56 protein-coding genes, 13 tRNA genes, 1 rRNA gene, 2 pseudogenes, 2 riboswitches and 1 other annotated feature (2 of these 75 running past the window's edge) are annotated in these 54,614 nt (G+C 47.4%); of the genes and pseudogenes, 25 read left to right on the top strand and 47 right to left on the bottom strand.

The features are described 5' to 3' along the window. Window positions 1–619 carry the 5' portion of a homoserine kinase gene (locus ACUUHJ_RS06345; protein ID WP_289676492.1) on the bottom strand. The gene continues 365 nt to the left of window position 1, outside the view, so 619 of the gene's 984 nt are visible here — the first part of the coding sequence; it begins with the start codon at window positions 617–619; its stop codon lies off the left edge, out of view. A 195-nt stretch (window positions 620–814) separates the two neighbouring features. After that, complete coding sequence (locus ACUUHJ_RS06340) at window positions 815–1,009, bottom strand: BhlA/UviB family holin-like peptide (protein WP_012684855.1); 195 nt, start codon at window positions 1,007–1,009, stop codon at window positions 815–817. Between the two features lie 180 nt (window positions 1,010–1,189). On the opposite strand from ACUUHJ_RS06340, the gene ACUUHJ_RS06335 reads away from it, so the two are divergent. From ACUUHJ_RS06335 to ACUUHJ_RS06325, 3 genes are all read left to right on the top strand, one after another. Further along, on the top strand, window positions 1,190–1,636 hold the full coding sequence (locus tag ACUUHJ_RS06335; RefSeq protein WP_047070409.1) for a helix-turn-helix domain-containing protein: 447 nt from the start codon (window positions 1,190–1,192) through the stop codon (window positions 1,634–1,636). 72 nt (window positions 1,637–1,708) lie between these two features. Further along, the gene (locus tag ACUUHJ_RS06330; RefSeq protein WP_289676489.1) at window positions 1,709–2,233 is read left to right on the top strand and encodes an ImmA/IrrE family metallo-endopeptidase; all 525 of its coding nucleotides are present in this window, start codon (window positions 1,709–1,711) and stop codon (window positions 2,231–2,233) included. 36 nt (window positions 2,234–2,269) lie between these two features. Then, the gene (locus ACUUHJ_RS06325; protein WP_289676488.1) at window positions 2,270–2,668 is read left to right on the top strand and encodes a hypothetical protein; all 399 of its coding nucleotides are present in this window, start codon (window positions 2,270–2,272) and stop codon (window positions 2,666–2,668) included. Here the strand turns inward: ACUUHJ_RS06325 and ACUUHJ_RS06320 are convergent. Next, complete coding sequence (locus ACUUHJ_RS06320; RefSeq protein WP_472298473.1) at window positions 2,646–3,398, bottom strand: alpha/beta fold hydrolase; 753 nt, start codon at window positions 3,396–3,398, stop codon at window positions 2,646–2,648. The two genes, ACUUHJ_RS06325 and ACUUHJ_RS06320, sit on opposite strands and share 23 nt — an antisense overlap. A 179-nt stretch (window positions 3,399–3,577) precedes the next feature. Here ACUUHJ_RS06320 and ACUUHJ_RS06315 point away from each other — a divergent pair, with 179 nt between their 5' ends. After that, window positions 3,578–4,378, top strand: a complete 801-nt coding sequence (locus ACUUHJ_RS06315; RefSeq protein ID WP_472298472.1) for an inositol monophosphatase family protein — start codon at window positions 3,578–3,580, stop codon at window positions 4,376–4,378. Between the two features lie 31 nt (window positions 4,379–4,409). On the opposite strand, the gene ACUUHJ_RS06310 is transcribed toward ACUUHJ_RS06315, so the two are convergent. Further along, window positions 4,410–4,967, bottom strand: a complete 558-nt coding sequence (locus tag ACUUHJ_RS06310; RefSeq protein ID WP_472298471.1) for a CGNR zinc finger domain-containing protein — start codon at window positions 4,965–4,967, stop codon at window positions 4,410–4,412. A 168-nt stretch (window positions 4,968–5,135) separates the two neighbouring features. On the opposite strand from ACUUHJ_RS06310, the gene ACUUHJ_RS06305 reads away from it, so the two are divergent. The 6 genes from ACUUHJ_RS06305 to ACUUHJ_RS06280 all read left to right on the top strand — a co-directional run bounded on the left by ACUUHJ_RS06305 (window position 5,136) and on the right by ACUUHJ_RS06280 (window position 10,295). Continuing rightward, entirely contained in the window at window positions 5,136–5,630 is a 495-nt protein-coding gene (locus ACUUHJ_RS06305; RefSeq protein WP_289676484.1) for a DinB family protein, read from the top strand. Window positions 5,631–5,714: 84 nt separating this feature from the next. Beyond that, window positions 5,715–5,900: riboswitch (Lysine riboswitch) on the top strand. A gap of 113 nt (window positions 5,901–6,013) precedes the next feature. Then, window positions 6,014–7,462, top strand: coding sequence for an amino acid permease (locus tag ACUUHJ_RS06300; protein ID WP_289676483.1), 1,449 nt, complete (start codon window positions 6,014–6,016; stop codon window positions 7,460–7,462). 217 nt (window positions 7,463–7,679) lie between these two features. Further along, window positions 7,680–8,543, top strand: a complete 864-nt coding sequence (locus ACUUHJ_RS06295) for a hypothetical protein (RefSeq protein ID WP_472298470.1) — start codon at window positions 7,680–7,682, stop codon at window positions 8,541–8,543. Between the two features lie 148 nt (window positions 8,544–8,691). Beyond that, window positions 8,692–8,880: a hypothetical protein gene (locus ACUUHJ_RS06290; RefSeq protein WP_472298469.1), complete on the top strand. Its 189-nt coding sequence runs from the start codon at window positions 8,692–8,694 to the stop codon at window positions 8,878–8,880. Then, window positions 8,877–9,023: a hypothetical protein gene (locus tag ACUUHJ_RS06285; protein ID WP_289676480.1), complete on the top strand. Its 147-nt coding sequence runs from the start codon at window positions 8,877–8,879 to the stop codon at window positions 9,021–9,023. The genes ACUUHJ_RS06290 and ACUUHJ_RS06285 overlap by 4 nt, the downstream gene beginning before the upstream one ends. Window positions 9,024–9,239: 216 nt before the next feature. Next, the gene (locus ACUUHJ_RS06280) at window positions 9,240–10,295 is read left to right on the top strand and encodes a TolC family protein (RefSeq protein ID WP_289676479.1); all 1,056 of its coding nucleotides are present in this window, start codon (window positions 9,240–9,242) and stop codon (window positions 10,293–10,295) included. A 71-nt stretch (window positions 10,296–10,366) separates the two neighbouring features. Here the strand turns inward: ACUUHJ_RS06280 and ACUUHJ_RS06275 are convergent, their stop codons facing one another. The 6 genes from ACUUHJ_RS06275 to ACUUHJ_RS06250 form a co-directional block, all read right to left on the bottom strand. Next, complete coding sequence (locus tag ACUUHJ_RS06275) at window positions 10,367–10,897, bottom strand: aminoglycoside phosphotransferase family protein (protein ID WP_472298468.1); 531 nt, start codon at window positions 10,895–10,897, stop codon at window positions 10,367–10,369. After that, window positions 10,888–11,277, bottom strand: coding sequence for an aminoglycoside phosphotransferase family protein (locus ACUUHJ_RS06270; RefSeq protein ID WP_472298467.1), 390 nt, complete (start codon window positions 11,275–11,277; stop codon window positions 10,888–10,890). The genes ACUUHJ_RS06275 and ACUUHJ_RS06270 overlap by 10 nt, the downstream gene beginning before the upstream one ends. Window positions 11,278–11,626: 349 nt before the next feature. Next, window positions 11,627–12,805: an aminotransferase gene (locus tag ACUUHJ_RS06265; protein ID WP_289676477.1), complete on the bottom strand. Its 1,179-nt coding sequence runs from the start codon at window positions 12,803–12,805 to the stop codon at window positions 11,627–11,629. Further along, window positions 12,802–13,302, bottom strand: a complete 501-nt coding sequence (locus ACUUHJ_RS06260) for an Lrp/AsnC family transcriptional regulator (RefSeq protein WP_007722565.1) — start codon at window positions 13,300–13,302, stop codon at window positions 12,802–12,804. The genes ACUUHJ_RS06265 and ACUUHJ_RS06260 overlap by 4 nt, the downstream gene beginning before the upstream one ends. 124 nt (window positions 13,303–13,426) lie before the next feature. Beyond that, window positions 13,427–13,668: a binding site (T-box leader), on the bottom strand. 49 nt (window positions 13,669–13,717) lie between these two features. Beyond that, window positions 13,718–15,214, bottom strand: coding sequence for a sensor histidine kinase (locus ACUUHJ_RS06255; protein WP_472298466.1), 1,497 nt, complete (start codon window positions 15,212–15,214; stop codon window positions 13,718–13,720). Then, complete coding sequence (locus tag ACUUHJ_RS06250; RefSeq protein ID WP_173606452.1) at window positions 15,211–15,894, bottom strand: response regulator transcription factor; 684 nt, start codon at window positions 15,892–15,894, stop codon at window positions 15,211–15,213. The genes ACUUHJ_RS06255 and ACUUHJ_RS06250 overlap by 4 nt, the downstream gene beginning before the upstream one ends. A 279-nt stretch (window positions 15,895–16,173) precedes the next feature. Between ACUUHJ_RS06250 and ACUUHJ_RS06245 the strand changes: the two genes are divergently transcribed. The 4 genes from ACUUHJ_RS06245 to nadD all read left to right on the top strand — a co-directional run bounded on the left by ACUUHJ_RS06245 (window position 16,174) and on the right by nadD (window position 19,044). Then, window positions 16,174–16,860, top strand: coding sequence for a YceI family protein (locus ACUUHJ_RS06245; RefSeq protein ID WP_289676473.1), 687 nt, complete (start codon window positions 16,174–16,176; stop codon window positions 16,858–16,860). Window positions 16,861–17,013: 153 nt separating this feature from the next. Then, window positions 17,014–17,802, top strand: coding sequence for an NUDIX hydrolase (locus ACUUHJ_RS06240; RefSeq protein WP_289676471.1), 789 nt, complete (start codon window positions 17,014–17,016; stop codon window positions 17,800–17,802). 28 nt (window positions 17,803–17,830) lie between these two features. Then, complete coding sequence (locus ACUUHJ_RS06235; RefSeq protein WP_289676469.1) at window positions 17,831–18,376, top strand: cysteine hydrolase family protein; 546 nt, start codon at window positions 17,831–17,833, stop codon at window positions 18,374–18,376. A gap of 29 nt (window positions 18,377–18,405) precedes the next feature. Beyond that, window positions 18,406–19,044, top strand: a complete 639-nt coding sequence (gene nadD, locus ACUUHJ_RS06230) for a nicotinate-nucleotide adenylyltransferase (protein WP_472298465.1) — start codon at window positions 18,406–18,408, stop codon at window positions 19,042–19,044. Window positions 19,045–19,103: 59 nt separating this feature from the next. Here nadD and ACUUHJ_RS06225 read toward each other — a convergent pair whose 3' ends face one another. From ACUUHJ_RS06225 to ACUUHJ_RS06205, 5 genes and pseudogenes are all read right to left on the bottom strand, one after another. After that, window positions 19,104–20,009 carry a DMT family transporter gene (locus ACUUHJ_RS06225; RefSeq protein ID WP_289676467.1) on the bottom strand — a complete coding sequence of 302 codons (906 nt, stop codon included), beginning with the start codon at window positions 20,007–20,009 and terminating at the stop codon, window positions 19,104–19,106. Window positions 20,010–20,121: 112 nt separating this feature from the next. Then, window positions 20,122–22,248: a bifunctional diguanylate cyclase/phosphodiesterase gene (locus tag ACUUHJ_RS06220; protein ID WP_289676466.1), complete on the bottom strand. Its 2,127-nt coding sequence runs from the start codon at window positions 22,246–22,248 to the stop codon at window positions 20,122–20,124. 218 nt (window positions 22,249–22,466) lie between these two features. Continuing rightward, the gene (locus ACUUHJ_RS06215; RefSeq protein ID WP_289676465.1) at window positions 22,467–23,612 is read right to left on the bottom strand and encodes an alpha-hydroxy-acid oxidizing protein; all 1,146 of its coding nucleotides are present in this window, start codon (window positions 23,610–23,612) and stop codon (window positions 22,467–22,469) included. A gap of 124 nt (window positions 23,613–23,736) precedes the next feature. Then, window positions 23,737–23,997: a spore germination protein gene (locus ACUUHJ_RS06210; protein ID WP_289676463.1), complete on the bottom strand. Its 261-nt coding sequence runs from the start codon at window positions 23,995–23,997 to the stop codon at window positions 23,737–23,739. Window positions 23,998–24,151: 154 nt separating this feature from the next. Beyond that, window positions 24,152–24,711 (bottom strand): annotated as a pseudogene (locus tag ACUUHJ_RS06205) (SDR family NAD(P)-dependent oxidoreductase). A 136-nt stretch (window positions 24,712–24,847) separates the two neighbouring features. Here ACUUHJ_RS06205 and ACUUHJ_RS06200 point away from each other — a divergent pair. Further along, window positions 24,848–25,774 (top strand): LysR family transcriptional regulator, encoded by a 927-nt coding sequence (locus tag ACUUHJ_RS06200; protein ID WP_289676462.1) that lies wholly within the window; start codon window positions 24,848–24,850, stop codon window positions 25,772–25,774. 51 nt (window positions 25,775–25,825) lie between these two features. Here the strand turns inward: ACUUHJ_RS06200 and ACUUHJ_RS06195 are convergent. The 3 genes and pseudogenes from ACUUHJ_RS06195 to ACUUHJ_RS06185 form a co-directional block, all read right to left on the bottom strand. Continuing rightward, a pseudogene (locus tag ACUUHJ_RS06195) lies at window positions 25,826–28,120 on the bottom strand (glycoside hydrolase). 139 nt (window positions 28,121–28,259) lie between these two features. Then, on the bottom strand, window positions 28,260–29,012 hold the full coding sequence (locus tag ACUUHJ_RS06190) for a VanZ family protein (RefSeq protein WP_289676459.1): 753 nt from the start codon (window positions 29,010–29,012) through the stop codon (window positions 28,260–28,262). Between the two features lie 4 nt (window positions 29,013–29,016). Further along, entirely contained in the window at window positions 29,017–29,343 is a 327-nt protein-coding gene (locus tag ACUUHJ_RS06185) for a PadR family transcriptional regulator (protein WP_088906130.1), read from the bottom strand. A 466-nt stretch (window positions 29,344–29,809) separates the two neighbouring features. On the opposite strand from ACUUHJ_RS06185, the gene ACUUHJ_RS06180 reads away from it, so the two are divergent. Next, the gene (locus ACUUHJ_RS06180) at window positions 29,810–30,073 is read left to right on the top strand and encodes a KTSC domain-containing protein (protein WP_472298464.1); all 264 of its coding nucleotides are present in this window, start codon (window positions 29,810–29,812) and stop codon (window positions 30,071–30,073) included. 65 nt (window positions 30,074–30,138) lie between these two features. On the opposite strand, the gene ACUUHJ_RS06175 is transcribed toward ACUUHJ_RS06180, so the two are convergent. From ACUUHJ_RS06175 to ACUUHJ_RS06160, 4 genes are all read right to left on the bottom strand, one after another. Continuing rightward, a complete protein-coding gene (locus tag ACUUHJ_RS06175) occupies window positions 30,139–30,885 on the bottom strand; it encodes an amino acid ABC transporter ATP-binding protein (RefSeq protein WP_472298463.1) in 747 nt (248 codons plus the stop codon). 14 nt (window positions 30,886–30,899) lie between these two features. Then, entirely contained in the window at window positions 30,900–31,559 is a 660-nt protein-coding gene (locus ACUUHJ_RS06170; protein WP_064201660.1) for an amino acid ABC transporter permease, read from the bottom strand. Window positions 31,560–31,631: 72 nt separating this feature from the next. Further along, on the bottom strand, window positions 31,632–32,408 hold the full coding sequence (locus ACUUHJ_RS06165) for an amino acid ABC transporter substrate-binding protein (protein ID WP_289676456.1): 777 nt from the start codon (window positions 32,406–32,408) through the stop codon (window positions 31,632–31,634). Between the two features lie 247 nt (window positions 32,409–32,655). Further along, window positions 32,656–32,841: a hypothetical protein gene (locus tag ACUUHJ_RS06160; RefSeq protein ID WP_289676455.1), complete on the bottom strand. Its 186-nt coding sequence runs from the start codon at window positions 32,839–32,841 to the stop codon at window positions 32,656–32,658. A 134-nt stretch (window positions 32,842–32,975) separates the two neighbouring features. Between ACUUHJ_RS06160 and ACUUHJ_RS06155 the strand changes: the two genes are divergently transcribed. The 6 genes from ACUUHJ_RS06155 (at window position 32,976) to ACUUHJ_RS06130 (ending at window position 38,884) form a co-directional block, all read left to right on the top strand. Next, window positions 32,976–33,815: a DNA alkylation repair protein gene (locus tag ACUUHJ_RS06155; RefSeq protein WP_289676454.1), complete on the top strand. Its 840-nt coding sequence runs from the start codon at window positions 32,976–32,978 to the stop codon at window positions 33,813–33,815. After that, entirely contained in the window at window positions 33,815–34,492 is a 678-nt protein-coding gene (locus ACUUHJ_RS06150) for a Crp/Fnr family transcriptional regulator (RefSeq protein ID WP_289678043.1), read from the top strand. The genes ACUUHJ_RS06155 and ACUUHJ_RS06150 overlap by 1 nt, the downstream gene beginning before the upstream one ends. Window positions 34,493–34,576: 84 nt before the next feature. Further along, a complete protein-coding gene (locus tag ACUUHJ_RS06145; RefSeq protein ID WP_472298462.1) occupies window positions 34,577–35,239 on the top strand; it encodes a peroxiredoxin-like family protein in 663 nt (220 codons plus the stop codon). 172 nt (window positions 35,240–35,411) lie between these two features. Next, window positions 35,412–35,495: riboswitch (cyclic di-GMP riboswitch) on the top strand. Between the two features lie 191 nt (window positions 35,496–35,686). Continuing rightward, window positions 35,687–36,241 (top strand): GNAT family N-acetyltransferase, encoded by a 555-nt coding sequence (locus ACUUHJ_RS06140; RefSeq protein WP_289676452.1) that lies wholly within the window; start codon window positions 35,687–35,689, stop codon window positions 36,239–36,241. A gap of 1 nt (window position 36,242) precedes the next feature. After that, the gene (locus ACUUHJ_RS06135) at window positions 36,243–37,715 is read left to right on the top strand and encodes a methyl-accepting chemotaxis protein (protein ID WP_289676451.1); all 1,473 of its coding nucleotides are present in this window, start codon (window positions 36,243–36,245) and stop codon (window positions 37,713–37,715) included. Window positions 37,716–37,834: 119 nt separating this feature from the next. After that, window positions 37,835–38,884, top strand: a complete 1,050-nt coding sequence (locus ACUUHJ_RS06130; protein ID WP_289676450.1) for an alpha/beta fold hydrolase — start codon at window positions 37,835–37,837, stop codon at window positions 38,882–38,884. A gap of 19 nt (window positions 38,885–38,903) precedes the next feature. Here ACUUHJ_RS06130 and ACUUHJ_RS06125 read toward each other — a convergent pair whose 3' ends face one another. The 3 genes from ACUUHJ_RS06125 to ACUUHJ_RS06115 form a co-directional block, all read right to left on the bottom strand. Then, entirely contained in the window at window positions 38,904–39,191 is a 288-nt protein-coding gene (locus tag ACUUHJ_RS06125; RefSeq protein WP_012684813.1) for a YiaA/YiaB family inner membrane protein, read from the bottom strand. An 87-nt stretch (window positions 39,192–39,278) separates the two neighbouring features. Next, window positions 39,279–40,436: a sporulation protein YhbH gene (gene yhbH, locus ACUUHJ_RS06120; protein ID WP_472298461.1), complete on the bottom strand. Its 1,158-nt coding sequence runs from the start codon at window positions 40,434–40,436 to the stop codon at window positions 39,279–39,281. A 76-nt stretch (window positions 40,437–40,512) separates the two neighbouring features. Continuing rightward, window positions 40,513–42,411, bottom strand: coding sequence for a PrkA family serine protein kinase (locus tag ACUUHJ_RS06115; protein ID WP_289676443.1), 1,899 nt, complete (start codon window positions 42,409–42,411; stop codon window positions 40,513–40,515). Window positions 42,412–42,768: 357 nt separating this feature from the next. Here ACUUHJ_RS06115 and ACUUHJ_RS06110 point away from each other — a divergent pair, with 357 nt between their 5' ends. After that, window positions 42,769–42,969: a hypothetical protein gene (locus ACUUHJ_RS06110; RefSeq protein ID WP_012684810.1), complete on the top strand. Its 201-nt coding sequence runs from the start codon at window positions 42,769–42,771 to the stop codon at window positions 42,967–42,969. A 238-nt stretch (window positions 42,970–43,207) separates the two neighbouring features. Here ACUUHJ_RS06110 and ACUUHJ_RS06105 read toward each other — a convergent pair whose 3' ends face one another. The 3 genes from ACUUHJ_RS06105 to trmL all read right to left on the bottom strand — a co-directional run bounded on the left by ACUUHJ_RS06105 (window position 43,208) and on the right by trmL (window position 45,137). Beyond that, window positions 43,208–43,768 (bottom strand): hypothetical protein, encoded by a 561-nt coding sequence (locus ACUUHJ_RS06105; RefSeq protein ID WP_472298460.1) that lies wholly within the window; start codon window positions 43,766–43,768, stop codon window positions 43,208–43,210. A 147-nt stretch (window positions 43,769–43,915) separates the two neighbouring features. Then, window positions 43,916–44,641: an HAD family hydrolase gene (locus tag ACUUHJ_RS06100; RefSeq protein ID WP_289676439.1), complete on the bottom strand. Its 726-nt coding sequence runs from the start codon at window positions 44,639–44,641 to the stop codon at window positions 43,916–43,918. Window positions 44,642–44,666: 25 nt separating this feature from the next. After that, entirely contained in the window at window positions 44,667–45,137 is a 471-nt protein-coding gene (trmL, locus tag ACUUHJ_RS06095) for a tRNA (uridine(34)/cytosine(34)/5-carboxymethylaminomethyluridine(34)-2'-O)-methyltransferase TrmL (protein ID WP_472298459.1), read from the bottom strand. A 139-nt stretch (window positions 45,138–45,276) separates the two neighbouring features. Between trmL and ACUUHJ_RS06090 the strand changes: the two genes are divergently transcribed. Further along, window positions 45,277–45,984: a ferric reductase-like transmembrane domain-containing protein gene (locus ACUUHJ_RS06090; protein ID WP_472298458.1), complete on the top strand. Its 708-nt coding sequence runs from the start codon at window positions 45,277–45,279 to the stop codon at window positions 45,982–45,984. Here the strand turns inward: ACUUHJ_RS06090 and ACUUHJ_RS06085 are convergent, their stop codons facing one another. The 4 genes from ACUUHJ_RS06085 to rnhA form a co-directional block, all read right to left on the bottom strand. Beyond that, the gene (locus tag ACUUHJ_RS06085) at window positions 45,985–46,956 is read right to left on the bottom strand and encodes an amidase domain-containing protein (protein WP_472298457.1); all 972 of its coding nucleotides are present in this window, start codon (window positions 46,954–46,956) and stop codon (window positions 45,985–45,987) included. Window positions 46,957–47,083: 127 nt separating this feature from the next. Beyond that, window positions 47,084–47,617 (bottom strand): methylated-DNA--[protein]-cysteine S-methyltransferase, encoded by a 534-nt coding sequence (locus tag ACUUHJ_RS06080; protein ID WP_472298456.1) that lies wholly within the window; start codon window positions 47,615–47,617, stop codon window positions 47,084–47,086. Window positions 47,618–47,643: 26 nt separating this feature from the next. Next, window positions 47,644–48,795 carry a tRNA epoxyqueuosine(34) reductase QueG gene (gene queG, locus ACUUHJ_RS06075; RefSeq protein WP_289676435.1) on the bottom strand — a complete coding sequence of 384 codons (1,152 nt, stop codon included), beginning with the start codon at window positions 48,793–48,795 and terminating at the stop codon, window positions 47,644–47,646. Further along, on the bottom strand, window positions 48,792–49,226 hold the full coding sequence (gene rnhA, locus ACUUHJ_RS06070; RefSeq protein WP_026134128.1) for a ribonuclease HI: 435 nt from the start codon (window positions 49,224–49,226) through the stop codon (window positions 48,792–48,794). Before rnhA ends, queG begins: the two co-directional genes overlap by 4 nt. A gap of 114 nt (window positions 49,227–49,340) precedes the next feature. On the opposite strand from rnhA, the gene ACUUHJ_RS06065 reads away from it, so the two are divergent. Further along, a complete protein-coding gene (locus ACUUHJ_RS06065; RefSeq protein ID WP_289676433.1) occupies window positions 49,341–50,012 on the top strand; it encodes a B3/B4 domain-containing protein in 672 nt (223 codons plus the stop codon). Window positions 50,013–50,027: 15 nt separating this feature from the next. Here ACUUHJ_RS06065 and ACUUHJ_RS06060 read toward each other — a convergent pair whose 3' ends face one another. From ACUUHJ_RS06060 to ACUUHJ_RS05990, 15 genes are all read right to left on the bottom strand, one after another. Then, window positions 50,028–51,359 (bottom strand): purine/pyrimidine permease, encoded by a 1,332-nt coding sequence (locus ACUUHJ_RS06060; RefSeq protein ID WP_472298455.1) that lies wholly within the window; start codon window positions 51,357–51,359, stop codon window positions 50,028–50,030. 127 nt (window positions 51,360–51,486) lie between these two features. Continuing rightward, a tRNA-Leu gene (locus tag ACUUHJ_RS06055) sits at window positions 51,487–51,568 on the bottom strand. A gap of 8 nt (window positions 51,569–51,576) precedes the next feature. After that, a tRNA-Cys gene (locus ACUUHJ_RS06050) sits at window positions 51,577–51,650 on the bottom strand. Window positions 51,651–51,678: 28 nt separating this feature from the next. Then, window positions 51,679–51,754, bottom strand: a tRNA-Gly gene (locus tag ACUUHJ_RS06045). Window positions 51,755–51,761: 7 nt separating this feature from the next. Beyond that, window positions 51,762–51,836, bottom strand: a tRNA-Gln gene (locus tag ACUUHJ_RS06040). Between the two features lie 26 nt (window positions 51,837–51,862). Then, window positions 51,863–51,938: transfer RNA gene (locus ACUUHJ_RS06035), tRNA-His, on the bottom strand. A gap of 27 nt (window positions 51,939–51,965) precedes the next feature. Continuing rightward, window positions 51,966–52,039: transfer RNA gene (locus ACUUHJ_RS06030), tRNA-Trp, on the bottom strand. Between the two features lie 7 nt (window positions 52,040–52,046). After that, window positions 52,047–52,119, bottom strand: a tRNA-Phe gene (locus tag ACUUHJ_RS06025). Between the two features lie 41 nt (window positions 52,120–52,160). Continuing rightward, window positions 52,161–52,237: transfer RNA gene (locus tag ACUUHJ_RS06020), tRNA-Asp, on the bottom strand. 63 nt (window positions 52,238–52,300) lie between these two features. Beyond that, window positions 52,301–52,377 (bottom strand) — tRNA-Met (locus tag ACUUHJ_RS06015). Window positions 52,378–52,455: 78 nt separating this feature from the next. Beyond that, a tRNA-Val gene (locus ACUUHJ_RS06010) sits at window positions 52,456–52,531 on the bottom strand. Window positions 52,532–52,564: 33 nt separating this feature from the next. Further along, window positions 52,565–52,638, bottom strand: a tRNA-Glu gene (locus ACUUHJ_RS06005). A 4-nt stretch (window positions 52,639–52,642) separates the two neighbouring features. Next, window positions 52,643–52,735, bottom strand: a tRNA-Ser gene (locus ACUUHJ_RS06000). A gap of 3 nt (window positions 52,736–52,738) precedes the next feature. Next, a tRNA-Asn gene (locus tag ACUUHJ_RS05995) sits at window positions 52,739–52,814 on the bottom strand. A 52-nt stretch (window positions 52,815–52,866) separates the two neighbouring features. Next, window positions 52,867–54,614 (bottom strand): 23S ribosomal RNA (locus ACUUHJ_RS05990) (it continues 1,181 nt past the right edge of the window).

Genomic DNA, 54,614 nt, shown 5'->3' with positions numbered 1-54,614 from the left:
GGCAAATCCCCCAGTCAAGTCCGGCACGGATATGCTCATTTAGCTTGGCTTCTAGCTCCATTGCCAGCCTTTGGAGAAATTGAAGATCCTCCTTCCGATGCTGCAGACGTGGCTCGATGATGGCTAACGGTCGATGAATCAGCGTCTTGGCGTCCCACACCTCGCGGGCTTGCTGTGTGGAAAAGCCTTCTGCTTTGACATGCAGCTCCGCAACGGCTCTGCCGAATCGTTCGCTTAGTTCCTCGGTATCCATTTCTTGCTCCTTGCCCTCAGCAAAAGTGAACAACGCACCAAAGCGATTGCCCTCTGCTGCTTGCAGTCTCAAGACATGCTTTCCTGAGCCGTCTGCAATTGGCACAGATACAGGTACTCCTTGTCTATTCAAATGGAGCAACAGCTCCATCTCGAACGCGACTGCTGCTTCCTCTGTTCGCCAATCACTGCGATACAGTCTGAATATTCGTTTTTGATCGATCATCTTCACGAGATACGTATCGTTCATGCCTCGAAGCATGTAGTGAACGGATTGTATTTGTTCGGTTGGATATGCTTCCTGAAGTACTTTCTGTAATGCTTTTTCACAGATGGTTGAGTAGACGACGGGTACATGCACAGTCATGATGCTCCTTTTTTGCCAAGTATTGGTGAGTTATTAGAAAGACGTGTGAATCGGGAAAAGGACACAACAAAAAAAGGACCTTGAAGGGCTAATGGCCGATCAAGGTCTGGTACAGGCTGCAACGATTTGTCCCCCTTGCTGAATAAGCTCTTCCAGGAATCGGGCAACATAAGTAAGGTTTGATGTCAAAAAGAGTTATTTCCTCACTTTTCCCTTGATCTCTCGCAATTCTTCGAGGATCAGATCGTATTTGTCGCTGTATTTGTCCAGCAAATCCTGTAGTCGCCCCTCACGCTCGCGATTTGCCTTCATAATATAAAACAACAACCAGACAAACAAAGCAGCAAATGGCCCTTGCTGAAGTAATACGGTTGTTACTTGATCTTCCATGTTTGATCTCCCCTTTTGTCACAGTACAGAACGAGTGTCCCCGCATCGTTCTTATCTGTATTTTGTACAAAGGACTTGTACATAATTCGTTAGGGGCAAAATTTTTATCCATACTTTTCTTTTTCCTTCTCATTTAGTACAATAGGCTTGTACATCCTCACAGGAAGGACTGGCACGCTCATGCTATCTCAGCGCTTACGCACAGCTCGTAAGACAAAAGGTCTGACCCAGGAAGAGTTGGCAGAGCATGTCTGCACGACCAAGGGGACGATCAGTAACTACGAGAATAACCACAGCACACCACCGAATGACATGCTGCGGCAATTGGCTGATGTGCTGGACGTCACGACCGATTGGTTGTTGGGCCGCACAGATGAAGTCACGGCCTATATTCTCCCAGCAACAGGAGAGACAAATCAACGTTCGTTGGACGAGCTCTTGCAGGAAAAGATCGATGACCCCGACGACTACTATTTCCTAGACGGGTATCTGGACGCCTCAGAAGAGGAGAAAAAAGAAATTCGCCGCTACTGGTACGACTTGAAGAAACAGTGGAAAGTCCGTAAAGTACGCGAGGAACGACCTCCTTCTTTGTTTGACATCACAGAAGACATCAAAAAAAAATAACCCCAGTGCGGGGTTTTCTTTTCAACCCAAAACAGAACGTACGTTCTTTACCATTCATCTAGGAGGTCCTTGATGCTTCACTCCCTTTTGCAAGAAATTTGCGAACCGCAAACATGGCTCGAGAGTCGCGTGTACTTGTTGCTTCAACATCACGGCATCGATTCGCCCGAACAAATCGATCTGCATCTGCTATGCGAGACGTACGGCATCGATATCCATCGCATTTGCGGCAGGAGTCGTACACACGCGCACCCCTTTTCGCCGGGACGTTATGTCATTGCGGTGGACGAGCGACTCGATCTGGCAACCCAGCGGGTAAAAATCGCGCATGAACTGGGACATTTGCTTCTTCATGAAGGCATTCAGCCTCAGAGCAGCGAATGGATGATTGACTGGCAAGAATCGCAGGCAAATCATTTTGCCGAGCATTTGCTGCTTCCCATTTACATGATGAGCCCCCTTTTGGCCGATTGCTCGCGATACAACGCACCGGCTGTGTTGGCTCAGCGCTTTCAGGTGCCGATGCCTCTTGCCCGTGCCCGTTTTGAGCGCATACTGAGCCGTATGTATGCCAAAGGTTTTCCTGTCTATGGGTAAATGACGACATTATTTTTATGCAGGAGGCGATACCTGATGAAACGAGTCTTTATTGCTGGTGATGCATACACGACTCATTTTTTTGATCTCGCCTTGGAACAAGACGAGGAACTGTCGCTGTTACCCTCTTTGCAGGTAGCCAGCTATCACGTGGCCCGCTTTGCTCTCATCATGCGGGATGACGGCCTTAGTGGTCTCGGTATTTTTCCTGGAGACGCCCTCTTGATCTCAGACTTTTCGATGGAGCCTGTAAAAGACAGACCTGTGTTGATCCGACAGGAGGGGCAGTTCCTTGTGCGCATCGCAGCAGACGTCAATCCATTGGAATGTCTGTTTACAACCACACGTGAGCTAGACACCCCCATGCTGCTCCCCTCGGAAAACATCCGCATTACAGGTGTTGTATCCGGGATTATTCCACGTTCATCATCGTGACATCATTAAGCAGCCAATCCTTGATTGCTGCCACCGTTTGCTGCCACTGCTCCTGCGGAGTAATGGCAGCGGGCTTGTCACCCTCCTGCGATCCATAGCTTCCGAACTGCGAGTGGTTTCCCCCTTCTATAGTCATGTACACCGTACGCTCCGGCAAATATTGCTTGCTCTCCTCAAACCTTTCCATATTAATCACACCGTCGCGAGACCCGAGCAAAGACAGCACAGGCAAATTCACCTTCTTTAGGTTCCCCTGAGTGTTCGGATACGCTCCCAGTAAAAACACGCCGTTGATTCGGTCCGGGTGGTTTGCTGCGAATTGAGCTGCCATAGTACCACCGAGTGAATGTCCTCCGATGACAAACGTTTTATTCGGGTACGCCTTTAATACTTGTGTCGCTCTCGTCATATCACTTACAGCCAAATTCAATGGCATTCGTGCGAGAAAAACATGGTAGCCGGAGCCTGCCAAGGCACGGGCAATCGGTGCATAGCTCTCCGGTTTGACGAGTGCTCCCGGATATAAGATGAGTCCCGGTTCGCGTGACTCCCCGCCTTGGAAGATAATCCAGTCATTCGTATCCATGACCGTTATCCCTTCACCGCCTTGCATAGCCGTTAGTGCTGCCTGATCGGGCTGATATGGCTGCAGATACCATATAGCCAGACAAATCGCTGCAAGTGTCACCAATACAAGTGCCTGGAACCATTTTTTACGCGCTTGACTCATCCTACCCACCTCGTTTCCGCCCCTATGTATGATGCTACTTATTATGTCTCAAACACGCTGCACATGTGCATAAATTGTGAATCTCGACATTTCCGTGGTGTTGACGAACTGTTTTTTACATAGTAGTATTCAAAGATACTACTATTTTTTCACCAAAAAGAGAAGGGATGGGAATTGTTATGAATCTACAAGATGTGCAATTTTGCGAGGAGCTGGTAAGAAGTGCTGGAATGGAGCTGCTAGTGGAATTTGAAAAAGGCGCGTCCTGCCACAGCAAGGAAGCAATGGCTAAACGCTTTGAAGAGGTGAATCCCGTGGTTGAAGCTCGATTAAAGCGCTCATTATCCGAGCGGTTCCCCACCTATCAATTTTCTGACGCCGAATTCGATCTGGCTGCACAGGAAAATCCTGAATTCACAAGTCCTTATTGGGTGATAGATGCAATCGATGGAGCCGTTCACTTTCTACAAAAAATGCCGATGTGGGCTACTTCCCTCTGCCTGATTGACGGTGGACGCACGGTTGTTTCTTTTGTCTATGATCCATGCCGTGATGAACTGTTTACAGCAATTGACGGGCGTGGAGCTTTTTTAAACGGACAAAAAATCATTACTTCATCCAAATCGCTGCTGAGTGAGTGCATTCTAGGGACGCTCTTTGCTTCCTCCGAGCCGATGAACCTCTTGGTCGGAGAGTATACAGCAAATTCCTTGACGCGAGTGATGCCAGAAGCTTTTGCCACCCGCATGCAAGGCGCGGTATCACTCCATCTGGCCTATGTGGCGTGCGGACGACTCGACGGTTACTGGGAATACGGTGAAGGAGTGTATGATTGGCTTGCTGGTGCCCTTCTGGTCCAGGAAGCCGGAGGCAAAATTACGGATACACAGGGGACTGATTTTTGCTGGAAAAGCACAGGCATCGTAGCAGCAGGCTCGACCATCTACCCTCAGCTGATCCAATTGACCCCAGCTTCATAACGAACAAATAAAAAGGGTGAGCCTATGCGCATCACCCTTTCTCCTTTTTCCGCTCACGAAAACGGCGCACCTTCATCAGGTTTCCGCACATTTTGTCATCGCACCAGCGGCGCACCCGGTTGCGGCTTTCATCATAAAACACCCAGCGGCAATCCTCGTTGTCACATATTTTGATTCGCTCCAGATGCTGCGGGGCAAGCAGTTCCGCGAAAGAAGCAGCAATTTGTGCCATGACGAGGGGCCAGCTCTCTGCTTGGCTGGATTGCTTTTGCCTGTAGCCGCCCTCCTCATCTACATACAACACCTGCGTATGAAAAGGGGCGAGAGCCAACACTTTGTTCAATTCCGCAAGGTCCTCCTCTTGGAATCGGTCTCCACGGACAACGTCTTCCAGCATTCGTCTCAAACGCTCCCGCAATTGCAAAAGAGATGCAGCATACGCCTCATTCATCGGCAGCGGAGCGGTTAGCTTGTATGTTTGCAAAAAGGATGACAGCCATTCCTGATTCTCCAGGCGATTTTCCCAACGACCAGAACCGCGCCAATCCCGCCAATCACTATTTAAAAAATCGATACAAAGCCAGTCCATGTCATCCACTCTCCTGACGAAACCCTTCATTTTTCTCTCTTGTATGACCATACAGGATATGGTAATCTTTATTTGTAACCACCGTAACTCGATTAACTGGTTACACCCTCTTTTCTTATTGCTATTATAGCGTTTCATCAATCTGTTTCACAGACGAGGAGGAAGCGTATGAATCGGAAGGAATTGCTTTTGCACGGATGGGAATGTGCGTATGACAAGGAAGACTGGTATCCACCCCTAAAAGAAGTGCTTTCCGGAGTATCAGCAGCGGAGGCTAGCTGGCGCCCTGTGGGAGAAGCAGCCAACACCATCTGGGAAAACATCAGCCACCTTCTTTATTACAAAGAACGCCTCTTGCATCGTCTTTTGGGCACCGAATTCCCTAGCTCCGCGGAGACGAACGATGATACCTTCACCCCATCCGGTGGTCCCGCTGACGAAGACGCTTGGCAAGCTACCCTCTTGCGAATGGAAAGCGTCCACCGCCACATTCATGAACAGCTTTCCTTGCTGACGGATGAAGAGTTAAACCAGATGGCTACCTATACGCCCATTTACCAAAACGTCATGAGTCTTGTCTTGCATGATGCGTTTCATACGGGACAAATTGTCCAAATTCGCAAGCTGCAAGGCTCCTGGCCTGCTAGACGCTCATTTGACTAACAAAATTTCACATTGATTAATCCCGAACAATCCTTTATAGTTGAACAATCACATAATTTCATACATGTTATCCTCATCTTTCACGGTGGGGATAGAGGTCGCGGCTTTTATATCATCCTGTACGAGATTCAGAGAAAATCAATGACTCCAGGTAAGGAAAATCCGCCGAAGCTCATATCGCGTCTCTGTGCGATTGGGTTGGGGCTGTACTCGAAAGGGGCAGAACTGTCACGTTTGCATGCCAAGCAAACGTGGTGAGCTATCTTCAGTGAAGGCTTGGTGGGGATTGGATGATACCGCCCTATGCCATTTTTTTGGCTATGGCGGTTTTTTAATTTCCGACCTTCCTTCTCAAAAATCAAGAAAGGTCGTGCAAGCAGCTTATGTCACAAAATCAATTGCAACGTGGTTTGAAAGCCCGCCACCTGACGATGATCGCCATCGGCGGCTCGATTGGGACGGGATTGTTTCTGGCGAGTGGAGGCTCGATTCATTCCGCGGGACCAGGTGGAGCTTTAGTCGCCTATCTCGCTATTAGTATCATGGTTTACTTTTTAATGACCAGCTTGGGGGAAATGGCAGCCTTCATGCCTGTTTCCGGTTCGTTTTCGACGTATGCCACGCGGTTCGTCGATCCATCTCTCGGCTTTGCTCTCGGTTGGAACTACTGGTACAACTGGGCGATTACCATTGCCGTCGAGCTGTCAGCTTCTGCACTCATTATGAAATATTGGTTCCCGGATACCCCAGCGATAGTGTGGAGCGCTTTGTTCCTCGGATTGCTGTTTGCCTTGAATCTCCTGTCTGTGAAAGCCTATGGAGAATCTGAATATTGGTTCGCCTTGATTAAAGTAGTAACGGTTATCATCTTTATTATTGTCGGTGTGTTGATGATTTTTGGCATTATGGGTGGTCAAGCTGTTGGCTTCCAAAACTTCACCAAAGGCGACGCGCCATTCAATGGCGGCTTCATGGCCCTGCTCGGTGTCTTTATGATTGCCGGATTCTCTTTCCAAGGAACAGAATTGGTTGGTGTAGCAGCTGGGGAGAGCGAAGACCCTGCCCGCAATATTCCGAAGGCCATCCGTCAAATTTTTTGGCGCATCCTGCTCTTCTACATCCTCGCTATTTTGATCATCGGGTTGCTGGTTCCATACGATAATCCAAATCTGATCAGTGGCGACATTACGGATATTGCGATCAGTCCGTTTACGATTGTATTTGAAAATGCCGGTTTTGCTTTTGCAGCATCCGTCATGAACGCGGTTATTCTCACGTCTGTATTGTCTGCTGGTAACTCTGGCATGTACGCCTCTACACGCATGCTGTGGAACTTGGCGAAAGAAGGAAAAGCACCAAAATGGTTCGTAAAAGTAACAAGTAACGGCGTACCGATCAATGCCTTGATCTTGACTGCGCTCATCGGCGCCCTTGCGTTTCTGTCCTCACTGTTTGGGGAAGGCGAAGTCTACGTATGGCTTTTGAATGCGTCCGGTATGTCAGGCTTCATCGCTTGGCTGGGCATTGCCATTAGTCACTACCGTTTCCGCAAAGCGTTTATCGCTCAGGGCCGAGACTTAAGCGAATTGCCTTATCGGGCAAAGTGGTTCCCGTTTGGACCGATTTTTGCCTTCATCATTTGCTGTATCGTTATTTTTGGGCAAAACTACTCCGCATTCATCGGGGGAACGGTCGACTGGTATGGCGTCCTGGTCTCTTACATTGGCCTGCCACTCTTCTTACTCATTTGGCTCGCTTATAAAATCACGCAAAAGACCAAGCTCGTCCCTCTTGAACAAGTTGACTTCAGCATGGATGAACACACGAAATAATCGAAGAAAAATACGGACTTCCGTTAACTGAACGGGAGTCCTTTTTCATGTTTGCCAACCTATTAAAAACTGACCCAAAATAGCCGATAGTATAGAAAAGAAGCAATTGAGATCCGTTTCCTTCCGTTCTCACAACTCATACTAGTCATCTGATAAAAGGTAAACATGATCTCCTGCCTTCACGACTGAACATGAATCCATGTGAGGAGAGTAGAACATGCAAATCCAATCGTATTCCCGCTACCTACCCCCCCAGCTCCCAACTAGCCAAACTGCACCTAAAATGGTGACAGGAACTAGTCTGGAATTGCCCAAACCCGATACGGTAGACCTTCGTTCACACAAGGCACGCGAGCTACCTGCTGATGCCATCGAACATCACAGCGCCCAATTTTTCTTTAGCACTGAGATTAATGAGCGGTTGGATAAAATTTTCGCAGATAAGCCACCCGAGGCTCGCAAAGCCTTTGACCACATCCTGGAGCGAAACTTTTTCAACTCCCAATCCACCTACACTGATGAAGAAAGAGCTGCTTTGGTAGAAGTCGGTTTAACCCAAGGCAAATATTTGGCAGACCAATACATGGCTGATGAGAAAAATGCTGCTGAATTTTTGGATACCCTCCATCTGCTCGCAGGCGTTGCCAAAACACGAAAGGTTGACCCTGCAACTGGCAGTGTCAGCTACGTAGAGCTTCCGCAAAAACCACAAGGGGCGCCGAACGACTATGTTAATCCATCCAAGCTGATGGAGCGGTATGATCCGGAAGCCTACAAAAAAATGCAAGCCGCCACAACCAATCCAACAGAGAAAGTAAGCATGCTGATTCAATTCGTCAAAAAGCTGCAACATCGTCCAGACTGGATCACACAATACCGGAACGAACAAGCTACGCTTCTCTCCGATTTAAAAAACACAAAAATCACTAACCGCTTCGAGAATATAAATACAAAGGACACCACTGAATTTGTTCGTCAAATGAATACACTCACTGAAGATGCTTCCTTTTCCGCGATCACACCATTGCTACAAGCGAATCTTGCTTCTTTTATGAAGAGCCTGGTCAAGAAAACGAGTTAACTGCACAAAGATGATCGGCACAGCCCCTCCCGAACTTTCTGGGACTGGGGCTGTTTTTTCTGGTGTAGTCCGAGTCCCGTTGCTTTTCCATTTAAGGAAATGTACAGGCAGGTGGTGGATATACTAACCCGTAAAGGAGGAGACGAACATGGATGACAATCGCGAAAACGACCTGCCTGATTTCAAGCAACTGGATGACAGACTGATCGCTCAACCTCCCACTAGTCCAATACTCGCAATCCGTACCAATCTGGACAAGGAACCAAATGACGTCGACAATCCGTATGTGCAGCAAGACTCTACATCCACTGGACAAAATAAGGGGGAAGCAAAATGACTGATCATACCTCACAGGAAAAGCCCGACATGGGTTATAACGGAAGCAATATGCATGGTTACTCCCTTACGCCAAAGGAAGGGACATTGAACCAAACTGCCAAGTCGGCTACGGAAAACAAAGAAAACAGGGACAAAGAATAGTACTTTTCCATTATGAAAAACAAATCCCCTTTGGGGAAACAGGCAGATGCTCACTTTGCCTTTTTCCGGAAGGGGATTTGTTTTGGGGTTCTGGCCAAGAACGTGGTAAAAAACATTTTTTTATTGACGAAATTGTATTGGAAATATATACTTTTCATGGATTTGATAATGAGAATCGTTATCAAATTCTTTTATATATAATCAGGAGGTTGCCCCATGAAATCCAGGCTCTTCAAACACATTTATAGTACAACTTTAGTCACTTCTCTCCTTACAGGTGGTGCACATTTTGCTCTGGCTGCTCCACTCGTGGCCACTGCGGAACAGACGGATGTTGCCCCTTTGTCGCTTAATTTCGCAGTCGAACAGGCAATAAAGAACAGTGTTGATCTGGAGCTGCTTCGACTTGAATTAGATATTACGAATTACGAAACATCTATCACACTAAGAGAAAAGGAAGAAATCAAAAAATCCGACGTCATAACTCTGGCTGATGCAAAAAAGAAATTCGAAGACGCCGCCAAAGCGATCAAAGAAGTGGTTGCCGATGAAGTCGCCCTGAATACGCAAAAAAACACCGTTCAATTGCAAGTACATAAAGCTTTCTTCGAAGTCCAATCATTAGACGCCAAAATCAAAGCGCAAAAGAAGAGCTTGCAAAGACAGTACTGGTTGAACTCCCAAGAAACAGAAGCTCACAAAAATCTTGCTGCCCTTGAAGCCAGCTACAAGCAAGCATTGGCCAAGCTCAACGATTTATTGAATGAAAAAGCCGACAGACAATGGAGAATGATCGCAACTGATCTGACCCAGCACGAGCTGCTTTCCTTGGAGCAATTGCAAGCAAAAGCTTTTGAAAAGCGACCTGAGATGATCAAAGCTCAAGCAGAAATAGATTTTACCCAAGTAAGAATTGATTACACAGCAGAGTATTCCGCACTAAGCACACATAAAGGAATAATTGCAAAAAATGAGCACAAAAAAGCGGAACTGCAAAAACAAAAAACGCAAAAGAAAATCGGTCAAGAAGTAAGTGACAACTATACGAAGGTACTGGCAGCGAAAAAGGCATTAGAAGAAAGTACAACAAAGAAAGAAACCGCATTGGGGCGCTATCAGGCAACAATCGATCAATATAGATTGGGGAAGGCATCGATGAAAGAACTGATGGAAGACGAAGCGAGCCTGTTTGACTCTGAAACAAAAGCAATTGAATCGGTCTATCAATACAATCTCGCTGCTACCACCTTGAACCAGTCAACTGGCTATTAATATTCCGCATTACGAAGGATCTCATTTATTTATTTTAAATAAAGAAGGCTTCATCCCACAGGGTGAAGCCCTTACTCATTTAACAGTCTCTCAAAAACTCCCGGCATCACCAGACGACCACCGTCTACCCCAAAATCCTCTATAAACCACCAAGCCGATAGGACACTATGACAATACGCCCACGCCAACACTCTCTCTTTTTGCAAAGACAGCGCCTTCGTCAGCCCATCGACCCGCTGCTTCATTACTTCTTCTACCCCATCCTCTGGCAAATGGTTCAGCAAAAACGGAATCACCTCGTATTCCGTCTCCCTTATCAGTCCTTTTGGATCAATTGCCAACCACGGCTCTCTTTCTGCGCGCAAAATATTTTCATGATGAAGATCACCATGCAGCAGGCACAGTTCTTTTTGTGTGGAGAGAAGCTTTTTATACCATTGCATAGCCCGCTCCACCATTTGCTCAGGAATCGGTCCTGTCCCCCCTTGGAAATGAGGGCGAATCTTTTCCAGTCCCACAGCCCAGTCTGCTATCGTCGGGAACCTCGACGCAAGCTTGCCAACCCTCGAAATGGGTGTATGCATTCTTTTGATTACGTCCACCAAGCATTGAATTCCTCGTCTTCGCTACTCAGCTTGTCCAGTGTCTCTCCTGGCATGATGCGCTCCAAAAGCATGATCCCTTTTTCCTCGTCAGCATCGAGAAGCTGCACCATTCCCCGCCCTGCAAAACCCCGAATCGCTGCCAGCTCTCTCTGCCAATCCAGTCCAGGCACTCCCAGCTTCAGCACTGCGCTCCTCCCATCCTGCAACGCAACTGGTGCTACAAAGTTATAGGAGGGTGGAAACGGCTCAAGAACTTTTAATAACCACCGTGCTTCGCATTCGGCAATCAGCTCATGAAAGGAATCGAGCCAGAGACGACCTGCTTCTTTATGTACGCCCATAATTGTTTGGGTAAAATGGGTTGGTAGTGAAATCATTAGGAATCTCCTCCTCGAACTACTTGCAAAACATCCTCTTGCATTAGCTTTCAAGCTGTTCCCTTCCCACAGCCGCGTAAGAAGAAGCGCATTTCCAGTCAAGCGCCTCTGGAGCCCATCCCAGCTCAGGAAAAAATGGCGGGGGTTTTCAGCTTCACCTATGAAACACTCCATCGAAACTTCTACGTTTGAAGCGCTCCCGCCATTTTTTCCGAAGCGGCCAGTGAATCCCCCCTTGCGGGGCGTAGGCCGAAGCGCAGACTGGAAATGCGCTTCTTCCCCACCATAGCCACTTCACCAAAAAGGGGACAGCTTCGAAAGCCGCCCCCCCTTTATTTCCCGGAAAATGTTAGGACAGTCGTCCCATCAAGCGCTCCATACGTTCCAGTGCCTTCTTCAACTGCTCCATCGATGTTGCATAAGAACAACGGATATGTCCCTTTCCGCTTTCGCCGAACACGTCTCCAGGTACGACTGCTACCTTTTCCTCCATCAGCAGCTTCTCCGCAAACTCAGAAGAGCTGAGACCTGTAGAGGCTACAGACGGGAATGCGTAGAAGGCTCCGTCCGGCTCATGGCAAGTCAATCCGATATGACGGAATCCATCTACCACATAATTGCGGCGCTGACGGTAGCTCTCGATCATTCGTTCCATATCTGAACGTCCATGGCGCAGTGCTTCCAATGCAGCCATCTGAGCCATTGTCGGTGCACACAGCATGGTGTACTGATGGATTTTCAGCATGCCTGCGAGCAAATCAGGTGACGCGCAGACATATCCCAGACGCCATCCGGTCATCGCAAACGCTTTGGAAAAACCGGAAATCAGGATCGTCCGATCTTTCATCCCTGGCAGCGCCGCGATACTATCGTGCATGCGACCGTAGGTAAGCTCCGCATAAATCTCATCAGAGATCACCATAAGGTCGTGCTTTTCAATGATCGGCAAAAGTGTTTTCCACTCTTCAGCCGTCATCGTCCCCCCAGTCGGGTTGTTTGGATAGCAGAAAATGATTGCTTTTGTACGCTCGGTGATATGCGTCTCCAGCTCTTGCGGTGTCAGCTTGAACTGGTTTTCCATCGTTGTTTTCAGGAAAACTGGCACCCCGCCAGCCAAGCGAATGACTGGTTCATAGGAGACATAGCAAGGCTCTACGACCAATACTTCATCACCTGGATCGAGAATGGCACGCAGTGCGATATCAATCGCTTCGCTGGCGCCAACCGTCACGAGAATTTCTGTCTCTGGATGATAGCTGACCGAAAAACGTTCTTCCAAGTATTTCTGAATTTCCACACGCAATGGTAGCATACCTGCATTGGATGTATAAGCTGTATGTCCACGCTCCAGCGAAGAAATCGACGCTTCTCTCATGCGCCAAGGAGTGACGAAATCAGGCTCCCCTACACCTAAGGAAATGACTCCCTCCATGGACGCTGCCAAATCGAAAAAGCGGCGAATTCCTGATGGCTTCAACGATTCAACTGTACTGGATAAACGGTTTTTGACTTTGACTTGTGTACTCACGGCGTAACCACCATTCTGTGATCTTCGTCACGATCTTCCAGCTCAATGCCATCGTGCTTGTAGCGTTTCAAAATAAAATGTGTAGCTGTTGAGACAACTGAATCGAGAGTGGACAGCTTTTGCGAAACAAAAGTGGCTACCTCTTTCATCGTTTTGCCTTCCAAAATAATCGACAAGTCATAGCTTGCACCAGACATCAAGTAAACAGCCTTCACTTCTGGGAAACGGCAAATTCGCTCAGCCACTTCATCAAAGCCGACATCGCGCTTCGGGGTCACTTTCACATCAATCATCGCGTTCACGTACGGATGATCGTCCACACGCTCCCAGTTAACCAGCGCTGGATATTTGACAATGACCTTCTCGGCTTCCAATGCTGCAATCGTCTGCTCAACGACCTCAGTTGGCTCTCCGATCATTTTTCCGATTTGCTCAGCGCTCATGCGACTGTCTTCTTCCAACAGGTGCAACAGCTCTCTTTGCTTCAAGCGATCCATACCCCACCACTCCAGTTTTCTCTTTATTTTTCACATAAGTACGTGTTCAAGTAGTCGACTTTTTGAACGACGTCAGAAAGCAAAAAGCCCCAGCAACCAGACTCATGATTTCCATGAATCCGGTTGCTGAGGCGAAGGTATCGCGGTACCACTCAGCTTTTTTGCCTCTCTCACAAAAGGCAAACTCGTGCTGTCTACGTAGACATGCGCCCCATAACGTGGGCCATCCGCTGCTTTCTACTTGGCATTTTCAAAAGCAGAGCTCCAAGGTGGCTTTCAAAAAGAGTTCGCGGCTGCCCTCTCAGCTAACAGGCAACTCTCTGGACGTCAAAATCCCTTTTTTACTTTCCTTTTCACGGCTGTGTTGGTTGTTTTATTGAATGTCTCAGATTATAAATGACGGTTTCTCTCATTGTCAACCAGCAACTTCTGTCTGCTGAACCTCTTTCAAACCGTTAGGCAACCAGACGCGAAACACCGTCCCAGTTCCCAAGCTGCTTTGTACGTCAATTTTTCCACGATGATTTTCTACAATGGATTGGGTGATCGACAGCCCCAGTCCAGCCCCTCCGCTTTTGCGTGCCCGTGAGGATTCAATCCGGTAGAAACGGTCGAATACATGCGGGACATGCTCTGGTGCAATTCCGGCCCCATTATCTTTAATCGTCAGTTCAATCCCATTGGCAATCTTGCTCAATGTAAGCTCGATCTCACCATTCACAGGGTCAGTATGCTGCACCGCATTTTGAAACAGATTGAGGATAACTTGCTTCATTCCGTCACAGTCGAAAGCAACCGTAACATTCGGTTCTACGCGGAAATGAACGTTTCGGTCACCGGCCAGCACCAAGAGCTGCGACTCCATACTGTACACGACTGCGTCCAACTGCCCTTCTTGCAAAAGGAAAGCCGGTTCCCGATCCATCCGAGCCAGGTACAGCAAATCGTTGACGAGTTTGTTCAGCCGCTCTGTCTCGCCGTGCATGCTTTTCAATGCTTTCTGTAAATGTTCGGGATTTGCCGCCGCACCGCGCAACAGCACCTCCAAAAAACCATGGATGGATGTCAGCGGTGTTCGCAACTCGTGCGAAGCGTCCGCTACAAACCGCCTCATCCGCTCCCCAGCTTCCTGCTCAGTTTTAAAGGAGGTTTCCAAGCGTTCCAGCATTCCGTTAAAGACCGCCGATAATTGATCAATCTCCATTTGGCCTTGATCCATCGGCAGTCGCTCATCCAAATTACCTGCATTAATCCGCTCAACGGTAATCTCGATACGCGAAAGTGGGTTCAGCGTACGGCGTAGAACAGGCACATAAGTTAACAAACCGATAAGCAAGGCGAGTGCAGATGCAGAAAAGAAAATGATCAACTGTGGAAACAGCACCTCTCGCATGGAGCCGACAGGGGTGCTCAGCTGTACAATTCCTTGCAGCTGATCAGGTGAACGGATGGGTGCCAGTACGACCAAATAATCCGTACCAGTACTCCCCTCCAAAATTTTGTATTTAAAAGTACATACGCCACTAGCCAAGATCTCGCGGTATAGACTCTCCGGAAAGCGCGGGGAATACCCTTCGCTCGGATTCGCAAACAGCTCCGTAACATTTGCGTCGTTGTCAATAAAGGCATACTTGATATCGGGTGTATGCAAGGAAAGCAACGCACTGACATACTGATCGTTCTTTGGGAGCGTTTCCGTGTCCTCCAAGACCTGATACGGAAGAGTAACTGCCAGATTTAACAAGCTTTCCGCTTTGCTTCGATACAAGAATTGCTCCATCAATAAGTATTGAATCATACCGATTAGAAGCAGCAACCCGGATAAGATAAATAACGAACGAGACAGCAGTTGATAACGCAAAGAGTTCGGTTCTAGGAAGGAGGACCATTGATTGTTTCGATTCTTCTTCATACAAAATCAACCCGATAGCCCGCACCGCGCAATGTGCGAATAATCCGATGCTGACGATCATTCAATTTGTCACGCAGGGAACGAATATACACCTCGACAATATTCTCCTCCCCACCGAAATCATAGCCCCACACGTTATCCAGAATCATTGGCTTACTCAGCACCAAGCCGTGATTTGTCACCAAATATTTCAGCAAAGAGTATTCCGTTGGCGATAGCTCCAGAAGCGTGTCCTCGTAGGTAATTTCTTTTCGCCTGTCATCGATCTGAAATGGGCCGAGGTGTACCTTGGAGAGCAGATGTGGGTAATGATTACGAATGCGCGCATGGATACGGGCAAGCAGCTCTTCAAAGCTAAACGGCTTGATCATATAATCATCGGCACCGAGCGTCAGCCCTTTTACCCGATCCTCCACGTCTTCTCTGGCTGTCAGCATAATCGTCGCTACATTCTGTATCTTTTTCAGCATACGGCATACCTCGAAGCCATCCATGCCAGGCATCATCACATCGAGAATGACGACATGCGGCTGATGCTCCTTCACCATGGTCACGGCCGTCATCCCATCTTGTGCCGTCAATACTTGGAAGCCTTCATTCTCGAGACCCATCTCCAAAAATTGCAGGATGGTCGGCTCATCATCGACAAGCAATATTTTAATGCCTTTGTTTAGGCTCATTTCTTTCACCTCACCTCTATTTTACCTGAACAGGATAAGCGTAGCTGAATGTTTGCTGAATATCCCCTGAGTACGAGCTGAAAGCTTTTTGTAAAATAATAAACCAAAAAATGTAAATCCAATAGAAAAACGTTGATCATTCTCTTGCCCTTGCACATTCAACAAACTTTCAGCCAGCTTTCAAGACCCACTCAGCTTCCTCTCTCATAATGATCCCTGCGAAGCCAAATACATACGCCCCAAGTCTGAACACTTCAAAAACATGGAGGTTATTCAATAATGAAAAAGAATTCGGTTATCCTGACTGCCTCAGTTGCCACACTCGTGGTTGGTATCGGGGGTTACATGCTCTATGACTATTTTGTGGGAAACCATGTGGAGATCCGGCCTGCAGCTGCGGTAGCCGTAGCCTCATCTACCGCTTCCTCTACGCCTCTGACAGCAGATCAACTGAATAAAAAATGGACAATCAATGACCAGTCCAAAGTCTATTTCTCCGTAACGACGTCGAAAGAAACCGTAAACTTTGAAATGGACGGCATTACTGGCAGTTGGGATGTGAACCTCTCTGCACCCGACCAAATGAAAGCAACAGCTTCCGCTGACTTGAATAAGCTGAACTCCGGTAATGAAAAACGCGACACCCATATCAAATCTCCTGATTACTTTGATACAGCCGTCCATCCAGCTGCTACTTTTGAAGCGAAATCCTTTGAAAACTGGCCATCCATATGGACAGAAGGACAAAAGGCTTCGTTCACCATCAATGGCGTCCTGACCGTAAGAGGAATTGCCAAAGATGTGAAAATTGATGCTGACGCGATTTATTCCCAAGGCAAGCTGCAATTGGAGGGAACTTCCGTCGTAACGTTTGGTGACTTCGGATTGACTAGCCCTCATACGATCGTGGCCAAAACGGAGGAAAACATTACGATTACACTGCGACTCGCGTTGGATGCTGTTTAATCAGTCCTTTTCGCGCGAACTTCTTACAGGGACGTCTGACCTTCACAGACGTCCTTTTTCACAGTTTTTTACATTGTAATATTGACATTGTTAAAACGATATCATAACATGAAAGTATAAGAACAGATTCGAGCAAACGGAAAGGATGATCTTGTGAGTACATCTCCCCTTCGAGCCAAACGCATCCACTTTCGGACCAAAAAGTACCGCTCGCCGGATGGACTTCCTACAGATATTTGTCTCTTTACGATCCTTTCCATCCCGCGCCAAACGAAAACCAAATCGTTGCCACTCAAGCAATTGGCCGTTCTTCTCATCAAGCGAAAAAGCAGTACTTTTGGAGAGCAATGGGCTTTGCCTGGTGGTTTTTCCCATGAATCGGAGACACTGGACGAATGCGCCTATCGTGAGTTGAAAGAAGAGACGAACATTGACCGCGATGTACACATCGAACAGCTGAAGACATACTACAAGCCAGGAAGAGACCCTCGTGGTTGGATCCCAAGTGTTGCCTATGTCTCCCTCGTTCATGAAGACTTATTGAAGCACGCACAGGCAAACGACGATGCATCAGACGCGCAGCTGTTTCCGATTGAGGAAGCCTTTGCCCTCAACCTCGCTTTTGATCATCGTGAAATTTTGACTGACGCCTTACAGCGCGTTCGTGAGCAGATGCTGCAAACGACTATTGCCAAAGCATTTTTGCCAGATGAGTTTACCTTGAGTGAATTACTGCAAGTGATCGAGACCGTCGTTCCATCTTTTTCGGCAAAAGATCGCGGCAATTTTGAGCGGCGCTTGCTTGCGACAACCAGACGGCAAGGACTTCTCGAGCCAGTTTTCTCGGCTGACGGACAGCCTGTCTACTCGACCGAGTTTTCGAATTCGCCAGCCAAGCTCTATCGCTTTACTGGCTTTACGCCAACTGCCATGATTTACTAAAAAGGTCCACATTCAGGAGGTTTTTTCTATGAAAGCTTTGATTGTGATCGACTACACGAATGATTTTGTTGCGACAGATGGTGCATTAACTTGTGGAGAGCCTGGTCAGGCTATTGAAGGACGCATTGGAGAGCTGATCCGCGACTTCCTCGCAGAAGGCGACTTTGTCGTCATGGCAGTCGACGCTCATCGCGAGCAGGACCCGTACCACCCTGAGACTGGACTCTACCCTCCGCACAACATTATCGGTACGGCTGGCCGGAATTTGTATGGCAGCATTCAGGAGATTTACGAGGAATTCGAAGAAACGATTCACTGGATGGATAAGACGCGCTACAGTGCTTTTCAAGGCACCGACCTTGCGCTATTGTTGCGCACAAGAGGTATCACTGAGATTCATCTAGTAGGTGTCTGCACAGACATTTGCGTGCTGCATACAGCGATTGAAGGCTTCTATAACGGCTTTTCTGTCGTCATCCACGAGGATGCAGTAGCGAGCTTCCTTCCCGAAGGTCACAAATGGGCTCTCGGTCATTTTCAAAACCAGCTTGGCATGACTGTTCGAAAAAAGTAACTGGCTCATGACGATAGGAGGCAATTTTTATGCGAATCGGTATTTATGGCAGCAGCTTTGACCCCATCACGTACAGCCATTTGTTCACGGCTGCGACCGTCGCTCACCGGAGACGACTGGACAAAGTCATTTTCGTACCCTGCTCTTCAAAGCGTCATGATAAAAAATTGCAGACAGAGGACGCCCATCGCTTGCACATGCTCAAACTGGCTTTGGCTGGCAGTACACACAAAACAAACAAAGATGGCGAACCTCTTTTCGAGATTTCAACAGTCGAAATGGATGCCTTGCCAGGTGAAACCTATACGTACGATACGATGATGCACATGAAAAAGAAGTACCCAAACGACGAGCTCTTTTTCATCATGGGATCGGATTTGTTAGAGGGACTATCGAACTGGGGCAACGCTGAAAAGCTGGTGGCAGGCTTCAACTTCATCGTGATGTCGCGCGAAGGCTATCCGACCGCTGACCTGATTGCGGATGACGCGCTGCTGCGCAATCATGACGAGCATTTCCTCATTATGAGCAAGGGCATCAACATGGGAATCAGCTCTACCTATATCCGGGACGAAATCCGCAAGGGCGGCGATCCCAGCTTCCTGTTGCCCGATGCTTGCCTTCAGTACATTTATGAAAATGGAATCTACAAAGAACCCTCCGTATAATCTCCATAAGAAAATCAGCCGAACCTGTGAAGTGTCGGCTGTTTTCTTTGTCGTCTCCATCAACGATTGAGATGATTGGCAATTGCAGGCTGTCGCATTTTTTTCTGATAGTTCACTAAGCATATACTGCACACGATCAATACCAGACCGGCGATGAGGGAATACGTTACCGGCTCGTCCATGAAAATGGTACCAGTGAAGACTGCGATGAGCGGCACGAGAAACGTAAAGGCGGCCACCTTGCTTGCTTCGCCTGCATTCACGAGTCCAAAGTAAATGACAATGGCAATCGGCACACCAACTGTAGCGCCATAACTGAGACCGATCAGATATGGAGCATTCCAGACGATTTCGGACCAGCTTTCTACGCCTGTCCCCAAAAGAGTTAAGGCCGCGCCACCGATGATGCATTGCATGGCAACCATCCACAGCGAATCTACCTTGGCACTGACTTTTTTCACATAGATCACGCCCATCGCCCATGTCAGAGCCGTCAACAAGCCTAAAATGACGCCCACGATGGAAACCTGTCCAGTCAGTCCATCTGCACTGACCGCAAGTATCCCGAGGAATCCCATGATCAGCCCAATGATTTTGAGCACTGTCATGCTTTCACCCAGCCACAACCAGGCAAAGAGTCCAATCAAGATTGGCTGGAAGTACACCAACACAGAGAATAATCCACCTGGCAAATACACGAGTCCAACCGTCTGAATGCCGTAAAAGCACAATGTATTCAGAAAGGCAGATATACAATAGCGCAACCAGTTTTCACGCCAGTTGATCTTTTTCCATTTTGGTAAAATGAATAAAGCAAGCAGAAGTCCGCCAATCAGCGAACGCATTCCTGCGAATAAAATCGGTGGCGTATAGGCGAGTGACATTTTGTAGATCGACCAGCTTAATCCCCACATCAACACCAAACTTGCAATAGCGACAACAGTCTTACCCGAAAACTTTCCCACGAGGGGCCTCCCTTTCTAGCTGCACACTTGCACTTATGTTTTTGTCCGCCTCCTATAGTACCACACAAAAGAAACAGCCGGATGTTCCCACCCGGCTTTACTTCCTGCCATATTATTGCAGCTCTTGACGCAATAACTGATCGAAATCATCTGTCGGAAGCGGTTTGCTGAACAAATAGCCTTGACCGTGGTCACAGCCATTTTCCTTCAAAGCCGCTACTTGATCATGAAGCTCAATTCCCTCAGCGATGACATTCATATTGAGACTTTGTGCGATGGTAACAATCGCTTTTACAATCGCCTGACTCTCTTGGTTGTGGTGAATGTCGCGAATAAACGAGGCGTCAATTTTGATCGTATCGACTGGCAAGCTTTTAATATAACTAAACGAGCTATAGCCTGTCCCAAAGTCATCAATCGAAATTTGGATTCCGATGTCCCGAATCTGTTGCAGAACTTCCGTCGCCTCTTCCATTTTGACAAAAATGCCCTCCGTAATCTCGAGCTCCAGCCAATGAGGAGACAGCTTTGTTTCCTGAAGAATATCCTTGATCATCTCGACCAGATCTTTTTGATAGATCTGTCTCGCTGACAAATTCACAGAGACCTTCAGCGTATATCCTTGATCGTGCCAGTTTTTATTTTGTTTGCACGCCTGTTTCAAAATCCATTCCCCAAGCGCCAGGATCATCCCCGTCTCTTCAGCAATTGGAATAAAGCGATTCGGCGGAATGATGCCCAGCTCTGGATGCACCCATCTGACGAGCGCCTCCATGCCTGTCATCGCACTTGTCGCGATATCGATTTTGGGCTGGTAGTAAATTTGGAACTGCTCTTGTTCAATGGCTTTCCGCATCTCATTTTCCATCAAGATACGCTCCAGCGACTTCGTCTCCATCGTCGGATCGAAAAAGTCATAGCCATTCTTCCCGCGTGATTTCACTGTATACAATGCCATGTCGGCTCTTTTCAACAAATCTTCGGGATTGTCCCCATCCTGCGGGTATAAGGCGATGCCGATGCTGCACGAAATGTTGGATATATGACCTTCCAATTCAAACGGCCGCTGCAACTGATACATGATCTGCTCTGCCAACGCAGTCGCTTCGCTGCGATCTTGCAGCTGGTTCTGCATAATCGTAAATTCGTCTCCACCCAACCTGGCCACGACATCTCCTGGCTTGAGACATGCCTGTAGACGCTTTGCTGCTTCAATCAGCAACATATCGCCTACATCATGACCGAACGAATCGTTCACATCCTTGAAGCGATCCAAATCCAAAAACAGCACAGCCAGATTCGATTGGAAACGCTTGGCCTGCATCATTTCCTTGGTGAGCTGTTGGACATACATCCGTCGATTCGGCAGATCTGTCAACGCATCGTGATAAGCCAAATGGTGAATCGTCTCTTCGTACTGTTTCCGGTCTGTGACGTCACGGGTAACGAGGAGCAGCTTGGTCACATTTCCTTCTTCATCCATAATCGGATTGATTTTGCTTTCCGTCCAGATAACATCGTTTCTTTGGGTATTAATCCGGCATTCTACCATGTACTCTTTACGCGTAGAGAAGGCATGCTGAATCGCATAAGCAAAAATATCCCGGTCATCCTCCACAATCCACTCGAACAGATTATGGATTTCCTCATCAGGAACGGTATGTTCCCATACACGCTTGTAAGACGGGGACAAATAGAAAAAATCCCCATCCAGGTTGATGATGCTGATGATATCCGACGTGTTTTCCGCGATGATGCGATACTTTTCTTCACTCCGCTTGAGCTCGTCTTCCATCTGCTTGCGAGCTGTGATATCACTGCGAATGGACACGTATTGATAGATTTCGCCCGCTTGATTCTTAAAGGGCACGATGGTGGTATCAACCCAATAATAGCTGCCATCTTTTGCGCGATTGCGAATTTCTCCCCGCCAGACCTGGCCAGAACGAATACAGGACCACAATTCTTTAAAAAAGCTTTTCGGATGGTAACCCGAATTAAGAATACGATGGTCTTTTCCAATCAATTCGCTTCGTTCGTATTTCGATATGCGGCAAAATTGCTCATTTGCCCGCAAAATAATCCCCTTATGGTCCGTAATTGCCAAGATCGTGGATTGGTCCAAAGCGTATTTGACATCTGCCAGCTCATTCACAACCATGTTCAGCTCACCATCTTTTTCACGTAGTAGCCCCGCCCAATCTTGGGGTGTCAGTGAAGATATCGTTTGGTTTTTCATTTCAATCTCCTGTTTATACTTTCGGATATAGTCAAAAAAAATAATCCTTACAGAAGGATCGTAACGTTCTGAATACAAGTTCGTTCCATTTTACCATGTTTTTCCGAAAGTTCAACGAGAACAACTGTGGTAGAAATAACTTTTTTGCGAAAAAAAGAACCAGTGCATGTATACTGGCTCATTTCTTTCAACAATGGGTATGATCGGGCTGCTTCCCCTTACAATCGTGCAAGAATGCTGCGATTAAGGTCAGCGATAGAATTGCTGCCAGACAGCGCCATCGCAACGTCAAATTCATGGATAAGTGTATCTAACACACTCGCTACGCCTTGCTCGCCGGCAACAGCCAGTCCATACAAGAATGGGCGACCAATCAGGATGGCATTCGCTCCTAAAGCAATCGCTTTAACGACATCTGCTCCTGTACGCACACCACTGTCGAGCAAGACAGGGATTTTGCCAGCTATCACCTCGGCAATCGCTGGCAACGCATCCAGCGTAGAAATAGCGCCATCCATCTGCCGCCCACCGTGATTAGAGACGATGATTCCATCTACACCATGTTCTAAAGCAAGGCGCGCATCATCCGGATGCAAAATACCTTTTACCAAAATCGGCAGACGAGTATGCTCACGCAAAAAGGCGATATCGTTCCAATTCAGCGCTGGATGATAAATGTTTTTCAACACTTCCTCCACTGCATTCTCCGGCGTTACCTCAGGAAGTCTCGAGCAAAATACAGGGTCTGTCAAGTAATTCGCCAGTCCTCTTCCTTCGCGCAGTGGCGAATACCCGTTGCGGAAGTCTCTCCGCTTCCACCCTAGCATGACGGTATCTACCGTGAGGACAATAGCAGAATAGCCCGACTTTTCCGCTCGCCTGACCATGCTCGCAGAAACCTCTCGATCGTTCGACCAATAGAGCTGAAACCAGCGATAGGCATCGCCCATCACTTCAGCAATCTGCTCGAGTGAGTGAGCGGAAACTGTACTGGCTACGAACGGCACTCCAGCTGCTGCTGCCGCCCTGGCAGACGCCAGCTCTCCATCGGGATGTGAAATCGTCTGCATGCCTACAGGTGCCAAAAAGATCGGTGTGCGCAACGCTTGATTGTACATCGAAATACCAAGCGTACGATTCGTCACATCCCGCATCATCCGTGGAATGATTGCCCAACGGGAAAAAGCTGTCCGGTTTTCTACCAGCGTTTCCTCTGCCCCAGATCCCCCGGCAACATAATCAAATGGCCCATCTGGCAAAACCTCTCGTGCCTGTTTCTCCCAATCCTCAATAGAAATCGGCAGTGCCTGCGTGTCCTTGTTCACACGGGTAAATAAGAGTGATTCCTCATTTGTTTTCGTCATCTGGTTTGCTCCCTTTCTACGACGTCTTTCATCTTTTTTATCTCAATTCACATAAATTCGCAATAGTCTTAATCTAAACGCTATTACCGAGCTTGTCCACTTTCACACGGGGCCTTTTTCAAGGCTACTTTTTCTTTTTGCCTTTTCGGGCTGCGCGACGGATCCGCTTCTTTTCCTTCACTGTCTTCATTCCAGCGGCTCCTGAACCCACCCATGTATTGGTTTGGCTATTTTCATTGATGACCTTTACTACGTTGCCGCTATTGTTTCCACCCGAACCGGAAAACGATTTGGTTACGCTTTTCGGTGAGTTGTTTGCCGTATCGCCAAAGTTGATATTTCCAACATTATTGGTAATGGTCACCTTGCCCACAAAAGTCGGCAAAACTCCTCCCTCCCCGTTGCGTACTCACTCATTCCCATCCTATTCGAACGGTTTTACGCCCGCTTGGACGATAGTGTAGGGCATTTGTCCGATGGAGTCTTACCAAAAAAAATCTCCCCAAGTAGACAAAATCTACGCGAGGAGAAAGAACATCTTATTGCGCTGTATAACCGCCATCGACCAGCAGGCTTGTCCCTGTGACGAAGGAGGCATCGTCGCTGGCAAGGAACAGAACGGCCTTAGCGACTTCTTCTGGTTTACCCAAGCGTCCCATCGGATGTAACCCGATCAAGTGCTCATTCAAAGCCTCATTGCGCCCAGCAATCAGTGGTGTATCAATGTAGCCCGGGCAGACCGCATTTACGCGAATCCCTTGCTTGGCATACGTAAGTCCCAGCGTCTGGGTCAGGAGCTTCACGCCACCTTTGGCGGAAGAGTAAGCAGTCACACCTGCTTTTCCTGCATGGCTATGGATCGAGCCGCAGTTGACAATCGCGCCGCCAGTCCCTTGCCGGCTTCTTTCGTTACGTCCGTTTTCACGAACAACGCATCGAAGCCCGCTTGATTCAGCTCTTCCGCCAATTCATTTCCACGTGGGGAGAAGTCAGCAATCACGACTTTCGCCCCTTCTTTTGCGAAGAGACGGACGGTCGTTTCACCGATTCCACTTGCTCCACCTGTTACGATCGCTACTTTCCCTTCGAGTCTCGCCATGGTAAACGCCTCCATCTATTATGTCTCTTGTAACTGATCTCTTGCCTTGCTTTCATTATAGGACTCTTTTATATTTAAAAATATGTAAACATATTTACCCTTCCTTAAGTACAACTAAAGGATGTGATTTTACCGAATGCATCTGGAACAACTGGAATATATCGTAGAAATAGCGAAGGCAGGCTCCTTGACCAAAGCCGCTCAGAACAAACATATCACCCTCTCCGCCATCAGCCAGTCGCTCTCCAGTTTGGAAGCAGAGCTGGGCGTTACTCTTTTTTCACGTTCGCGTCTCGGAGCGGTACCGACCTCTGAAGGGCGCATCATCATCAAAAAAGCGTTTGAAGCATTGGGAAAGATCCAGGAGATTTGGGAGGAAGCACAAAACTATACAAACACGTTGAGCGGAGAACTGAGACTGGCGACCATTCCCGGTCCCATGAATCTTCTGGTCGATGCCGTCGCGAGCTTTAAAAAAGATTATCCTTACATTCGTACCGAAATTGCCGAAAAAGGCACACAGGAAATACTAGAGGACATTCTCCAGGACAAGCTGGACATTGGTCTGGTCATTATCCACGAGAACCTTCTCAAAAAGAGCGAAGGCCTCGGCTTGGTGTTCGAACAGTTGCTAGAGGGAAAAATGGTCGTTGGCGTAGGCAAAAACTCGCCACTTGCCTACCAGGATTCCGTCACACCGCAAGAGCTTCGCAAGCAATCCTTCGTCCTGTACAACGACGACTACGTCAAATGGTTCGTAGAGGATTTTGCCGCGACTTATGGTCCCGTCGACATTTTGTTTACGTCGAACAACACAGAAGCACTCCGCAATGCAATCCGGCAAAATCTCGCGGTAACCATCGGACTGGACTACTCTTTTGTTCATGAACCTCATTTGCAAGACTCCGATTCAATTACGCTTGATTTGGATATTCCTTATCAACAACCCGTCTATTATGGGTGGGTACGCTCGGAGGAACGGCATTATTCTCGTATTTCCATGAACTTCATCAATCGACTCCAATACGATTTGAAAAGCAAGAAATACACACCCACTCCTTAGCAGAAAAAAGCTGCCGCTTCATTTTCGCGGACAGCCTTTTTCCAATCGTTCTTACTGCGCTGGAGCAAAGAAGGTTTGTTTATCGTTCCCGTCCATAATCAGAGCTGATCTGGCCTTCACCACTTGCCCCTCGTACGTGAAATCTTGCTTAGAGAAGTTGGCAATCACTTGCAGATCCTCGCCATAAACCGACTTCTGCACGAGCCTATCCTCGGTTAAGACGCGATAATCGGTCATTTCTTGCTGCACCGCTTTTTTATGGAAAGGAGACCATACCTTCAAATAATTCGTGATTAATGATTGGTTTTCATCCCACATCTTCTTATCCAAATGATAGAGTGGCGGTACATTGTAAAGCAGCTCCTTGAGCATACGGGTGCCGACTTCATCCTTGATCTTCAGACTACCCCACTCCCAGTGATGGCTCGTAATCACTGCATTGTTGTACACGAGCTTGTACAGTGGCAAAGAATAGGCAGGATCAATGTATACATGACGATACTCTTCCTTGATCGGAACCTATTTGGCGTATCGTTCTGGAACCTCTCCCGCCGGGGACCAGTAGCCTCCTACATAATACGGGCTTCGCTTGTTTTTTCGCATGTCCGGATCGGCCCATTTGATGACAGGCGTCTCAATGCCATGCGCAAAGGCGATACTCCGGCTAGCGAAATCATTTCCAGTTTCAGACCCGATAACCAACTTCTTTTCATCGCGAATGTAGTCCATACGCGCAAGCTTTGCCTTCATATCCTCGGCCTCAGTCGTCGTGTGCTGTGGCGAATAGTCATCGTTGAAATCTCCTGCTGCATCCACATCAATAAACCACGAATTAAAAGCAACATCGTTACTCATGATTTCATCCATGCGCTGTTTGACACTCGGCAGTGATAGAGTCGGATTTAGCAATCTCCCCTGTTGGAGAAAACCAGCTTTCTTCTCTCCACTTTTCTTTGAAATCGTTGCGTTCTCGTACAAGCTCTTATCCTTGAAAATAGCCGTGTTCCAATCGGGATTTTCCTCCTGATGAATCGAATGGTAGGAATCGTAGCTGGCGATCAAATAGCCTGTCTCATTCGCCTTTTGAATGAAAGCTGGCTTCATGTAGGCTGCTGTCCAATCCGGAAAACCGATCCATGCTCGATCAATTCCTGCCTCTTTCATTTCTTTCAAGAGATCAGTAGAGTCGGCATTCCCCCACTGTTCCACAGGTGGAACGACATCTTGGAGCACACTTTTCAGCACCTTTTTGTTCATGTCGTACAGCTGTGATTCTGTCAACGTGTCGATGCCTTTTCCAAATGATCTTTTTACCTCTTCATCGACATGTGGAAATCGCTGCGGAGTGTAAAAATCACGGGAACGCAAAGCATAATTCAACCCGCTGAGGAGCGCTTTCTTTTGATAATCCGCGACGTAATCCTGCTTTTGAATCTCACGGAATTGCTGGATGCTCTCTTTTCCGTCCACTTCATTGGAAGCCAAGATTTTCTCAAGTGCCCCGATGAAGCTCGGGTTCAGTTTCGTTTTCAGTGCATTCCATTTCACATCGTTGACCGATAAGAAGCTTTTGTTCCACAAGTAAAAATGCGGAGCGCCGTAAAGCTTTTCAATATTCGGATTGGCTCTTGCTTTTTCAGCCAGGGTCAGCAGTTCTCCCTGCTCCTTGACATATTGCTTGTAAAGACCTGCTACACTAACCGGATCGTTGTCTGTGACATACAAGCGGAACCCGTAGGTCTTGTCCGGATTAATCGTGGGGAAATCATGCGAAAACGTAAACCCAATCGTCGGATCAACCACAAAATCGACAGTGTTGTTAAACAAATTGTCCACGACGTACATCAGCGTATACTTGCTCTTGTTCACAGCAAAAAAGCGCATGGAAAAAGACTCAGCAAAGCTAAGACTCTCTTCTTTTAAAAAGGACTGCCACTTGCTGTCAGCCGCAGGAATCCATTTCCCCTCGCCCAAAGGCAATAGGTAGCTTGCTCCTTTTACTGTCGGCCAGGAAAAGCTCTCTGCTCCTGTGGAGGTCAGGGTGATTTGCAAATGATCCTCTTTCTTTGTGATCGAGACATCCAGCTGATCGTCTGGGTAGCTCCAAGCAATCTCTTGTTCACCTTTTCGTACATTCATTACCTTGCGCGCAGGCATCGGCTCCGAAGCACTTTCCTTCACTCCGTCTCTCTCGACGAATACTTCGAAGGTATCTGGCTTCACATCAAAAGTAAAATCTTCATGCTGCTTTGGCTGCACCTGCTCGGTAGCAAGGTTGTTCTCACAACCAACGACTACTTGGAGCATCAGTACAAATACCAGTAGTAAAATCCCTGTTTGTTTCATGAAATCCCCCTAAATCGAATCACTATGTATATCGTATCACGATGTTTTTGTGTAAAAAAAGCCAAAGCCTTTGCCAAGGCCGCCTCACATCTGTGCGACCTCGCTAAATCAGAAGGCTTTTTCGACTCTGATTCTGTTGTTACGACGTTGCAGACAAATCATCATCGTATGGGATGCTTTTCCGTCGCCTGTAGATGAGAGCCGTCCCTAATCGGAACATTCCGTAGCCAATGAGTCCCCCGAGTACGTTTAGCAGCAGATCATCGACATCAAAACTGCCTAACGATAACAATAGTTGCAGAGTTTCAATGATGAGACTGACAAAGAGCGTGAGAAAAAATACGCGATGAATGTTTTGGAATCTAAGGAAAAGCAGTGGTACCAGCAACCCAAGCGGCACGAACAAGATGACATTTCCAGCCAGATTGAACACCAATATATCAACGTTGTATTTGTCATAACGGTATACGTAATCCACCAATGTATGAAATAGGTTCGTGTTTAGAAACGGCTGACTGTACTGCGGAGCGCCATATGCAAGCATCCTTTCCTTCCATTCAACCATAAAAGCTCTGCTTTCCCATCGCTCAGGCGACAACAACAAGTAATAGCTGAGGACGGCTACATACATACAGAATAAGCTCATGACCCATTTGCGGAAATATTTATCAATGAGCGGCATGGATTCAGACAGTTGCCGACTGATTGCTCCCGTAGGCCCGAATCGTTGAAGGGTCAAAGATACTGCTTCCTTTTCTTCATAGCCTTCTTCAACGAGCTCACTTTTCATGCTATTCAAATGATCCATCAGCTCATCTTTGACATCCCGCTTTTCCCATTTCGAGCACGGCAAGCGACTGACAACCTGCTCTGCATATTCTTCGAGCTTCATTCGTTTACTCACTTCCTTTATTGCACAGCATAATGAGTCGGCTTAAGCTCTGCCAATCCTTCATCTTGTCTTGAAGAAGGCCCTGGCCGGTCTTGGTAATCCGATAATATTTGCGGCGTCCGCCTTCGTTGGCTTCCCCCCAGTAAGACTCCACTGCCTTTTGCGTCTCCAGTCGCTTTAGGGCAGGGTATAGTGTGCCTTCACCGATTTCATACAGCTCATCGCTTTTATCGCGAATCTTCTTGGCCAACTCATAGCCGTACTGATCTTTCTGTGCGATCAGCGAAAGAAGCAATAGATCAATGCTTCCTTTCAACAACTCCTTGTTCATAAAAGCATCTCCTTCCCGTGACATGCCTAGAGATTATCACACTATACCTCGTGATACAAGGTAATTTAAAAAAGAAATTCGCGGAATGTCATTTTGGTTCTATGTAATTATTGACAATAACAAAATAGGTAATATAGACTACATTCGACAACGTCTTTCATGAGTCTACATACTTTCGGATGATCATTCCTTTCTATACTTAACCAGATGATAGGCCCATAGAACGAAGCGAAAAGAAGATTTTCACTTTTTTGGAGCAGGTTACTTTTCATTCGTGACTTCATTCTCTCTAACTGGAGGCACTTACATGCTTGCCCACTTTCCAATGATTGTTCTGAATACGGTTCTCTTAGCCTATTTTGCAATCGGTGTGCTATTTTTGTATTCCGAATCGAAATTTTTGCGTAAAATGAAGACTCGTAGAAATAGATAAGCCGATTTTTAGATAAAGGAGTTTGCACGTACATTGAGATCTTTTTTTCGCCAATTTCTGCCACGTCAGAATCAACCTCAAGAAATTACCTACAAGGAACTGGATTCGAAATTGATCAAAGCTGCACGCTACGATCTGGCCACAAGCCACCTCTACATCCGTTTTCACGATGGACGCGAGCTCGTTTACTGTCGGGTCACTCCTTACGCTTACAATGCATTTTTAAATGCTGACTCGTTCAGCGATCATTTTCATTCGTTCATCAGCCAACGGTACTTGAACTATCTGGTGATGTAGCCTGTCTATACAAAATGCCCTCAGTCTGTCTTCTCGACACTGAGGGCATTTGTTGTTGATCTTCTCTATTTTAACGCGCGATGTAAAAAAGATTTGGTCCGCTCAAATTTAGCGTTTGTAAACAATTGCTCCGGTGTCCCCGACTCTACGAATTCCCCTTTGTCCATAAACATGATTTGGTTCGCAACCTCGCGTGCGAATCCCATCTCATGCGTCACTACCATCATCGTCATATGCTCCTGGGCAAGCTGCTTGATGACTTGCAGGACCTCACCCGTCAGTTCAGGATCGAGTGCAGACGTTGGCTCGTCAAACAACAAAATTTGCGGGTTCATCATCAGTGCTCTGGCGATCGCTACACGCTGCTTCTGTCCGCCTGAGAGCTTCGCTGGATACGCGTCTGCCTTATCAGACAGACCGACCTTTTCCAAGAGCTCTGCACTCTTTTTCTGGATGTCTGAAGATGCCTCACCTTTGACTACACGTGGTGCGATCTCCAGATTTTCCTTCACCGTTAGATGAGGGAACAGATTAAAATGCTGGAAGACCATGCCCATTCTCGATGTGATCTGCTTGATTTCCTGGTTACCGGCATAGACGCCGTCCTTCACCAAATAATCATCCTGCACACGAATGCTACCACCATTCACCTGCTCGAGGTTGACCAAGCTACGCAGCATCGTGCTTTTACCGGAGCCAGAAGGCCCGATTACTGCCACGACTTCGTTCTTTTTCACCGAAAACGAGACATCTCGCAAAACTTCCTGATTGCCAAACGATTTCTTTAGATTCGATACTTGAATGATATCCATATTGAGCCAGCCCTTTATTCGAATTTGAACCTTTTTTCCAGCCACTTAAAGAATAACGTCAACAATAGCGTCATCAACAAATAAATGATTCCGGCAATAAAAAACGGAACGATGGTAAAGTCACGATTCACAGCCGTTTGTGCAAAGTGAAGCAATTCTGGGACGGCAACTGCATAGAGCAGCGCTGTGTCTTTTACAAGGGTGATTGATTCATTTGCGACGGCAGGTAAAGCCACGCGAAACATTTGCGGCAAAATAATCTTGTTGGTTGTCTGCCATTTGCTAAAGCCGAGTACCTGCGCCGCTTCGTACTGTCCTTTGTCGATCGACAGTAGTCCTCCACGAAAAATCTCCGCGAAATACGCTGCGTAATTCAGCACGAAACCGACACATGCAGCGACGAACCGATCCATCACCAAATAATCTCCCACTACGGGCAAGAGAGGCAGCCCGAAGCAAATAAACAACAGCTGCAATAAGAGAGGCGTCCCACGCATCACATACACATACGTATGCGCGAGCCAGGCCAGCGCCTTATTACTGCTCTTTGCCAGTAAGGTGATCAGAAAACCTAATGGAATCGAAAGCAGAATGGCGATGAGAAACAACAGCACCGTCATCTGCGCCCCTTCTAGCATGGGCTTCGTAATGGAGAGAATGTAGTCTACGCTCATCTTGGTATGCTCCTAATCCTGAAAATAAAAGCGTGGCTTCGCCAATCATGCGGCGAAGCCATCGCTGTTCTCTTATTTCAATACACGATTTTCGCCGAACCATTTTTCCGATATTTTTGCAGCTGTACCATCCTGATTCATTGCATCCAGTGCTTTTTGCAGCTCTTTTTGCAATGCCTCGTTGCCTTTTTTGACGCCAATTCCATATTCCTCAGGAGACAGCGATTCTTCTAATTGCTTAAATGCTCCCGGCTCTTTTGCCATATAGTAATCGGCCACAATCTGGTCGATGACGACTGCTTCTACACGACCGATCTTCAAATCACTCAGTGCCAGTACGTTATCAGGGAACTCGGTAATCGATTTGACCTGATTTTTGATATCACTCGCATTAATCGCGTCAGCTGCGGAAGACAGCTTTTGCAAACCAATTGCTTTACCGGCCAAGTCTGACAGCTTGGTCAAGTTGCTATTTGCCGCCGTGACCACTACTTGTGCGTTTTTCAGATAAGGCTTGGTAAAGAGAACCTTCCCTTTTCTCTCGTCTGTAATCGTATATCCATTCCAGATCAAGTCAATACGACCACTGTTTAGTTCAGACTCTTTTGCACTCCAGTCGATTGTTTGAAACTCAACTTGTTTTCCCATTTTTTCGCCAGCTGCACGTGCATAATCAATATCAAAACCGACTAGCTCATTTTTCTCATCCCGGAAACCCATTGGTGCAAACTTATCATCAATTCCTATAATCAGCTTATTTGCGTCAGCGCCAGTTTTTGCGCTGGAACAGCCCACTACCAACGAAACCACCGCACCCAACAACAATGACATCCATGCTATTTTCTTCATCGTGATGATCCCCCTCGTTTCCCTACTCTATATTTTACTCTGATAAAGTGGTAATACGTTAACAAGGTATCATGATAGCACATTAGCAAAGAATAGTCGATACTTTAGTAAACAAAAGCACCTTAGAAATATACGCCAAATAATTGAGAAAAATGCCAAACTAGCAGCGCTTCCTCCAACATGAAAAAGCCCTCCGCATTCAATGGAGAGCTTTTTCGTGTTGGAGCTATACACCCGTTTCCTATCTTTACGCCTGATTGCACACTTTGATATATGAAACATTTCTTACGTTGATGACAACATCATCATACTGGAGCCATCCGTTGTTTTGATTAGCGACCATTTGAATGATCTCTTCCGGTTCCGTGGATTCGATGCTAATCGTTTCACCGCCTCCGGAAAAGTAGAATTGAATCACTTTTGCTTCCTTCATAATATCTCCTCCTATTCCTTCTAGTTATCGGATGGTTGGAAAATTTTTGTTACGGGTGATTTTTATGTATACTTTTGTTGCAACCTATTCCGTTTTGAATGTCTACCATCTCTGTGAAAAGGGGTTTGTTGAAAATGCCGGATTCGGTACACACGAGAAAAGGAGCAAGTAAAACCTCGCTCATCCCTGAAAATGTATTAGCACTCCTTCATGCTGGAGAATTAGAAAGCGTCAATTTGACTGAATGGCAGGCTGTTGATCATATTCATCTGTTACAAAGCGTTCTGCCTCATGTTCAACTGGGTGCGCATGTCTCCCCACTTGTTGATCAATTAGAAGAAACGGGATCTCGAAGCGGAATGAAAGCGATCCGTCTGATTGGACAAGAACTACTTGCGATCTTACACAAATCGGGTGAACCCACAGCTATGTCTCCCGTTTTCCTATCGTTAGCCAACCACAAGTCAGACAGTGTCCGTTGCTGGAGTACCTATATCATCGGCCTGGATAACAGCTTATCTCTCGAAGAAAAACTAAGGCAAATAAGAAAATTCGCGGCCGATCAACATTTTGGAGTGAGAGAGCTCGCATGGATGGCGATTCGAGATTCTCTCGTGCATGATCTGGACCATTCCATTCAACTCCTAAGCGAATGGGTACTTGATACCGACGAAAATATTCGCCGATTTGCGGTAGAAGCCACACGCCCACGAGGGGTCTGGTGTAAGCATATAGACGCATTGAGGAATGAGCCTGCTCGCTGCCTGCCTTTACTCACGCCAGTGAAGTCAGATGCCTCTAAATATGTTCAAGATTCTGTAGGGAATTGGTTGAACGATGCCAGTAAATCACAACCAGACTGGGTGACGCAGCTTTGTGACGAGTGGCTAAGAATCTCGGATACAAAAGAAACGAAAAGAATTGTTACCAAAGCGAAAAGAACAATCATGAAGACCCAAACCGAACAAAAATGATGAACCGAATCACATATTTATCCCAATTTTATTTGTTGAATTCATTATCCGAGGAAAGTTTGCACTTAATCGATCAATTAACCTCCTTAACCTCTTTCCCCAAAAATACGTGTATTCAAACACCAGAAACTTTTTCAGAGGGCTTCTACTTCATCAAACAGGGGAAAGTACGTTTATACAAAGTAAACCGGGATGGTCGGCAGTTCACATTCGATATCCTCGGAGATGGCAATGTGTTTGGAGAAGTGGATCTCCTGTCATTAGGTACACGGGAGATGTATATAGAAACCATCGAAGCCTGCCTCATTTGTAAAATGAGCAAAGCAAAATTTGAGAGCTACATAATTGAACATCCACAACTAATGATGAAGATCATGAAGATCATTAGCGATAGAATGGTTTCGATCAGCCAAGCAGCCGAAAATCTTGCCCTTCTCCCTTTACAAGATCGCATTATTTACACGTTAGTAAGGCTTGCCGACCAATTTGGTACTCCTTACAGTTCTGCGTTTCAAAAAATTGAGTTACCTCTTTCCCATCAAGAGCTCGCCAATTTTGTCGGGGCATCCCGGGAAGCTGTGACGGTAGCATTACGTGCTTTAGCAAGAGAAGAACTGATTCAAACAGGTTTTAAAACCATTTCCATTCATCGGGATAACATTTTAAAGAAGATGTAATCCAGTTTACATCTTTCCCTCCAAAAGAAAGATATCGTGAAGCTATGACTTCTACTATTCTTTCGAAAAAGAGGAGAACGACATATGGATAAACCACATTTTCAGAGCCTGCGCGAAGAGCTAGATTTTACAACCATTCAAATAGCTGGCTTCCTCACTCGTGAAGTAACAGATGCATTTACAAGATCAATCGAGGAGCTGCGGACCTCTGGACACGCAAAGGGCTTGCCGATTGGTTCGATTGCGCCTGATTTCATGTTGTTCGACCACACTGGCAAGACCATTACCTTGTCGGAAGAAATCGTAAAAGGTCCCATCGTCCTCACATTTTTCCGTGGCTCCTGGTGCCCCTACTGCAATTTGGAGCTGCAAGCATACCAAAAACAGATCGATACGATTACCTCTCTGGGTGCCCAATTGTTTGCCATTAGTCCACAATCTCCTGCACACTCTCTGACTATGCAAGAGAAAAACGGATTGAGCTTTCCCGTGTTATGCGATACCAATAATCAGGTAGCAGAAAAATATAAACTCAGTTTCAGACTGCCCGATTATTTACAGGATACCTATCGATCATTGGATATTGATCTCGAGCATTTTAATCGTGACGATTCTTGGACGCTCCCCATTCCTGCTACTTATATCCTCGACAACCAGGGCGTAATCCGATTAGCATGCTTAGATCCAGATTACAAAGCGCGAATGGAGCCTACCGAAGTTTTAGACATTCTGCGTACCCTAACCTAATGCCTATGAATGAAGGACCAGTTGATATCACAACTGGTTTTTTGTTCGTCTATGATTTATGAACAATTAGTTTCTTTACCCTACCAAAACTTGACAAGGTTATATCTTTTGTCTTATATTTTGCATGATTATGTCTAGCAAAATTCGACATAGTTTTACAAGTTTTTCTAATAAATGCAAAAGGCAAAGTCATCGAAAGGTGGCGACGCAAAACCACGGGTCTACAGTCTTTGACCATGATAGCCGGGTTGCCATCATCTTGGAACAAATTTTTTGATGTTGGTAGCTTCGGTTGTTCCATTTCGATGGAACGGCCTTTTTTTGTGTTTCGTTTTTTGAAAGGGGGATGAAAGCACTTTTATTTTTGCAACAGAATGGAAAAACATAACTTTTGGGACGTCAAACATACACAACACGGTAATCAGAAAACGATGGAGTGGAGAAGTTATGTACAAACAAGTAGAAACCGTACAAGAGTTAGCTAAATTTCATGAAATCAAAGAAACAGTATGGACAAGCATGGGCTTCCAGATGGAGTACGCGAAAGAAGGCTCCGCACAATTCCTCCTACTTGCCGATGATGGTGAAGCAGGTGGAACATTTGAAATGACGCCCTTTTCCAAATCAAGTGCTTATATGAAAACACTATTTCAGGATGTTGTTACAGAAGATATGAAAGTAATGGAGGTAGACAGTCTCGCTGTTTTGCCGAAATACCGTGGACAACTAGGGCAAAAAGGAATTTGCTTGATGATAGATTACGCTGAAAAGTATGGCTATACCCACGCAATCGGGGTAGCAGATCCAACTTTTTTTAAATTTATTAACACGAAGTATCAAGTAAAGGCGATTCAGACCAAAGATATCGTCTTTTACAAAGGGGCCGATGCCATTCCGACCCTCTTTCATCTAAAAGATGTCTATGACAATAAGCACGATCCGAAATATTCCTGGTACAATTCGTCGTCGTCCAATCAAGTAAAAGTCGAGGTAGGTGGGTAACATGGATAACATTGATTTATTGAGAAGAAGAAACAATTGGGTCGTAATCGTATTCGCAAGTATTATTACGGTTGTTCAGGTCTTAAACCTCTTTCTAGGCGTACCGTATACATTTGTTCTCACAGTACTGGGTATTTTGTATGGCGTGCTGGCACCTTTTACGTACATATCCAATCGCCCGAACTTCCGTGAAAAAGCAGCGCCTTTCATGAAGTTTTTCAACTTCGCTGTAATCGGAATCTTCATGTTCATCATTGTTGGACTGGACCCGCATATGATCAATATCATGACCATTATGTTCTTTGTAGCAGTCATGGGGATTTATCAAGACCGACTCATCAATATTTTGACCATTGTATCGACATTAGGCATTGTCTCTTACTATTTCCTGACACAGAGAGAATTGATTTTCCATTCGACAAGCAATCTTGACCTGATGTACTTCCTGCTCACCTTCTGCTTCGTTTCTATCACGAGCATGATGCATGCTGTATTCAATAACAAACTGCAAGAGGAAAGTGAGCAACAAAAGCAAGAAGCGATTGCCTCGAAGGAATCGTTGCAACGTGTTCTCGATCAGATCAATGAATCTCTCACCTCTGTGCAAGACTATCAAGAGAATTTGAACAAGGTAACAGATGGTGTAAATGTTCGCGCTGTCGAAACCGTCGCTTCCCTGCAAGACATTATGGAGTCCTTTACGATCCAGACCAGCAATACGGACGAGCTGCGTCGGGAAATGAGCTCGACGAATCTGCAAGTTGAGGACATGACCCGCTCTGTTACAGAGATGCATGAGTACGTAGAATCGACCAAAGAAGCCACTAGCGAGAGTGGAAAACGCATTGGCAACATCGGCAATGACTTTGAACGATTCATCACGGACATCCAAGGTACGAACCAGCTGATTCAAGAGCTCAATAAAGAAACCGAATCGATTGGGAAAATCATTCAAACTATTTCCGAGATTTCTGCACAAACCAATCTGTTGGCGCTCAATGCCACGATTGAAGCGTCTCGGGCAGGCGAACACGGCCGAGGATTTGCTGTCGTAGCAGATGAAGTACGCAAGCTGGCTGAATCCTCCAAGCTATCCTCCGAGTCGATCTCGAGCCTGCTCATGACCATTCGTGAAAAAATGAAGCTCGTATCGGATATGATTTCCGAGTCACAGACGTCTTTTGAGAAAAATAGCGAGGGCATCCTCGAAGTACAAGAAATGTTCACCAATGTAGACAACTACATGCAAAACTTTGCAGATAAAACGAAGAACCTGCAAGAGTTCATCGTCCATGTTCACAGCATGATTCAGGAAGTTGGCGCAAAAGTAGAAGTCAACGCCGATATTACCGACAAGAACAAAGAGAGCCTGGAAGAAGTGCTTGTTCTCGTTTCTGAGCAAAAAGACGAAGTCGTTAAGGTTTCTGGCGGCTTTGAGAAAATCGAACAGCAAATGCGTGGTCTCCATATGTAGCCTTCCTGCAACCGCCTTTTTACGGGCGGTTGTTTTCTTTTTTCATTTTGTAACTAAATGGGTATATAATAAGAATATTCTGATATTATATCGATAACTTGAAAGGAGGCACATCATTGATGGATGCACGAATCGAAACCAAAACGATTCAGACCGATCGATTACTCGTTTCCTACCTAACAGCAGGCGTACCGGAAGGAGATCCGCTTCTCCTCATTCACGGCAATGCGTCAGCTAACTTATTCTGGGATGATACCATTGCGGCTCTATGTGACCAGTACTGTGTATATGCACCTGATATGCGAGGCTATGGGGCAAGTGAAGCATTGCCCATTGATGCGACACGTGGTTTGCGAGACTGGTCGGATGACCTTCATTCGTTTATTCGGGCATTGGACTTGCCAACACCTGTCCATCTTGCCGGCTGGTCGTTGGGTGGCGGGATCGCGATGCAGTTTGCCATCGATCACCCACAGGAAGTCCGATCTCTGATTCTCATCGCCCCTATGTCCCCTTACGGCTTTGGTGGAACCAAGGATATAGCTGGCACCCCGTGCTACAGCAGCTTCTCGGGCTCAGGTGGGGGAGCCGTCAACCCCGAGCTGGTCAAAAGGATTGCAACCAAGGATATGGGCAATGAATCTCCCTCCAGTCCTCGCAATGTCATGAATCAGCTTTATTTCAAGCCCCCATTCCAAGTTGGCCCAGAGCAGGAAGAGCGTTATGTGAGCGCCATACTCTCTACGAGAATAGGAGAGGATTTTTACCCCGGTACCTTTGAATACGTAAACGATTGGCCCGGCGTTGCTCCGGGAACGACAGGGATTACGAATGCGATTTCTCCCAAATACGTAAATTTGTCCGGGATTGTCCAGATGGAGCCGAAGTGTCCGATTTTATGGATTCGCGGTGCAGATGATGCCATTATCTCGGATCAGTCGCTTGCTGATTTCGGTACGCTGGGCAAGCGTGGCTATGTCCCCGGCTGGCCGGGGGAAGACGAATATCCCCCTCAGCCGATGGTCTCCCAAATTCGTGACGTGCTTGAACAATATCAGCGCGCTGGTGGTTCCTATCAGGAGATTGTCATGGAAAATGTGGGGCACGCTCCACATATCGAGAAAGCAGAGGAGTTTATCGAGCTCATTCGAAAAACCGTCAGGGCATGACTCTGACGGTTTTATTGGGCTATTTCGGCGTTTCTTTCTCCACTTTCGATACCTTCAAGTTAAATTCTCTTTCCTGCTCCTCAATAATCGCTCGATCCTCTGCATTATCTCTCACTACTTTTTGTGTCAAAATCGATCCAACTGCTACCAGAAGCATACATGCGATATAATACCCCTTTTCGTGCAGCTGAAGACCCGTCGCATTGTATAAACCGATGGAAAATAGCAGTACACCTGCGCCCAATGTAAAGTATGCCAAGAAAGTGAAGGCTCCCGTGTTGCGCATCCGATGCTTTTGTGGATACATAGTAACACCCCTCACATTTTGTTCATCCGACTCATACAAACAAATACAAGTCAACCGGACGATTTCTCGCCCGGTTGCTTCCATGGACTACCTCACAGCTTCTTTCTTGCCAAAGAAAGTACGCAATGCCTTGTATACCTCGCCCTTTTCCCGAATGACACAATGCATGAATTTCGGCTCCTTGATGTGGCGATACGCTGACATAAGAGTGCTGTGCCTATTATACTGATTCACTTCCCCATAGCCGAACATGTTGCATCTCTCCATGAGCTCTTTTACCAGCTTTACGCAACGTTCATTGTCAGACGTGAGGTTGTCGCCATCGGAAAAATGGAACGGGTAAATGTTGTACTGCGATGTCGGGTAGCGGCTATCGATGATCTCCAACGCTTTTTTGTAAGCAGAGGAGCAGATCGTCCCCCCGCTCTCCCCTTTCGAGAAAAAGGTGTCCTCCGTCACTTCCTTCGCATCCGTATGATGGGCAATGAAGACGATCTCGACCTTTTCATACTTGGTGCGCAGAAAACGTACCATCCAGAAGAAAAAGCTGCGGGCGATATACTTTTCAAACACACCCATACTACCCGACGTATCCATCATCGCAATAATGACAGCATTGGAATGAGGCTTGATGATCTCTTCCCACGTCTTGAAGCGCAGATCATCATCGGTGATCCCAAGCTCCATATCACTGTAGCCTGCCAGCGCATTTCGGCGAATGGCCGCAATCAGCGTACGTTTTTTATCAATGTTACCCATCAAGCCCTTTTTCCTGACATCATTGAACCGGGTCTCTTCCACGACGATTTGTTCCTCGTCTTTTTGTTGAAGGTTCGGTAGCTCCAGCTCTGCGAAAAGCATCTCCTGCAATTCTTCTACGCTGATTTCAGCCTCATAGTAGTCTACACCTGGCTGATCGCCCGCTCCCTGCCCCTTTCCTGGCCCTTGCTCCGGATCGCCGTCACGGGCTACGACATCGCCTACCTTACTGTTTCCTTTACCTTGACCGCCATGTTTTCCCTTTTGGAAGTTAAAACGCAATCGGTATTCATCCAGGGAGCGAATAGGGATCTTAATGACTTCCCGACCATTCGACATGATGATGTTTTCTTCACTGACGAGATCGGGCAGATTTTTTTTGATCGCTTCTTTCACTTTTTCCTGGTGTCGATTTTGGTCCTGGTACCCTTTGCGGTGCAGCGACCAGTCTTCCCGGGAGACAATGAACGATGATTCATCTTTCATGCCGTCTCCTCCTAGCAACTGGCGCAATCTGCGCCGAATATGATTATGACGTTCCCCTCATGTCGCCAACGTTCTGTCATCTGTTCAACAGGCTTCCCACGTAGCGCAGTAGCTCATTTGCGCAAACCGGGCAATATTGATGCTCTTCGATAAGACGCTTGGTAACCTCATTAATTTTCTTGAGCTGATGCTCATCCGGTGTTTTGTTCGAGGTCGTAATCTTGACGACATCCTTCAGATCGGCAAACAGCTTCTTCTCGATAGCTTCCCGCAGACGATCATGCGTGCTGTAGTCAAAACGCTTCCCTTTACGTGCATAGGCCGAGATACGGATGAGAATTTCTTCACGGAAGGCCCGCTTGGCATTTTCCGAGATGCCGATTTGCTCCTCGATGGAACGCATCAGGCGCTCATCTGGATCCATCTCCTCACCGGTAACGGGATCACGAATTTTATTCATGTTGCAATAAGCTTCCACATTGTCCAAATAGTTATCCATGAGCGTTTTTGCCGACTCTTCATAGCTGTAGACAAACGCCTTCTGCACTTCTTTTTTCGCCAGCTCGTCGTATTCCTTGCGCGCGATCGAGATGAAGTTCATATACCTCTCCCGCTGCTCCTTGGTGATGGACGGATGCTGGTCAAAGCCTTCTTTTAACGCCCGAAGAATATCAAGCGCATTGATGCACTCCGTGTCGCGACGGATCAGTGCACTGGAGATACGGTTGATGACATAACGCGGATCAATACCGGACATTCCTTCATCGGCATGCTCGTTACGCAGCTCTTCCAGATCGGCTCCCTTGAAGCCTTCCACCGATTCACCGTCATACAGCCGCATCTTTTTCAGCAGATCGGCCCCTTGTTTTTTCGATTCTTTCAAGCGGGTCATAATGGAAAAGACTGCTGCTGACCGGAGCGCATGCGGTGCAATATGCACATGCCCCAAGTCGGATTGCTTAATTAATTTCGCGTATATTTTTTCTTCGTCACTGACACGCAGATTATACGGCATCGGCATGACGATAATCCGAGATTGCAGTGCCTCATTTTTCTTATTCCCAATAAAAGCCTTGTACTCCGATTCGTTCGTATGCGCAACAATCAGCTCATCTGCAGAAATGAGGGCAAAACGACCTGCCTTGAAGTTTCCTTCCTGTGTCAGCGACAGGAGATGCCACAAAAATTTCTCGTCGCATTTCAGCATTTCCTGGAATTCCATCAATCCTCGATTGGCTTTGTTTAGCTCCCCATCAAAACGATACGCACGAGGGTCAGACTCAGAGCCGTACTTCGTAATCGTCGAAAAGTCGATACTCCCCGTCAAATCGGCAATATCCTGTGACTTCGGATCAGAAGGGCTAAATGTACCGATCCCGACACGATTGGCTTCGGAAAACAAAATCCGGCGAACTGGGAAATCCTCGATGCACCCTCCGAATTCGGACTCCAGCCTCATCCGGTTATAGGGCGTTAATTCTCCTTCAATCTTGATGCCCAGCTCTTCTTCTACCTCTGGACGCAGCTCGTGCGGGATAAGATGAAGAGGCTCTTCGTGCATGGGGCAACCATCAAGTGCAAAGATCGCTCCGGCTTCCGTCCTGGAGTACTCCTCCAGTCCCCGCTTGAGCATCGTCACGAGCGTAGACTTACCGCCACTGACCGGGCCCATTAAGAGCAAGATGCGTTTACGAACATCCAGACGACGCGCAGCCGAGTGGAAATATTCCTCCACTAGGCGCTCAACAGAACGATCCAATCCGAAGATTTCTCGACTAAAAAATTGATACGAACGTGAGCCGTCCTCGTTCTCTTCAACCCCCGCGCTTTTAATCATGTTGTAGACGCGTGAGTGCGCCGTCTGGGCAATTTGCGGATTTTTACGTACTAGTTGCAAATATTCGGCGAATGTTCCTCTCCACATCAGGTTTTCTTCGCGGGCCCGGTGCTCAGCGATCCGTTTTAAAATGTCCATGTTCGACACTCCTCCCTCTTAAGCCCCTCTCTCTTCCCAACGACAATGTACTCTCATGTATATGTCCGCCTGCGGTCACGCATTCACGTGCAAGCCGTTTTCTCCGGTTGCCAACAGGCTCTTACAGCCTTTACATATGTGTATGCGCGACATCAGCACAAGTTTCAGCAATCTTCCCATAAAAATACGGCACATTGCTTTTTGGCGGCTTGGAAGATTACGGAATTGTAAGGTTTAACAAGCGTAGCTGTAAGTTGATTCGATAGTTTGTAATCCCTCTCCCCCTGTAAAATACAATCATAAGCAACATACACGGAAAGCCAATACGGATTGGCGTAAAATATTGGAGGAACGAACATGGACATCCAAACAGAACGCATTCAAGTGAAAAAAGGACTTTATTTGACCGGCATCGCAACCTTGGTGATTCTCTCGGTATTTATTTACCAAGCAGTGACAGGAATGGAACTCGATACAGGAGAAATACTGAGTGTGCCCATTTCGCTTTGTGCCTTCTTGAAACTCGTGAATGACCATCGAAAATTGTCACTTACGTAAGGGAGCAACAGCTTTAAGGCGTTTGCAAAGTGGGCAGGCTACGCTATAATGGGAGTAGTTTGTTTACGAAAGGGGCTGTCAAACGTGGGTACATTTATCGTAGCATTGGTCTTCGGAGCTTTTCTGTTTTTCATTCTGACAGCTGGCTACAACGAGGACAAAACCTGGAACCTGTAAGAAGCATCCAGGGAAAAAAGCAGGCGGCCTACTGTGGCAACCTGCTTTTTTTGTTTTCTTGTTATTTCTTATTCTCTTTCTTTTCTGCTTTTTTTGCTTCGATTTCTGCCTTGATTTCTTTTGCGCTCTTACCTGCTGTTTCAACGCCCCACTTGGCAGCCTTTTCTTTCAGATTCGTGAGCTGTTCTTGCTTCTTCGCTTCTTTTGCTGCCTTTTTCTTGGCGTTTGCTGCTTTCTTTGCGGCTTTTGCTTCTTGAATAGCCGCTTTTACTTCCTTCGCTGTCTTACCTGCCGTATTAACGCCCAGCTTTACAGCCTTACCGTTTAGCTTCGCGAGCTGTTCTTGTTTCTTCGTTTCTTTTGCTGCTTTTTTCTTAGCGTTTTCTGCTTTCTTTGCGGCTTTTGCTTCTTGAATGGCGGCTTTTACTTCCTTATTTGTTTGATCCGTGGTTTCGACGCCCCACTTGGCAGCCTTCGCGTTCAGTTTTACTCTATTTTCTTCCTTTTTCTCCGCTTTCGAGTGCGTAGCTGTAGCATCCGCTGCTGTATCCGCCGCAGCCACTACAGAGATACCACTAAACAGCAAGGTAGCCATAACCAGAGACGAAACAAGTTTTTTCATGCAAGATTTCCTCCTTTTATTATGTAAAACGTAGTTGTACACCCCTTAGCCTACCTGATGATTTTGGGAAAAGTATGTGAAAAAGCAGGCTTGGCCATTTTTTCAAACGGACAACCTGCTTCTCGGTTATACTTTCATAATGATTCCTTACCCTGCAAACACACCGCTTTTTTCAGAAATCGCCGTAAACAGCTCTTCTAATGATCCCCGCTGATCGACCTGATACTGAGGCTCACCACGGTCTTCCATCCAATTGGTTACCAGAAACGTTTTCATTCCCAGCTTGGATGCGACCATGTCCTCCTGCATGTGATTCCCGACCATGACACAATCTGTCGGCTCAACCCCAAGCTTTTGGCAAATCTCATTATAATAACCAGGATTCGGCTTCGTGAAATGCGATTCCTCGTAGACAGTGACCAACTCGAAATCATCCGGGGACATCCCGATCCAAGCGAGGCGATGGTGAATCGCATCCCGCGGGAAAACAGGATTCGTCGCTACTGCAATCCGAAATCCTTGCTCTTTGGCGGCAGCAATAATCTGCTTTGCCCATGGCGAAGGATACGTCAGGTGAGACAGTGTCGGAAATACATCGCGATAAAACGAATCGAACAGAGGCCATATTTCCTCTCGATCCCACTCACTGTGTTCCGTAAAATGTTCGATAAAAACTTGCTCGTTCGTCTTGTCGGGCTCTTGGTTCATGATCATTGCTTTGGTCGCATCCCAAACCAACGCCAACAGCTTTTCGGTATCGTACTTATCTCCGACATGACGGCCTACTTCAACCAAGTAATTTTTGACAAAGGGTTCTGTCTGCATCTCTAATAGTGTACCGTCCAAATCAAACAGGATGGTGTTCACAGTCATAATCGATCTCTCCCTCCCAAATGCCTTACGATAACGATGGAAAACCTAACTGGCGAAGTCCCTCAAACAAGACAATTGCTGCACAATTGGACAGGTTCACAGAACGGGTCGCACCGCTCATCGGGATACGAATAGTCTGTTCCCGATATTTTTCTGTCAGCTCTTCTGGCAAGCCTGTTGTCTCCTTGCCCAAGATAATGTAGTCGCCATCCCGGAAGGCAACGTCCGTATACAACTTGTCCCCCCAAGTCTCCACAAAGTAAAAAGTGCCCGCCCCTTCTCCTTGTGCCTCAACAAAGTGCTCGAAGCTCTCATGATGGTGAACGTTAACTGCATGCCAATAATCGAGACCAGCTCGCTTCAGGTAACGATCGTCTGTTGAAAATCCTAGTGGATGAATCAAATGCAGATGCGCTCCTGTCGCTGCACATGAACGGGCGATATTTCCCGTATTGGCAGGGATGAGCGGCTCATGCAAAACAATATGTAACGGCATATCTGAAAATCTCCTTGTAAATTGCGAACTTGTTACCAGTACATGTCCTATTATACCACCGTGCCCAGCTTCTGTAACAAATGGAGTGCCTGCTGCATCTAATCAGAAAACTTTGGCTATCGAAAGGAGTGCTGATTGGATGGGGACACTCACTTCATTGGGGCGACGCCTTGTCGCACATGTGAGCATCCTAAGTTTGATCCTGCTAGGTGCCAGTTGGATGTGGGCTGATTTTTCTTCGTTCCCTGCCATGGAAACATGGAGCATGCTTCTCGGCTATCTCTCATTTATTTTGATTGGCTGCACCTTATTGATTGGTCCACTCCAGTCCTGGCTCCCTGCTGGCTGGATGACTATCAGCTTGTCCATCCGCCGAGATATCGGCATATGGACTGGGCTAACTGGACTGCTGCACGTCATTCTTGTGCTCGTCCTTTTTGAAAATGAGCCTCGCCTGATGATCATACATGAAAACCGTTCAGAAAAGGCTGATGGATGGCTGGGTCTGTTCTTTGTCGCTTCCTCTGATCCGACTACGTGGCCATCTCCAAACTGGACCCTTACAGGCGTTGCGAACTACCTTGGGCTGTTTGCCTTTTTCATTCTACTAGCCCTGTGGCTGACATCTTCTGCACGGGCAGAAAAATGGCTGGGTGGCTCCAGTTGGAAAAGGCTCCATCTCGCCAATCCATGGCTTTTTGTCATCGTCTTGTTCCATGGCTTGATTTACATCCAATCCATTAAAGGAGAACCGCATACCTTTTCAGACATGCTCGTTTTCGCAGCTATGATTTGGGTGGTTCGCAGCATCGCTTTTATACGAAGAGCTTGTTATCGCAAGAGGTAATTACACCCCTCTTATATGAAAGAAAGCATAGCGCATGTTGGGCGTATAGGCTGTTGAATCCTCATATGCCCAGTAACGCATGCTGCTATCTGTCGTATGGGCATTCACTAACGGCATCTGATTCGCGTCTTTTGCGACCACGATCGTATTGTGCTGAAAACGCCCATCTCCGTTAAAATCATAACAAATGATATCACCTGGGACCAATTCGGCCGCAGAGCTTTTCGTAACTGCCCGCATAGGTGCTCCACCCGATTTCAAAAGCAAATACAAGCTATGCGCGACCGTCCAGCTATAACTCCAAGAGGCGCCTTTTCCCGTGCGAATCCACCAGCCCTTGCCCATCTCTTTAGACATCAGCATAGGGATTCCGCCTGCGTGTAAACATTGCGAAATAAAGTTCGTGCAGTCATCCGTAAAACGAGGATACACGGGATTGGTCGTGTTCCAGTAGCGTTCCGCATACGCGACTGCATTTGCAGCATTGTACCCTCCCGCTCCATGCACGATCAGCATCGGTTGGTCGATGGCATCCTCGACGCCTGACACAACGATGATAGGCTCCTCCTCCTCTTCCTCGATCACCAATTTTTGATCACCATTCGACTCCCTTGCCCCGATGATCGACCACTTTTCGTTCGTTTTGAGCAACTGGAGCTGAAACAATCGTTTGTTTGCCTCTTTGTACTTGGTTTGCTTAATCCCTAGCGTTTTATTTTCTTGCCATTGAACCGTTATTTCCATGGTGGCATCAGTATCTACCCAGCACATGGGTGTTACTTGTCCCTGGACTGCCAATAATTTGACTCCCCGTTCCTCAGCTCTCTGCTTCTCCCGGTTCAGTCGATTCCACTCTTCCTGTACGCCAGAATCTTCTGTGCAATAAAAAGGCAGCAGCCGCTCATACTTTCCATCCATAGATGACTGGTGAACTGCTTGAAAGTATTGCTGAACAAATTCACGCCACTCCACTTTCCCCTCCTCCTTTCCGCCTCCAGAATGCGACAAAGCCCATGAACTGTTCATCTCAATGAAGAATATGTCGTTCGTGGAGCATTCAGAAGAAAAAGAAAAGCTGTCCGAGCAAGCAGACAGCTTATTAGGAAGAAGCGTGAGCAAAAAGTGGACCTTCTTCTAGGGAAAGTAAATATTCTTTAATGAATAAGCCACCGCCGTACCCGACCAAGGCACCATTCGAGCCAATGACACGATGGCACGGTATAATGACAGGAATCGGATTACGATTGTTCGCACCGCCAATAGCCCGAACGGCTTTCGCCGCTCCAATTGCCAAGGCAATATCTTTGTAAGAACGAGTTTCTCCATAGGGAATGTTCGATAGCTCATTCCATACAGACTTTTGAAAGGGAGTTCCGTACAATACGGTTTGAACATCAAACCTCTTGCGCTTGCCTGCAAAATACTCTTCTAGCTGTAATTTTGCGGGCTCATTAATCGCATCGTTACGCGTTGGGGTAATCCCTACGAACGTTTTTTTGCACCAGCGCACAAGTGGCTCCAATCCGTCTTGTTCATTGGCAAACTGAATGTAGCATAGCCCTTCTTCTGTAGAAGCCAAGAGCAATGGTCCAATCGGTGAATCCATCATGGTATAGCCTAATTCCTTTGCCATTTAACGTCCTCCCTCTATTGTTCAAACTAAGCCTGTTCACGGATCATGCTCAGGCCTTTTTCTATCTCTTCCACCACCTCGGGTGACGCCTCTTTTGCTTTTGCGGTAATGAGCGCCTCTTGTGCCTGCTCTCCCCCGATTTTTCCAAGCGCCCATGCAGCAGTTCCTCGGATGACTGGACGAGGGTCTTCATATAAAAGACGCTCCAAATGAGGAACAGCTGTCCGATCCTTGAAATGCGCAAGTGCTAGTATGGCATTGCGCTGAATGGGCTTTTTGCCCCGCCAAGATGAAGAGGATTGGCCGAACTTTTCCTTGAACTCCTTATTGCTCATCTGGAGTAGCGGAATCAATAAAGGCTTGGCAATCTCCGGGTCAGGTTGAAATTCAGCATGATGGTCGTTGTCGATGCGGCGATTCTTCGGACATACCGTCTGACAAGTGTCGCAACCATACAGCCGATTCCCGATTTTCCCGCGGAATTCATCTGGAATAAAGTCTTTCACCTGTGTCAAATAAGCTACACATCGCTGTGCATCAAGCTGCCCGCCCTGAATCAAGGCTCCGGTCGGACAAGCGTCTACACATATATTACAGTCGCCACAGCCTTCTTCGATTGGTTGGTCGCTTGGCAACGGAAGATTCGTTACAAGCTCCCCCAAGTACACCCATGATCCGAACTCCGGCGTTATGATGGCGCAGTTTTTTCCTACAAACCCAATCCCGGCTCGCTCGGCTACCGCACGATCAGACAGTGCTCCCGTATCTACCATGGATTCGATCCGAGCCCCTGGCTCCAGCTCCATAATGAATCGCGTCAGCTTGTCCAGCTTGTCGCGCAGAACGTGATGGTAATCGGTTCCCCATGCTGCACGGCACAAGATTCCCCGATATGCACCAGGCTCTGACTTTGGTGGATTTTTGAGCTTGGAAGGGTAGGCCAGCGCTATTGAAATCAGCGAACGTGCCCCGTCCAACAACAGTTCCGGGTTCGTCCTCTTTTCTAAATCAGGCTCTTCAAATCCAGATTCATAACCCTTTTCCCGATGTCCAAGAAGCCGTTCTTTTAAGGTCGTGAATGGATCGGCACTGGCAAACCCGATCTTATCGATTCCGATTTCCTTTGCATAATCAATGATGGACTGCTTTGTCTGCTCCCAGTACAGCAAGTCGTTCACAGTTGTTTAATCGCTCCTGTCGCCAATTCGTCGCAGCGGTTATTCCATTTGTTGTCGGCGTGTCCTTTGACTTTTACGTACTCTACCTTGTGGGTGTCCATCAATTGCAGCAGTTCTTTCCATAAGTCCTGATTTTCCACCTGCTGGCCTTTACTATTTTTCCAGCCGTTTTTCAGCCAGCCTTTATACCAGCCTTGCTTGAAACAGTTGACCAAGTATGCACTATCACTGGACAGCGTCACCTTACAAGGCTCCTTCAATGTAGAGAGCGCCTTGATGGCCGCCATCAGCTCCATTCTGTTATTCGTTGTATGTGGTTCGGCACCGGACATTTCCTTGATGTGTTGGCCGTACATCAGTACAGCTCCCCAACCACCTGGTCCTGGATTGCCGGAACAAGCTCCATCTGTATAAATCTCAACCTCACGCATCGTCATCGTCAGGATTCCCTCCTCTGTTCTCTTCTATTGTATCGAAGCTTAGTCGCTTCCACAAAAATTTTTTGTTATACTACCAAAAATAGGTTCAGTAAGGAGTGTCTATCGATGAAAGTTCAGCTAGATCCTTCCGTGTCCGATCGTCTGCCGCAATTTTCTCTCGGCATTTTACAATACAGCAATGCTTCCGTCAGTGACTCCCCAAAAATGCTACAGGGCCGTATCAATTATTATGTGGAGAGCTTGCGGCTGGATCACGACACCGCAAACCTGACAGAAATAGAAGGCATCCGCGAGTGGAGAGCCTGCTTTAAGCAAGTTGGTATCGATCCGTCCAGATACCGCCCTTCCTCCGAAGCATTACTTCGCCGGCTGTTGCAGGGAAATCCTTTTTTCTGGATCAACAGCGCCGTTGATGTGAATAATTTTTTCTCGGTTTTGCACGCGCTTCCGTTCGGGATTTATGACGTCAATCACTTAGCGGGTGATATCACTTGTCGACTCGGCCACGCCGAAGATGTCTATGAAGGATTAAATGGACGCGAAGTCAACATGGAAGGAAAACTACTGCTCGCCGATGGTAACGGCGCATTTGGGAGTCCCATTGTCGATTCCAAGCGTTCATGCGTAACGGAACAAAGCCGCGCTCTCCTCCAGGTCATCTTCTTCCATGAAAAAATGGAACCATCTAAAAAAGAAGAAATCGTAGGTTCAGTTGGTCGCATGTTTACGGAAATCAACGGTGGCGAGCTGACTCACTCCTCTATCTTTACTGCCTAAGAAAAAGACGGCCCGTCATGCAGCCTGGCCGTCTTTCTTTACGCTATCTTCTTCCTTTTTTCTAAAAACGATATGTTCCAGGACCAGGCACACAATAACGCCGAGCAATAAGCCATTTCCGAACAAGAAGCTAGCTAATGCAGGGAGTTTCTGCCAAGCTACAGCAGGTACGAACATGACTCCGATCCCGACCAAAAGCGAGCTACCCCCAACAATTATCGTGCGTTCGTCCATCTTCACATTTACGTAATCCTTCAACCCGAAGCCCAGCAGTTGCGTATAGGAAATGAACATCGCTGCATATGCCACTGGAGTAGGCAAAGCCGCCAAAAAGTGAGCAACAGTGGGAAGTAGCCCAATCAGCATCATCCCCAGCATTGCAATCACAAAAGGCAGGCGCGAAGCCATTTTCGTTGTTTGAATAACCGCTGCTGCCAAGGAAAGTGGAATCATACCTACCACACCGCTCAAGCCTGACAGGAAATGGGATACCCCTGTAAAAATACCACCGCGATTGTACTGCTTTTCAGTAGGCACCGTATCTGTCGCTTTTCCCATAACCGACAAACTCGTCATGAGGTTTGTCAACAGAACGAATCCTGTCAGCATACTCGTTAATACAACGCCCCAATCCCAGCGTGGGGGTCCCCAAAAGAAAATAGAAGGCCATGAAAATAATTGCTCAGTAGTCCGGACAGGTTCTGTCCATCCAAGCAGCGCGTACACGATCCAGCCCCCAACCATGCCAAACAAAACGGCAAAACTGGAGAATCTCTTCGTCCGCATAATGAACACAACAAGGGCTACGATCCCTATGGACACAAGTGCCACACCCGGTTGTACCTCCCTTGAATGCTGAAAACCAATACCGAGCATGCCTGTGAGAATGTTACTACACAAAGAAACAGCAAGTAAAATCATATACGTACCTGAAACCAACGGCGTAAACCACTTCTGTAATTTGCCAATCCAGCCTAATAAGCCAAAAATGAAAAAGAGTAGACCTGCTAATATCATACCCACTTGAAAGGATTGACCAATTTCTTGTGGATGTAGACCCATGCTCGTTCCGAGTTGAGCCAAAATGATAAAGATCCCCCACCATAGTCCAGCCGGACCTTCTATCATCGGATAACGGTGTCCAATCCAAACTTGCAGTAGTGACGCGAGTCCAATGTAAAACATGGTCTGCTGCATCAGCTTTCCAATTTCATCAGCCTGTAAACCGTACATATCTCCAATCATTAGTGGTACTGCCACACTGCTGGAAACAGTTACGATCATCCATTGTAATACGGACAGCGTTGTAATCCCCATTGGCGGCTTATCTTGCAGTTTGTAAAACACCTCAACCACCTCGTCTTTTTGCGTACACAAGTTGTCTATTTCCCTGTCTACACTATGTGCATATTAAAGCAGAAAAAAACCCCAATCATCAAGATATCTTGACATTCAGGGTTAGCCTGTAAAAGTATGGTGCCGGTGAAGGGACTTGAACCCCCACGGTTTCCCTCACGATTTTGAGTCGCGCGCGTCTGCCATTCCGCCACACCGGCAAATATTTTGGAGGAGGCACCCGGATTTGAACCGGGGGTGAGGGTTTTGCAGACCCGTGCCTTACCACTTGGCTATGCCTCCATGATATAAGGTAAAACAATTTGAGAAATGGAGCGGACGAAGGGTCTCGAACCCTCGACCTTCGCCTTGGCAAGGCGACGCTCTACCAATTGAGCTACGTCCGCATTTTAATGGCTGGGGTACTAGGATTTGAACCTAGGAATGACGGAGTCAAAGTCCGTTGCCTTACCGCTTGGCTATACCCCAATAAGTAATCCCCAACTATAAATTTATGGGGCGATCGATGGGACTTGAACCCACGAGTGCCGGAGCCACAATCCGGTGCGTTAACCCCTTCGCCACGACCGCCATGATTACTACTATTGTTTTGAAAAATGGCAGGGGCAGTAGGAATCGAACCCACACCAAAGGTTTTGGAGACCTTCGTTCTACCGTTAAACTATGCCCCTATAAAGGTGGCTCGGGACGGAATCGAACCGCCGACACGAGGATTTTCAGTCCTCTGCTCTACCGACTGAGCTACCGAGCCTTATATCCATGCTTTACGCGCCAATTTCATTTGATTAGAAATGGCGGAGCTGACGGGACTCGAACCCGCGACCTCCGGTGTGACAGACCGGCGTGAACTCCAACTTCACCACAGCTCCATATTTGTTTGCACCCACTAGGTGCTCCGATCCTACTTGATCAAGTAGAGTAAGTAGAAAATTTGGTTGCGGGAGCAGGATTTGAACCTGCGACCTTCGGGTTATGAGCCCGACGAGCTACCGAGCTGCTCCATCCCGCGATAGTCAGGACGACTGAGTGTCAGTGTTACCACAGGACGTGGCGCTTTTAGCTGACCTTCCTTGTCCTTTGATATAAATGGTGGAGGCTGACGGGATCGAACCGCCGACCCTCTGCTTGTAAGGCAGATGCTCTCCCAGCTGAGCTAAGCCTCCAAATCACCTACAAACATGTAGGGATTTTCTAGGTGACCCGTAGGGGATTCGAACCCCTGTATGACAGCGTGAAAGGCTGCTGTGTTAAACCGCTTCACCAACGGGCCAAGATGGCGGATGGAGTGGGATTTGAACCCACGAGACGGTTCGACACCGCCTACACGATTTCCAATCGTGCTCCTTCGGCCGCTCGGACATCCATCCATATGGCTCCTCGGGACGGACTCGAACCGCCGACCGATCGGTTAACAGCCGATTGCTCTACCAACTGAGCTACCGAGGAACGTTGAAGGTTTATTCCTTCAAAACTGAATACGCATGATTGCTAAGAGTGTGTGGATAAGTCCTCGACCGATTAGTATTCGTCAGCTCCACGCGTTACCGCGCTTCCACACCGAACCTATCAACCTCATCGTCTATGAGGGGTCTTACCAGCTTGCGCTGTGGGAAGTCTCATCTTGGAGGGGGCTTCACGCTTAGATGCTTTCAGCGCTTATCCCGTCCGCACATAGCTACCCAGCTGTGCCACTGGCGTGACAACTGGTGCACCAGCGGTGCGTCCATCCCGGTCCTCTCGTACTAAGGACAGCTCTCCTCAAACTTCCTACGCCCGCGACAGATAGGGACCGAACTGTCTCACGACGTTCTGAACCCAGCTCGCGTACCGCTTTAATGGGCGAACAGCCCAACCCTTGGGACCTACTTCAGCCCCAGGATGCGATGAGCCGACATCGAGGTGCCAAACCTCCCCGTCGATGTGGACTCTTGGGGGAGATAAGCCTGTTATCCCCAGGGTAGCTTTTATCCGTTGAGCGATGGCCCTTCCATGCGGAACCACCGGATCACTAAGCCCGACTTTCGTCCCTGCTCGACTTGTAGGTCTCGCAGTCAAGCTCCCTTCTGCCTTTACACTCTACGAATGATTTCCGACCATTCTGAGGGAACCTTTGGGCGCCTCCGTTACCTTTTAGGAGGCGACCGCCCCAGTCAAACTGCCCACCTGGCATGGTCCTCTCGCCCGATAAGGGCGACGAGTTAGAAACTCCGTACATCAAGGGTGGTATCCCACCGACAGCTCCACAGAGGCTGGCGCCCCTGCTTCTCAGCTTCCCACCTATCCTGTACATGATGCACAAAGTTCCAATACCAGGCTACAGTAAAGCTCCATGGGGTCTTTCCGTCTTGTCGCGGGTAACCTGCATCTTCACAGGTATTATGATTTCACCGGGTCTCTTGCCGAGACAGCGCCCAAGTCGTTACGCCTTTCGTGCGGGTCGGAACTTACCCGACAAGGAATTTCGCTACCTTAGGACCGTTATAGTTACGGCCGCCGTTTACTGGGGCTTCGGTTCAAAGCTTCGCTTGCGCTAACTCATCCCCTTAACCTTCCAGCACCGGGCAGGCGTCAGCCCCTATACTTCGCCTTGCGGCTTCGCAGAGACCTGTGTTTTTGCTAAACAGTCGCTTGGGCCTTTTCACTGCGGCCCCCTCGGGCTATTAACCCTACCGAGGCGCCCCTTCTCCCGAAGTTACGGGGCCATTTTGCCGAGTTCCTTAGCAAGAGTTATCCCGCGCACCTTAGGATTCTCTCCTCGCCTACCTGTGTCGGTTTGCGGTACGGGCACCTTGTTCCTCGCTAGACGCTTTTCTTGGCAGTGTGAAATCAGGGACTTCGGTACTTAAATTTCCCTCGCCATCACAGCTCATGCTTCACGGTGTGCGGATTTGCCTACACACCACACTTACTGCTTGGACGGCCATCCAGTAGGCCGCTCACCCTATCCTCCTGCGTCACGCCATTGCTCAAGCGGAACAGAGGTGGTACAGGAATATCAACCTGTTGTCCATCGCCTACGCCTTTCGGCCTCAGCTTAGGTCCCGACTAACCCTGGGAGGACGAGCCTTCCCCAGGAAACCTTAGGCTTTCGGTGGACAAGATTCTCACTTGTCTTTTCGCTACTTACACCGGCATTCTCACTTCCAAGCGCTCCACCGCTCTTTCCAGTACGGCTTCACTGCTGCTTGGAACGCTCCCCTACCCAGTCCGTAAGGACTGCCATAGCTTCGGTGATACGTTTAGCCC

The organism is Brevibacillus schisleri (genome assembly GCF_055685845.1).
Note: the sequence above shows the minus strand (reverse complement) of the source record. Positions and strands in the feature narration are given on the sequence as shown.

Excerpts from the sequence above, each read along its gene's own strand:
- ACUUHJ_RS06165 (WP_289676456.1), bottom strand. The coding sequence starts at position 32,408 with ATGAAGAAAATAGCATGGATGTCATTGTTGTTGGGTGCGGTGGTTTCG.
- ACUUHJ_RS06065 (WP_289676433.1), top strand. The coding sequence starts at position 49,341 with ATGAAAGTTCAGCTAGATCCTTCCGTGTCCGATCGTCTGCCGCAATTT.
- ACUUHJ_RS06170 (WP_064201660.1), bottom strand. The coding sequence starts at position 31,559 with ATGAGCGTAGACTACATTCTCTCCATTACGAAGCCCATGCTAGAAGGG.
- trmL (WP_472298459.1), bottom strand. The coding sequence starts at position 45,137 with ATGCCGTTACATATTGTTTTGCATGAGCCGCTCATCCCTGCCAATACG.
- ACUUHJ_RS06255 (WP_472298466.1), bottom strand. The coding sequence starts at position 15,214 with ATGAAGAAGAATCGAAACAATCAATGGTCCTCCTTCCTAGAACCGAAC.
- ACUUHJ_RS06335 (WP_047070409.1), top strand. The coding sequence starts at position 1,190 with ATGCTATCTCAGCGCTTACGCACAGCTCGTAAGACAAAAGGTCTGACC.
- ACUUHJ_RS06285 (WP_289676480.1), top strand. The coding sequence starts at position 8,877 with ATGACTGATCATACCTCACAGGAAAAGCCCGACATGGGTTATAACGGA.
- ACUUHJ_RS06320 (WP_472298473.1), bottom strand. The coding sequence starts at position 3,398 with ATGAGTCAAGCGCGTAAAAAATGGTTCCAGGCACTTGTATTGGTGACA.
- yhbH (WP_472298461.1), bottom strand. The coding sequence starts at position 40,436 with ATGAAAGATGAATCATCGTTCATTGTCTCCCGGGAAGACTGGTCGCTG.
- ACUUHJ_RS06105 (WP_472298460.1), bottom strand. The coding sequence starts at position 43,768 with ATGAAAAAACTTGTTTCGTCTCTGGTTATGGCTACCTTGCTGTTTAGT.
- ACUUHJ_RS06185 (WP_088906130.1), bottom strand. The coding sequence starts at position 29,343 with ATGAACAAGGAGTTGTTGAAAGGAAGCATTGATCTATTGCTTCTTTCG.
- ACUUHJ_RS06290 (WP_472298469.1), top strand. The coding sequence starts at position 8,692 with ATGGATGACAATCGCGAAAACGACCTGCCTGATTTCAAGCAACTGGAT.
- ACUUHJ_RS06310 (WP_472298471.1), bottom strand. The coding sequence starts at position 4,967 with ATGGACTGGCTTTGTATCGATTTTTTAAATAGTGATTGGCGGGATTGG.
- ACUUHJ_RS06300 (WP_289676483.1), top strand. The coding sequence starts at position 6,014 with ATGTCACAAAATCAATTGCAACGTGGTTTGAAAGCCCGCCACCTGACG.
- ACUUHJ_RS06080 (WP_472298456.1), bottom strand. The coding sequence starts at position 47,617 with ATGGCAAAGGAATTAGGCTATACCATGATGGATTCACCGATTGGACCA.
- ACUUHJ_RS06330 (WP_289676489.1), top strand. The coding sequence starts at position 1,709 with ATGCTTCACTCCCTTTTGCAAGAAATTTGCGAACCGCAAACATGGCTC.
- ACUUHJ_RS06160 (WP_289676455.1), bottom strand. The coding sequence starts at position 32,841 with ATGAAGGAAGCAAAAGTGATTCAATTCTACTTTTCCGGAGGCGGTGAA.
- ACUUHJ_RS06200 (WP_289676462.1), top strand. The coding sequence starts at position 24,848 with ATGCATCTGGAACAACTGGAATATATCGTAGAAATAGCGAAGGCAGGC.
- ACUUHJ_RS06280 (WP_289676479.1), top strand. The coding sequence starts at position 9,240 with ATGAAATCCAGGCTCTTCAAACACATTTATAGTACAACTTTAGTCACT.
- ACUUHJ_RS06175 (WP_472298463.1), bottom strand. The coding sequence starts at position 30,885 with ATGGATATCATTCAAGTATCGAATCTAAAGAAATCGTTTGGCAATCAG.
- ACUUHJ_RS06235 (WP_289676469.1), top strand. The coding sequence starts at position 17,831 with ATGAAAGCTTTGATTGTGATCGACTACACGAATGATTTTGTTGCGACA.
- ACUUHJ_RS06145 (WP_472298462.1), top strand. The coding sequence starts at position 34,577 with ATGGATAAACCACATTTTCAGAGCCTGCGCGAAGAGCTAGATTTTACA.
- ACUUHJ_RS06220 (WP_289676466.1), bottom strand. The coding sequence starts at position 22,248 with ATGAAAAACCAAACGATATCTTCACTGACACCCCAAGATTGGGCGGGG.
- ACUUHJ_RS06135 (WP_289676451.1), top strand. The coding sequence starts at position 36,243 with ATGGATAACATTGATTTATTGAGAAGAAGAAACAATTGGGTCGTAATC.
- ACUUHJ_RS06250 (WP_173606452.1), bottom strand. The coding sequence starts at position 15,894 with ATGAGCCTAAACAAAGGCATTAAAATATTGCTTGTCGATGATGAGCCG.
- ACUUHJ_RS06100 (WP_289676439.1), bottom strand. The coding sequence starts at position 44,641 with ATGACTGTGAACACCATCCTGTTTGATTTGGACGGTACACTATTAGAG.
- ACUUHJ_RS06325 (WP_289676488.1), top strand. The coding sequence starts at position 2,270 with ATGAAACGAGTCTTTATTGCTGGTGATGCATACACGACTCATTTTTTT.
- ACUUHJ_RS06125 (WP_012684813.1), bottom strand. The coding sequence starts at position 39,191 with ATGTATCCACAAAAGCATCGGATGCGCAACACGGGAGCCTTCACTTTC.
- ACUUHJ_RS06305 (WP_289676484.1), top strand. The coding sequence starts at position 5,136 with ATGAATCGGAAGGAATTGCTTTTGCACGGATGGGAATGTGCGTATGAC.
- ACUUHJ_RS06155 (WP_289676454.1), top strand. The coding sequence starts at position 32,976 with ATGCCGGATTCGGTACACACGAGAAAAGGAGCAAGTAAAACCTCGCTC.
- ACUUHJ_RS06190 (WP_289676459.1), bottom strand. The coding sequence starts at position 29,012 with ATGAAGCTCGAAGAATATGCAGAGCAGGTTGTCAGTCGCTTGCCGTGC.
- rnhA (WP_026134128.1), bottom strand. The coding sequence starts at position 49,226 with ATGCGTGAGGTTGAGATTTATACAGATGGAGCTTGTTCCGGCAATCCA.
- ACUUHJ_RS06215 (WP_289676465.1), bottom strand. The coding sequence starts at position 23,612 with ATGACGAAAACAAATGAGGAATCACTCTTATTTACCCGTGTGAACAAG.
- ACUUHJ_RS06130 (WP_289676450.1), top strand. The coding sequence starts at position 37,835 with ATGGATGCACGAATCGAAACCAAAACGATTCAGACCGATCGATTACTC.
- ACUUHJ_RS06115 (WP_289676443.1), bottom strand. The coding sequence starts at position 42,411 with ATGGACATTTTAAAACGGATCGCTGAGCACCGGGCCCGCGAAGAAAAC.
- ACUUHJ_RS06270 (WP_472298467.1), bottom strand. The coding sequence starts at position 11,277 with ATGATTTCACTACCAACCCATTTTACCCAAACAATTATGGGCGTACAT.
- ACUUHJ_RS06340 (WP_012684855.1), bottom strand. The coding sequence starts at position 1,009 with ATGGAAGATCAAGTAACAACCGTATTACTTCAGCAAGGGCCATTTGCT.
- nadD (WP_472298465.1), top strand. The coding sequence starts at position 18,406 with ATGCGAATCGGTATTTATGGCAGCAGCTTTGACCCCATCACGTACAGC.
- ACUUHJ_RS06110 (WP_012684810.1), top strand. The coding sequence starts at position 42,769 with ATGGACATCCAAACAGAACGCATTCAAGTGAAAAAAGGACTTTATTTG.
- ACUUHJ_RS06260 (WP_007722565.1), bottom strand. The coding sequence starts at position 13,302 with ATGGATCGCTTGAAGCAAAGAGAGCTGTTGCACCTGTTGGAAGAAGAC.
- ACUUHJ_RS06315 (WP_472298472.1), top strand. The coding sequence starts at position 3,578 with ATGAATCTACAAGATGTGCAATTTTGCGAGGAGCTGGTAAGAAGTGCT.
- ACUUHJ_RS06090 (WP_472298458.1), top strand. The coding sequence starts at position 45,277 with ATGGGGACACTCACTTCATTGGGGCGACGCCTTGTCGCACATGTGAGC.
- ACUUHJ_RS06140 (WP_289676452.1), top strand. The coding sequence starts at position 35,687 with ATGTACAAACAAGTAGAAACCGTACAAGAGTTAGCTAAATTTCATGAA.
- ACUUHJ_RS06295 (WP_472298470.1), top strand. The coding sequence starts at position 7,680 with ATGCAAATCCAATCGTATTCCCGCTACCTACCCCCCCAGCTCCCAACT.
- ACUUHJ_RS06245 (WP_289676473.1), top strand. The coding sequence starts at position 16,174 with ATGAAAAAGAATTCGGTTATCCTGACTGCCTCAGTTGCCACACTCGTG.
- ACUUHJ_RS06150 (WP_289678043.1), top strand. The coding sequence starts at position 33,815 with ATGAACCGAATCACATATTTATCCCAATTTTATTTGTTGAATTCATTA.